The following is a 55154-nucleotide window of genomic DNA, read 5'->3' as shown; positions in this document are numbered from 1 at the left end:
TCGAATGCGATCAACGACGCGGTCGGCGAGATCTTCGCGGAAGGCCAGATCTACCGGATCGACCACTACCTCGGCAAGGAACCCGTGCAGAACCTGCTCGCGCTGCGCTTCGGCAATGCGCTGTTCGAGCCGCTGTGGCGCCGCGAATGGGTCGAGAGCATCCAGATCACGATCGCCGAGGAGCTCGGCGTCGAGGCACGCGGCGATTTCTACGACAATACGGGCGCGCTGCGCGACATGGTGCAGAACCACCTGCTGCAGCTGCTGTCGATCGTCGCGATGGAACCGCCGCATTCGATGGATTCGGATTCGGTGCGCGACGAGAAGCTGCGCGTGCTGCGCGCGCTGAAGCCGGTCGATCCGCGCGACATCGGCAAGGTGGCCGTGCGCGGCCAGTATCATGCGGGCGTGATCAAGGGCGCGCAGGTGCCCGCCTACGCGACCGAGCCGGGCGTGAAGCCCGACAGCCAGACCGAAACCTTCGTCGCGCTGAAGGTCGAGATCGAGAACTGGCGCTGGGCCGGCGTGCCGTTCTTCCTGCGCACCGGCAAGCGTCTGGCCGACCGCGTCGCGGAGATCGTCGTCAATTTCCGCCCGGTGCCGCACTCGGCGCTCGGGCCCACCGCGTTGCGTCCCGGTTCGAACCGCCTCGTGATCCGGCTGCAGCCAAACGAGACGATCCGCCTGTACTGCCTCGCCAAGCAGCCGGGCGAAGGGATGAACCTCGCGAGCGTGCACCTCGACCTCGCGTTCGACCAGTTCTTCAAGGAAGGGCAGATGGAGGCGTACCAGCGCCTGCTGCTCGACGTGATCAACGGCCGTCTCGCCCTCTTCGTGCGCCGCGACGAACAGGAAGCCGCATGGCGCTGGGTCGAACCGATCCTGAACGAATGGGCACGCACGCTGAAGCCGCCGAAGCCGTACGCGGCGGGCACGTGGGGGCCGGCCGCGGCGAGCGCGATGCTCGCGCAGCACGACACCTGCTGGCTCGAAGAAGAGAACTGATGTAAACGTCACCGCGCACGTCTTCGTACGCGGCGACGTGCCCCACGATTCGTACGATTTGAACAGACAAAGCAGTCCGGAGGAGATGTGATCGAGATCCACGCTTTCGACACCCAGGAAGCGCAAAGCGAAGCGCTCGCGCGCGCCGTCGGCGATGCGCTGCGCGCCGCGCTCGCCGGCCCCGCGCACCCGACGCTCGCGGTGTCCGGCGGCACGAGCCCGCGCCCGTTCCTGCACACGCTGTCGCACGCGGCGCTCGACTGGGCCGGCGTCGACGTGACGCTGGTCGACGACCGCTGGGTGCCGGAGGACGACGCGGCCAGCAACGCGCGCCTGGTGCGCGACACGCTGCTGCAGCACGCGGCGGCCCCTGCCCGCTTCCTGCCGCTCGTCGACACGCGCAGCGCGCTCGACGCGCACGTCGCCGCGCTGAACGCCAACGCCGACTACCGCGTGCCGACCGTCGCGGTGCTCGGCATGGGCGAGGACGGCCATACCGCGTCGATCTTCGCCGATGCGCCCGAATGGGATCACGCGATCACGACGCCCGAGCGGTTCGTCGCCGTGCATCCCGGCGCCGCGCCGCATGCGCGCGTGAGCTTCTCGCTCGATGCGCTCAAGCGCGTCGACCGGCTGTTCCTGCTGATCGCGGGCGAACGCAAGCGCGCGGTGCTCGACGCCGCGGCCGCATCGCTGCAGAAGAACGCGATTTCCCAACTGGCCAACGACAAGGGGACCCAGCTCGATGTCTACTGGTGCGCAAAGTAAGGCCGTTGTCGCGGGCCAGCATGCCGACGGCCCGCGCCTGCTCGCGGACGTCGGCGGCACCAACGCGCGTTTCGCGCTGGAAACCGGGCCGGGCGACATCACGCAGATCCGCGTGTATCCCGGCGCCGACTATCCGACGCTCACCGACGCGATCCGCAAATACCTGAAGGACGTGAAGATCAGCCGCGTGAACCACGCGGCGATCGCGATCGCCAATCCGGTCGACGGCGACCAGGTCACGATGACCAACCACGACTGGAGCTTCTCGATCGAGGCGACGCGCCGCGCGCTCGGCTTCGATACGCTGCTCGTCGTCAACGATTTCACCGCGCTGGCCATGGCGCTGCCGGGCCTGACCGACGCGCAGCGCGTGCAGGTCGGCGGCGGCGCGCGCCGCCAGAACAGCGTGATCGGGCTGCTCGGGCCCGGCACCGGGCTCGGCGTGTCGGGGCTGATTCCGGCCGACGACCGCTGGATCGCGCTCGGCAGCGAGGGCGGCCACGCGTCGTTCGCGCCGCAGGACGAGCGCGAGGATCTGGTGCTGCAGTACGCGCGCAAGAAGTTTCCGCACGTGTCGTTCGAACGTGTGTGTGCGGGCCCCGGCATGGAGATCATCTATCGCGCGCTCGCCGCGCGCGACAAGAAGCGCGTCGCCGCGACCGTCGACACGGTCGAGATCGTCGAGCGCGCGCATGCGGGCGACGCGCTCGCGCTCGAGACGGTCGAATGTTTCTGCGGGATTCTCGGCGCGTTCGCGGGCAGCGTCGCGCTGACGCTCGGCGCGCTCGGCGGCGTGTACATCGGCGGCGGCGTCGCGCTGAAGCTCGGCGAGCTGTTCACGCGCTCGTCGTTCCGCGCGCGCTTCGAGGCGAAGGGCCGCTTCACGCACTATCTCGAGAACATCCCGACCTACCTGATCACCGCCGAATACCCGGCGTTCCTCGGCGTATCCGCGATCCTCGCGGAGCAGCTGTCGAACCGCTCGGGCGGCGCGTCGTCGGCCGTGTTCGAACGGATCCGCCAGATGCGCGACGCACTGACGCCGGCCGAGCGCCGTGTCGCCGATCTCGCGCTGAACCATCCGCGCTCGATCATCAACGACCCGATCGTCGACATCGCGCGCAAGGCCGACGTGAGCCAGCCGACGGTGATCCGCTTCTGCCGCTCGCTCGGCTGCCAGGGCTTGTCGGACTTCAAGCTGAAGCTCGCCACCGGCCTCACCGGCACGATCCCGATGAGCCACAGCCAGGTGCATCTCGGCGACACGGCCACCGACTTCGGCGCGAAGGTGCTCGACAACACGGTGTCGGCGATCCTGCAGCTGCGCGAGCACCTGAACTTCGAGCACGTCGAGAACGCGATCGAGATCCTGAACGGCGCGCGGCGCATCGAGTTCTACGGGCTCGGCAACTCGAACATCGTCGCGCAGGACGCGCACTACAAGTTCTTCCGCTTCGGGATCCCGACGATCGCGTACGGCGACCTGTACATGCAGGCCGCATCGGCCGCGCTGCTCGGCAAGGGCGACGTGATCGTCGCGGTGTCGAAGTCGGGACGCGCGCCCGAGCTGCTGCGCGTGCTCGACGTCGCGATGCAGGCCGGCGCGAAGGTGATCGCGATCACGTCGAGCAACACGCCGCTCGCGAAGCGCGCGACCGTCGCGCTCGAAACCGACCACATCGAGATGCGCGAATCGCAGCTGTCGATGATCTCGCGGATCCTGCATCTGCTGATGATCGACATCCTCGCGGTCGGCGTCGCGATCCGCCGGGCATCGACGAACGGCGAGTTGCCCGAGGCCGTCGCCCAGGCGAAGGCACGCGCGAGCGACGACGAAACGGCCGACGTGCTCGACTGGCTGAGCCACGGCGCGTCGCCGGCGGCGAAGGACGTCGCGCGGGATTGACGCTTCGGCGAAACGCCATCGATGCAAGACACCCCGAACGCTGGATTCAAGCCCGGCGTTCGGGGTGTTTCGCATGAGCGGCATCGGCGAGAACAACAGCGACCCGGCAGGCATCGACGATGCCTTCTGCCGAGGGCGCACGTGACGTCATACGTTCGTACACGCTCCCATTTTCGAACAAGTCCAATTGTCAGCAGTTGCACAGGCTCGGTAACTTCCTTCACTCCGCGTGATGCCGCCATTCCGGTCCGACACGAGAAATGACGCGTTTTTCACAGAACCCCGATTGGTACCGACAGCATCACGTTCATCCAGTTTGCGGAGAGGGATATGTCTAGACCACGTTTTTCAGCCGCAGGGGCAGCAGCAATGCGCATTTACGCGCCGATAAATTCCGCGGAGCAAGTTGCGCGAACGATTGGGCCAACGTGGCCACCAATATCCAGCGATGCGGCAAAGCAGAAGTGATCAAATTCTCGCCTTCGCTGGGAGGCAGCACCCTGGACGATAGGCAGGGGATCGTTCTCTTCGAGGTTTCAGCCTCGCCGATAGCCTGAGAGAGGAATACTATAATGAACAATACCTATGCCTTTGGTACACATCGAGATCTCGCGCCGATGGAGCGGTTTTTCCTTGTCTTTATCGATGAGACATGCAAGGAGCTTGGTGTTGACGATGTAGCAGCAGTGGTCGCCATTGTGGCCGGTCAAAATTGGATGCCAACACGAGCAAAGCCCTTTGGTACCACACCGGGTACTTCTGTCGCGTCGATATTGAGTCGCAAGTATCTGGACTACGATTTGAAGAAGAAGATCCTCCCAACGCTCACCAACGCCAGCGTCAAGCGCTTGAAGTTCATTCTGGTAAGAAACATTGGGGTTTTCGTTGGGCGCGCGGTTCCTGTCGTTGGCTGGGTCATTGCTGCCAAGGATGTCACGATGATCAGCATTCGTTCCGTGTCGCGCTATAACGCGCTTGTTAAGCCTGAGGACAGGTGTTCTGATGAGCCAGCTTACATGGAACGAGTTTGAGGATTTTGTGAGAAGGGAGGCCGGGGTTAGTCCCAAAAAAATTCTCACAAAAGGTCATGCCGTCGAGGGTGATTTGGATATCACTGGCGACGATGCGGTCGAGTTTATGGAGCGCTTCTTCGACAAATTTCCGGTGCAAGTTGGAGATTTTGATTTCAATCGCTACTTCTCAGGTGAGGGCTTTAGCTTGATTGAAGTGGTGCGGATGGCCTTCTCCAGAAAACGCCGAGAAAAATATGACAAAGTGCCACTGACTCTAGGCATGCTCTATCAGGCTATTTTGGATGGAGAGTGGAGCAATCAGCGCTTGGAAAGCCTACCGCGCTGATTGCACCTCGTCAAATGGGCCGGTTTATTTTTAGGCGATGTGTTGGATCTGTGCATACCTCCGGAGTCCGCCATGAGTCAAGATCCACTGCTCCGGTGTGCGATGTTCTGGGCACCGATGTTCGCAGTACAACCCAGCCACGCCACGGATACGTCGTCGCCACAAGCCGGCGCCCGAACCTACGCGCAGAACTACAAGGACATGGTGTTCGCCGAATGCATCGCGACCGCTTATCGGAATGAACCGTCCGCTGCGATGGACGCGGGAAGCAGCGCCAGTGCACTAATGGATTGGACCGACTTCGATCTGGAGCGGAACCCCGATGCGGGCAAATCGCTGGTCAATCGTTTTCTTGCTCACGACTATCGCAATCCGGTCGTCGAGTCTGAAATCAAGGGCGTGAGATTCGATTTTTTAAAATGCCTGGATCTGTATCACAGCCAGGAACTCGAGACCGAAGTCGGGCGATTCGTAACCAACCCGAAGCGCAACTATCGACTCGACAATCGCTCGTCAGACCGTTCCAAGTGATGCAGAGGTGGGAAGTTCAAACCCGTCCACCGCCCTCCTCCGTCAGTTCCGCCGCGCCGCTCAGGCGCCCGCCTTCACCGGCCGCCCGTGCCAGCGCAGCACGAGATAGCGCCCGGCGAGACACAGCACGCCCGAAACACCGATCGTCACCCCCATCGCGAACGGCGTGCCGTCCGCGAGCGCGCCGATCGCCACGCTCGCGATCGCGCCGAGCGCCAGCTGCATCGCGCCGAACACGGCCGCCGACGCGCCCGCATTGTGCGGATAACGATGCATGAGGTCGGTCGTGCAGTTCGCGGACAGGATCCCGACCACGCCGACGACGAAGAACAGGCACACGACGATCGACCACAGCCCGCCCCACCCCGTCAGCGCGACGAGCGCGACCGCGAGCGACGCGATGCAGCTCACCAGCGACGCGGCCGCGATGATGCGCAGCGAACCGACGCGGCCGACCAGCCGCGTGTTCGTGAAGTTGCCGATCATGATGCCGACCACGTTCAGGCCGAACAGCAGCCCGTAGTGCTGCGGCGACACGTGGAAATACTCGATGTAGACGAACGGTGTCGCGGTGATGTACGAGAACATCGACGCGAACGCCATCCCGCCGCACAGCATGTGCCCCCATGCGACGGGATCGGACAGGATGCGCCCGTACGACGCGAACGACGCGAGCACGGCCGCGCTCTTGCGCCGCTCCTTCGGCCAGGTTTCGGGTACGCGCAGGTACGCGGTCGCCGCGCACACCGCGCCGAACACGGCCAGCACGACGAACACGCCGCGCCAGCCCGAGAAACGCAGGATCTGCCCGCCGATCAGCGGCGCGAGCAGCGGCCCGACCGCGGTGACGATCGCGACCATCGACAGCACCTTCGCCGCGTCGGTCGGCTCGTGCGCGTCGCGCGCGATCGCACGCGACAGCACCGACGCCGCGCCGGCGCCGAGCGCCTGCAGGAAGCGCACGAGGATCAGCATGTCGATCGAGTTCGACACGAAGCAGCCGATGCTCGCGAGCGTAAATAGCGCGATGCCGCCGAGCAGCACGGGACGGCGGCCCCACGTGTCGGACAGCGGGCCGTACAGCAGCATGCCGACCGAAAAGCCGGCCATGAAACTCGTCAGCGTGCGCTGCGCGGCGCCGGGGCTGACGGAGAAGCCGTCGGCGATCGACGGCAGGCTCGGCAGGTACATGTCGGTAGCGATCGGCCCGCAGGCGGCGAGCGCGCCGAGCAACAGGATCAGCCGGGCATCGGGCCGGCGCCGGACGACGTGAGACATGGGTATCCGGAATGAAGCGCCGCGCGCATCGGGGCGCGCGTGGTGGTGAAGACGGGAGACCGCGTCGCGAACGGCGCGCTCGGGCCCATGATTGTACGCGCAACTTTTTTTCGTGCCGCCGGCCCGGCGCGCGACCGGCGGAAAAACACCGGCGCGGCGCCCGCCGCGCGGGATCGCGAGCTGGGATTCGATTAAGCTTGCAGCGCCTCGCTCCCCTATATTGTCTGACCCATCCAATTCGACGCACGACCGAACCGATGACCGCTTTCCTGTTGATCTGGAGCCCCAAGAAATGGCCGTGGCCCGAACTGCCCGACGTCGCCGCGCGCGTGAAGGCCGGCGAGGCCGTGCATGACGTGTGGGGCTGCGGCTTCGCGCGCGGCATCCTGCCGGGCGACCGCGTGTTCCTGCACCGCGTCGCGAAGGAGCCCAAGGGCGTGTTCGGCTCCGGCTACGTGACGCGCGCGCCGTACGAGGTACCCGATCCGGCGACGAAGCGCGGCTACCGGCTGTGCATCGACTTCGTATACGACTGGCTGGTCGACGCGCACCAGGACGTCGTGATCCCGCGCGACGCGCTGCGCGTGCATCCGTACTCGGTACAGACCTGGGATGCGCAAAGCTCCGGCACCGTGATCAAGCCGATGGTCGAAGGCCCGCTCGAGAAACGCTGGGCCGAGCTGACCGGCAAGCGCAAACCGCCGCGATAACCGAAGCGGCCGCCGCGCCGCATCTGCCCCTCCTTTCCGGCCCCGGCCCGCGCAACCCCGCACGCGCCGAAAGGCCGCGGACCGAGCCGCGGGCCCGCCGCGCGCGTCTCCGGTACAATCGGACGATCGTTCCGCCCAGGCGCCGCGGCCCGTGCACAGGCCCCCCGCGCCCTTCTCTCGCAGGTTTCGCTCATGTCCAACAATCAGATCCTCTTCGAACGCGCCCAGAAGACCATTCCCGGCGGCGTCAACTCGCCGGTGCGCGCATTCCGTTCGGTCGGCGGTACGCCGCGCTTCGTCGCGCGCGCGCAAGGCCCGTATTTCTGGGATGCCGACGGCAAGCAGTACATCGACTACATCGGCTCGTGGGGCCCGATGATCGTCGGCCACGTCCATCCAGAGGTGCTGTCGGCCGTGCAGAACGTGCTCGCCGACGGCTTCTCGTTCGGCGCGCCGACCGAAGCCGAGATCGAGATCGCCGAGGAAATCTGCAAGCTCGTGCCGTCGATCGAGCAGGTGCGGATGGTGTCGAGCGGCACCGAGGCCACGATGAGCGCGCTGCGCCTCGCGCGCGGCTTCACGGGCCGCAGCCGGATCGTCAAGTTCGAGGGCTGCTACCACGGCCACGCGGACAGCCTGCTCGTGAAGGCCGGCTCGGGCCTGCTGACGTTCGGCAACCCGACGTCGGCCGGCGTGCCCGCCGACATCGCGAAGCACACGACCGTCCTCGAATACAACAACGTCGCCGCGCTCGAGGAAGCGTTCGGCGCGTTCGGCGACGAGATCGCCGCCGTGATCGTCGAGCCGGTCGCGGGCAACATGAACCTCGTGCGCGGCACGCCGGAATTCCTCAACGCGCTGCGCACACTGTGCACGAAGCACGGCGCCGTGCTGATCTTCGACGAGGTGATGTGCGGGTTCCGCGTCGCGCTCGGCGGCGCGCAGGCGTACTACGGGATCACGGCCGACCTCACCTGCCTCGGCAAGGTGATCGGCGGCGGGATGCCGGCTGCCGCGTTCGGCGGCCGCCGCGACATCATGGCCCACCTCGCGCCGCTCGGCGGCGTCTACCAGGCCGGCACGCTGTCGGGCAACCCGATCGCGGTCGCCGCGGGCCTGAAGACGCTGCAGTTGATCCAGGCGCCGGGCTTCTACGACGCGCTCACCGCACAGACGAAGCGTCTCGCCGACGGCCTCGCGGCCGAAGCGCGCGCGGCCGGCGTGCCGTTCGCGGCCGACTCGATCGGCGCGATGTTCGGCCTCTACTTCGCCGAACGCGTGCCGACCAGCTTCGCCGAAGTCACGAAGAGCGACACCGAGCGCTTCAACCGCTTCTTCCACCTGATGCTCGACGAAGGCGTGTATTTCGCGCCGTCCGCGTACGAGGCCGGCTTCGTGTCGAGCACGCACGACGACGCGGTGATCGACGCGACGCTCGCGGCCGCGCGCCGCGCCTTCGCGGCACTCGCTGCCTGACCCGGGGCCGCGCGCATGTTCTCGGATATCGATTTCGCCCACATGCAGCGTGCGCTCGCGCTCGCCGCGCGCGGCATGTATACGACGGCACCGAACCCGCGTGTCGGCTGCGTGATCGTCAAGGACGGCGACGTGATCGGCGAAGGTTTCACGCAGCCGGCCGGCCAGGATCACGCGGAGGTCCAGGCGCTGAAGGACGCGCGCGCGCACGGCTACGACGTCGCGGGCTCGACCGTCTACGTCACGCTCGAACCGTGCAGCCATTTCGGCCGCACGCCGCCGTGCGCGAACGCGCTGATCGACGCGCGCGTCGCGAAGGTCGTCGCCGCGATGGAAGACCCGAACCCGCAGGTATCGGGGCGCGGCCTCGGGATGCTGCGCGACGCCGGCATCGACGTACGCTGCGGGCTGCTCGCGCATGAAGCCGGCGAACTGAACATCGGCTTCGTGTCGCGGATGACACGCGGCCGCCCGTGGGTGCGGATGAAGACCGCCGCGTCGCTCGACGGCCGCACCGCGCTGCCGTCCGGCGAAAGCCAGTGGATCACCGGCGAGGCCGCGCGCCTCGACGGGCATGCGTGGCGCGCGCGCGCCTGCGCGATCCTGACCGGCATCGGCACCGTGCGCGAGGACAACCCGCTGCTGACCGTGCGCGGGATCGACACGCCGCGCCAGCCGCAGCGCATCCTGGTCGACAGCCGCCTCGACCTGCCGCTCGACGCGCGGCTGCTCGAAGGCGCTCCGCTGCTGATCTTCTGCGGCCGGCTCGACGCCGCCGGCGAAGTGCGGGCGAAGGTGCTGAAGGCACGCGGCGCGGAAATCGTGCCGCTCGCGAATGCGCACGGCAAGGTCGACCTGCCCGCGATGCTGGCGGCGCTCGGCGCACGCGGCGTCAACGAGCTGCACGTCGAGGCCGGCCACAAGCTGAACGGCTCGCTGCTGCGCGAGCAGTGCGTCGACGAATTGCTCGTCTATCTCGCACCGAGCCTGCTGGGCGCCGATGCGGCCGGCATGTTCGACCTCGCCGCGCCGGCGAGCCTCGATGCGCGCACGCGGCTGTCGTTCCACGGGGTCGAGCGGGTCGGCGACGATCTGCGGATCCTCGCGCGCTTCACGCCGACGGACGCCGCGCACTGAACGGGATCGTCGCGACGATCACCGGAATTGTCGCGGCCATATCGAATCGATCCGGCCGCTCGGCGCGTCGGCCGACGCCGGCGTGCGCCTGACCGTGCCGGCCGGCGGGCTCGACCTCGCCGATGTCGCGCTGGGCGGCAGCATTGCGATCCAGGGCGCGTGCATGACGGTGATCGACAGGAGCGACACCGCGTTCGACGTCGACGTGTCGCGCGAAAGCCTGAACCGTACGGTCGGCCTCGCCCACCCCGGCGAAGTGAACCTCGAGAAGGCGCCGCGGGCGCACCGGCCCGCCCGCCGGCTCCATCGGCCGAACGGCCAACGACGCGCACGGGTCATGCGGTCGCGCTAAGATGCGTCGACAGCGGTTTCGATACCGCAATGCACGACGCGCCGCGTAGCGGCCGCCCTCTTCCTCAAGGAGTCGTCCCCATGTCCATCTCGATGTACCAGGCTTCGCTGCCCGTGCTGATCCGCGGCCTGACCAATCTTCAGCACATTCTCGGCAAGGCGCAGGCGCATGCGGCCGAAAAGCAGATCGATCCGTCGGTGTTCGTCGGCGCCCGCCTGTACCCGGACATGCTGCCGCTCGTCCGCCAGGTCTATATTGCGACCGACACGGCCAAAGGCTGCGCCGCGCGCCTCGCCGGCGCCGAGATCCCGAGTTATCCGGACGTCGAGCAGACCTTCGACGAACTGCACGCACGCATCCAGAAGACGATCGACTACCTGAAAAGCTTCGACGCCGCGCAGATCGACGGCAGCGAGACGCGCCAGATCGTGCTGAAGATGCGCGTCGGCCCGATCGAGTTCACCGGCGAGTCGTACCTGCTGAATTTCGTGCTGCCCAATTTCTTCTTCCACGTGACGACCGCGTACGACATCCTGCGCCACAGCGGCGTCGAGCTCGGCAAGCTCGACTACCTGGGCGGGCGCGACCAGCACGCCTGACGCGCAGCCGGGCAAGGCCTGCCGCGCAGGCCGGCCGCGGCGCTTTCCGGAGCGCTTGCCGGCGGCGCGCGGCCCCTGCCAGCCGAAACGCCGTCCGGCTGGCGTAAAATACGCACTTTCCTCTTTCTCGCCCCCTTATGACGCTCGCCTCCACGCTCGACATCATCGCCGAGCTGAAAGCCGGCCGGATGGTGATCCTGGTCGACGAAGAAGACCGCGAAAACGAGGGCGACCTCGTGATCGCCGCCGAATTCGTCACGCCGGAAGCGATCAACTTCATGGCCAAGTACGGCCGCGGCCTGGTTTGCCTGACGTTGACGCAGGAACGCTGCAAGCAGCTGCACCTGCCGCTGATGACCTACCGCAACGGCACGCAGTACGGCACCGCGTTCACGGTCAGCATCGAAGCGGCCGAAGGCGTGACGACCGGCATCTCGGCCGCCGACCGTGCGCACACGATCGCCACGGCGGTCGCGCACGACGTGCGCCCCGAGCACATCGTGCAGCCGGGCCACGTGTTCCCGATCATGGCGCAGCCGGGCGGCGTGCTCGTGCGCGCGGGCCACACCGAGGCCGGTTGCGACTTCACCGCGCTCGCCGGCCTCACGCCGGCCGCGGTGATCTGCGAGATCATCAAGGACGACGGCACGATGGCGCGCCTGCCCGACCTGATCGAATTCGCGCAGGAGCACAACCTGAAGATCGGCACGATCGCCGACCTGATCCAGTACCGCAGCCGCACCGAATCGATCATCGAGCGGATCGCCGAGCGTACGATGCAGACCGCGCACGGCACATTCCGCGCGGTGCTGTACCGCGACCAGCCGAGCGGCTCGCCGCACATCGCGCTGGTGCGCGGCGCGCCCGCGCCCGACGCCGATACGCCGGTGCGCGTGCACGAGCCGCTGTCGGTGCTCGACCTGCTCGAAACGGGCGTGTCGACGCACTCGTGGACGCTCGACGCCGCGATGCGCGAGATCGCGGAGCGCGACCTCGGCGTGATCGTGCTGCTCAACTGCGGCGACACGAAGGAACACCTGATCGACGTCTTCAAGGCGTTCGACGAGGAAGAAAAGGCCGCTGTGCTGAAGCGCCGGCCGGTCGATTTCAAGACGTTCGGCATCGGCGCGCAGATCCTGCGCGATGTCGGCGTCGGCAAGATGCAGGTGCTGTCGAATCCGCGCAAGCTGGGCAGCATGTCCGGCTACGGCCTGGAAGTCACGGGCTTCATCCCGATGCCCGGCGGCGAAGCCAAGTCCTGCCCGGCGTCCAACGCGTAACCCGCCACGGCGCTTTCGCCCTATAACCGTTCATCCACACCACGGACAAGATCATGGAAATCGGACAATACCAACCGAATCTCGAAGGCGACGGCCTGCGGATCGGCATCGTGCAATCGCGCTTCAACGAGCCGGTATGCAACGGCCTCGCCGATGCGTGCGTCGAGGAACTGGAACGCCTCGGCGTCACCGGTGAAGACGTGCTGCTCGTGTCGGTGCCCGGCGCGCTGGAAATCCCGCTCGCGCTGCAGAAGCTCGCGGAAAGCGGCCAGTTCGACGCGCTGATCGCGCTCGGCGCGGTGATTCGCGGCGAGACCTACCACTTCGAACTCGTGTCGAACGAGAGCGGCGCGGGCATCACCCGCATCGGCCTCGACTTCAACCTGCCGATCGCCAACGCAGTCCTGACGACCGAAAACGACGAGCAGGCCGTCGCGCGCATGACCGAAAAGGGTCGTGATGCCGCACGCGTCGCCGTCGAGATGGCCAACCTGACGATGGCCCTCGACCAGCTCGGCGATGACGACGAGGACGAAGATGAAGACGAAGACGACGAAGAGGAGCGCGCATGAAGAAGAGCGCCCGCCGACAATCGCGCGAGCTGGCGACGCAGGGGCTGTACCAGTGGCTGCTGTCGAACGCGTCCTCCGGCGAGATCGACGCGCAACTGCGCGGCGCGCTCGGTTACGACAAGGCTGACAAGGAGCTGCTCGACGCGATCCTGCACGGCGTGATCCGCGAGCACACCACGCTCGTCGAAGCGCTGACGCCGTCGCTCGACCGCCCGATCGACCAGTTGTCGCCGGTCGAACGCGCCGTGCTGCTCATCGCGACGTTCGAGCTCACGCACCACGTCGAAACGCCGTACCGCGTGATCATCAACGAAGCCGTCGAACTCGCGAAGACGTTCGGCGGCTCCGACGGCTACAAGTACGTGAACGGCGTGCTCGACAAGCTCGCCGCGAAGCTGCGCCCCGCCGAAACGCAGGCGCGCCGCAACGGCTGATACCGTTTGGTCCGGAACGGGCGCGCATGCGCCCGTTTTTTCTTTCGTCACGCCCCCTCCCCCTGCCCGCCCGATGAATACCGCCACCGATTCGCTCGTCAAGCTCGCCGCACGCGTCGACGCGATCCAGCCCTTCTACGTAATGGAACTGATGAAGGAGGCACAGCGTCTCGAGTCCTCCGGGCGCGATGTTATCCACATGGGCATCGGCGAGCCGGATTTCACCGCGCCGGAGCCGGTCGTCGAAGCGGCTGCGGCCGCGCTGCGCCGCGGCGTCACGCAATATACGAGCGCGCTCGGCATTGCACCGCTGCGCGAAGCGATCGCCGCGCACTACGCGCGTGCCTACGGCCTCACGATCAGCCCGGAGCGGATCGTCGTGACGGCCGGCGCGTCGGCTGCGCTGCTGCTCGCGTGCCTCGCGCTCGTCGGGCGTGACGACGAGGTGTTGATGCCCGACCCGTCGTATCCGTGCAACCGGCACTTCGTCGCGGCGGCCGAAGGCCGCGCGGTGCTCGTGCCGAGCGGCCCGGACGCGCGCTTCCAGCTCACCGAGGACGACGTCCGCACGCGCTGGGGCGACCGCACTCGCGGTGTGCTGCTCGCATCGCCGTCGAACCCGACCGGCACGTCGCTCGAACCGGACGAGCTGAAACGGATCGTCGAAGCCGTGCGCGCACGCGGCGGTTTCACGATCGTCGACGAGATCTACCAGGGGCTCAGCTACGACGCGGCGCCCGTGTCGGCGCTTTCATTCGGCGACGACGTCGTCACCGTGAACAGCTTCTCCAAGTATTTCAGCATGACGGGCTGGCGGCTCGGCTGGCTGGTCGTGCCGCCCGCGCTGGTCGGCACGTTCGAGAAGCTGGCGCAGAACCTGTTCATCTGCCCGTCCGCGCTCGCGCAGCACGCGGCGCTCGCCTGCTTCGAGCCGGCAGCGCTCGACATCTACGAAGCGCGTCGGCTCGAATTCAAGCGCCGCCGCGATTTCATCGCACCGGCGCTCGAACGGCTCGGCTTCACGGTGCCCGTGATGCCGGACGGCGCGTTTTATGTGTATGCGCACTGCGGCGGCGTCGCCCACCCGGCGGCCGGCGACAGCGCCGCGCTCACGACGGCGATGCTGCACGACGCGGGCGTCGTGCTGGTGCCCGGCATGGACTTCGGTGTCCATGCGCCGCGCGACTATATCCGCCTGTCCTATGCGACGGCCTACTCGCGGCTCGAGGAAGCGGTCGAACGGCTCGCGACGTTGTTCGGGCAGCACTGAGCCACGACTGAGCCTCGGCCGGCACGCCGGCGGCTTCTCGCGCCGCAAAAAGCAAAAGGCACCCTGATCGGGTGCCTTTTTCATGTCCTGCCGGCCGGAGCCGTGCGGTGTGCTAGCGCCGGGCGTTACGCGCCGAGCTCCGAACGGTCGCCGTGCGACTTCGCGGTATCGACGCTCGCGTCGTCCTGCGGCGCGGCTTCCTTCGATGCCGTCGACTTCGCCGACGTCGTGGTTTCGAGCGTCGCATGCACGCGCTTCGCGCCGCCCGCTGCCGCCGTCACGGCGGCGGCCGTGACGATCGGCTTCGCCGGCGCCTGCGGCGCGTTGACCGGCACGCTGCGGCCGTGCGACACGTCGCGCAGGCGACCACGCTCGGCCATCACCTTCGCGCCGTATGCGGTGTCGTCCGGGTTCGTCGAGCCGTTGTACAGGCGCAGGCCGTTCGCGAGCGAACCGCCACGTGCAATGCAGTCCTTCAGCACGAGCGCACCGACCTGGAGGTTCGCGAGCGGCTGCAGTGCGGTATCGGTGCCGCCGAAATACTCGAACTTGTCGGAATGGACCTTCGACATGACCTGCATCAGGCCCTTCGCGCCGACGCCGCTTTCGGCGTATGGGTTGAAGCCCGATTCGATCGCCATCACGGACAGCAGCAGCAGCGGATCGAGGCCGACGTCACGGCCGGTCTGGAACGCAGCCTTGACGAGCTGGCCGAGCGGCTCCTGCGCGACGCGGTAACGGCGCGACAGGTAGGTCGCGACCAGCGCCTGCTCGCGATTCGACGCGAGCGCACGGTCGTCACGCGCATCGGCCGCCACGCGCTGGGTCGGGATCAGCTTCGCCAGCGCAACGGGCGACGGGCCGTTGCGGGCGGGATCGGATGCATCGCCCTGCGCGTTGGCTTCCGGTGCGACGTCGAGGCCGACCGCAAGCGCGTCCGTTTCAGGGCTGTCTTCCTGCTGCGGCTGCGCGCCGGCGGGCGCGAAGTTCGGCAGCGGATGGCCGGTCAGCAGACGGGCCGGGCCGGCTTGCACGGCCGCGGATACGACCGGCATCAGCTTCGCGGCAAGCGTGCCGCGCACGGTTGGCAGCAGCCACAGTGCGAGTGCAACCGCTACCGCGAGACAGCCGACAACGCTGAATAGATGGTGACTGACACGCGTCCCGCGACGCAGCATGCTGCGCACGAATTGCGCATGCTGCTCACTAGGACGCCACGATAACCAAGCGTTCATTCAGATCATCTCCCATGAACATGACTCGTGCGGCTCGCTCAGCTCGATGGCGAGACAGGTAACGCGCCGCGGAATCACGACGCCGCACGCCTTGGTTGGGGCGTGCAGACATCGGGGAAACGGTATAAGTACCGTTCGAGGCCACGGTGTAAGAGGGCCGGCACCTTCGCACATTGGGCGAGGCGGGCATACGCGGTGGCACCCACGCAAAAAACCAGCGTCTGGTGGCGCTGGCTGAGACTACGACTAAGGCCGTCGGATACGCCGTGCAGGTATCGGCGGACGGTGACGCGCTGCGTCAAAGATCGGTGATTGGCGGCTCGAAGCCTTTTACCCTGCAGCCAATGTGAGCGGATTCTAGCAGGGTTTTATAGATCGTCAACACTATAAAACCTTGAAATTATAACAAAAAGTAATTTACGGACACTCTTCAGATCGCGAGCCCCGTGCCGTAGGGGGTTTGCGCGCGGTCGACTTTTTTCTCCGCCGGGCGGGCATGCGGCGGCGCGGGTAAAATCGTCGGTCGATTCGGGGCCGCAGCCGGCCGCTGCGCCCGCCCATCGCTGCCCGCCACGCGGGTGGCCCGGACCATCTTCATGAAATACAAAGACTTACGCGATTTCATCCAGCGCCTCGAGGCGCTCGGCGAACTGCGGCGCGTCACGCAGCCCGTGTCGCCCGTGCTGGAAATGACCGAGCTGTGCGACCGCGTGCTGCGCGCCGGCGGCCCTGCGCTGCTGTTCAACGCACCGACCGGCTACGATTTCCCGGTGCTCGGCAACCTGTTCGGCACGCCGCGCCGCGTCGCGCTCGGGATGGGCGTCGATGCGGGCGACGACGCCGCGCTCGATTCGCTGCGCGATCTCGGGCGCCTGCTGTCCGCGCTGAAGGAACCCGATCCGCCGAAGAGCCTGAAGGACGCCGGCAAGCTGCTGTCGCTCGCGAAGGCCGTGTGGGACATGGCGCCGAAGTCGGTGTCGTCGCCGCCCTGCCAGGAGATCGTCTGGGAAGGCGCCGACGTCGACCTGAACAGGCTGCCGATCCAGACCTGCTGGCCCGGCGACGCGGGGCCGCTCGTCACGTGGGGCCTGACGGTCACGCGCGGGCCGAACAAGTCGCGGCAGAACCTCGGGATCTACCGGCAGCAGCTGATCGGCCGCAACAAGCTGATCATGCGCTGGCTCGCGCATCGCGGCGGCGCGCTCGACTTCCGCGAATTCGCGCTGCGCAACCCCGGCAAGCCGTATCCGGTCGCGGTCGTGCTCGGCGCCGATCCGGCCACGACGCTCGGCGCGGTGACGCCCGTGCCCGATTCGCTGTCCGAGTACCAGTTCGCCGGCCTGCTGCGCGGCAGCCGCACGGAGCTCGCGAAGTGCCTGACGCCCGGCGTCGACACGCTGCAGGTGCCCGCGCGCGCGGAGATCGTGCTCGAAGGTTTCATTTATCCGCAGGAAGGCACCCCCGCCCCCGCTCCGGCAGGCGCACCGCCGCGCCCGGCCGGCAACGCGTCGGCCGCGTACGAGCACGCGCTCGAGGGCCCCTACGGCGACCACACCGGCTATTACAACGAGCAGGAGTGGTTCCCCGTGTTCACCGTCGAGCGCATCACGATGCGCCGCGACGCGATCTACCACTCGACCTACACGGGCAAGCCGCCCGACGAGCCCGCGGTGCTCGGCGTCGCGCTCAACGAGGTGTTCGTGCCGCTGCTGCAGAAGCAGTTCACGGAGATCACCGACTTCTACCTGCCGCCCGAAGGCTGCAGCTACCGGATGGCCATCGTCCAGATGAAGAAGAGCTACGCGGGCCACGCGAAGCGCGTGATGTTCGGCGTGTGGAGCTTCCTGCGGCAGTTCATGTATACGAAGTTCATCGTGGTCGTCGACGAGGACGTGAACATCCGCGACTGGAAGGAGGTGATCTGGGCGATCACGACGCGTGTCGACCCCGTGCGCGACACCGTGATGGTCGACAGCACGCCGATCGACTACCTCGACTTCGCATCGCCGGTGGCCGGCCTCGGTTCGAAGATGGGGCTCGACGCGACCAACAAGTGGCCGGGCGAGACCAGCCGCGAATGGGGCCGCCCGATCGAGATGGATGCCGCCGTGAAGGCGCGCGTCGACCGGCTCTGGCAGGAGATCGGACTCTGACGCCACGCGGCCGGCGCCCGCCGGCCCGTGGATTGCCATTGCAACAAGAACAACGAAGATGACCTTTCCGCCCGCCTCCATGCTGTCCGACGGCTTCTTTCTGTCGCTGTCGCTCTGTCTCGACATCGGCCTCGTGAACGTCGCGATGTTGTCGCTGACGCTGTCGCACGGCTTCCGGCCGGGCTTCTGGCTCGGCATCGGATCGTGCGTCGGCGATCTCGTCTATGCGGCGCTCGCGCTCGCCGGGATGGCCGTGCTGCTGCAGTTCGAGCCGGTGCGCTGGATCGTGTGGATCGGCGGCGGCGCGGTGCTGCTGTTCCTCACGTGGAAGATGGCGCGGGAAGCGCTGGCGCCGGCCAAGGCGGCGGGCGACGACGGCGAGGAGACGCCGCAGCCGCGCGCGAGCGCGCGGCGCAGCTTCCTGCGCGGCATGCTGCTCGCGATGTCGTCGCCGAGCGCGATCCTGTGGTTCGCGGCGGTCGGCGGCGCGCTGATCGCGAAAGCCGGCGCGACCACGCCGGCCACCGCGTCGGTGTTCCTGTCGGGCTTTTTCCTCGGCGGCCTCGCATGGACGCTCTTCATGTGCACGCTCGCGAGCCAGGGCCGCAAGCGCGCGGGCGCGGGGCTGATGCGCGCGTGTCACATCGCGTCGGCGCTGCTGTTCGCGTATTTCTCGTATAGCGTGATCGTCGGCGGCTACCGCGACCTGATCGTGAACGCGGTGTAATCGCAGCCGGCCTGCACGGGCCGCTCACCGAGCCCGGGCGGCAGCCCGAAAAGAAAAACGGCGCAGCGCCCCGCTCGGGACGCTGCGCCGTTTTGCCACGCGCGGTCAGGCCGCGCGGGACGAATCAGCGACGCCAGCCGTGATGGCCCCAGCCGCCGTAACCATGGCGCCAGTACGGGCGACCGTAGTAGCCACCATAGCCGCCGACGACCACGGCGGGCGGCGGCGCGTAGTAGGCCGGCGCCGGCGCGTAATAGACGGGCGGAGGCGGCGGCGCGTAGTACACGGGCGGCGGCGGTGCATAGACGGGATACGCGGGTGCGACCGGGATACCGATGCCGACCCCGATCGACACGTGAGCCTGCGCAGCGCTTGCGGCACCCAGGCCCAGCGCGGCGGCGGCGATGAACGGAATGAGCTTTTTCACTTCGATTCTCCTGCTGGAGCGGTATTTTATGCGCCCCTGTCGGCAACGGCGGGCATGCACGTCGCATGGAAGCAATGTAGCGAAAACGCGCCCTTTACGTATCGGGCATTTGTTGCAAATTGCAATCGCACGCGGCCGGAACCGCCGTGCGGCGCGGCTCGCAGCACCTTCGGCGACCCTTGCGGGCCGCGCGGTTCCGTCCGACGAGTCGGGTCGCGACATCATGGCCGGTCAGTCTTACCGGATACGGCGCGTGCAGCGGGCACGCGATCGTAATGAACGATTACAAATTTGAGACAAGATGCCGACGTTTCAAGCCGGACGCCGGTGCGGCATGTTTCGGGGTCGGATTCCAGGATCGTGAATCGAACGTGGTGCCCGGGCGCCGATACACGCGCCGATAGATACGTCGTTCGCGCCGCATAGCGGCCAGCCATGCACGTGTCCGCACGGAAATTGCCCTTTCGCGGCCCCGCCGTCATTCCTGCGATACTGGCGGTTGCTTCGTTTTCGCTTACGTTCGCTGCCATGTCCGTCCCCGACACCCCCCGCCTCGGCTTCATCGGCGCCGGCCGTCTCGCACGCTGTGTCGCGCAGCGCTTCGCGCAGGCCGGCTTTCCGGTCGTCGCGATCGCGAGCCGCACGCCCGCATCGGCCGCGGCCCTCGCCGCGCGCATCGACGGCTGCCAGGCGGTCGACACGCCGCAGCAGGTCGCCGACGCCGCCGACCTGATCTTCCTGACGGTGCCCGACGACCATCTCGCGTCCGCCGCCGCGGCGCTGCGCTTCGACGCATCGCGCGCCGCACGGCAGGCCGTCGTTCACTGCAGCGGCGCGTCGGCCGTCGCACTGCTCGATCCGGCGAAGCAGCAGGGCACGGCCACCGGCGGCTTCCATCCGCTCTACCTGTTCGGCGGCACCGATGCCGACCTCGCCCGCATCGACGGCTGCTCGGTCACGATCGAAGCCGACGGCGCGTTGCATGCGACGCTGATGCGACTTGCCGCCGCACTCGGCTGCCATCCGCTGTCGATTCCGGCCGGCGGCCGGATGCGCTATCACGCGGCCGCGCACTACGCGGCGAGCTTCGCGCTGTGCGGGCTGGCGGAAGCGGTCGAGCTGTGGCGCGGCCTCGGTTTCGACGAGGAAGCCGCGTTGCGCGCGCTGCTGCCGATGCTGGCCGGTACGATCGAGACCGCACGCGACAAGGGGCTCGCGAACGCGCTCTCGGGGCCCGTGTCGCGCGGCGATACGGGCATCGTCGAACGCCAGTTGGCACTGCTTGAAACGCTCGGCGGCGATCACGCGACGCTGTACGCGTTGCTGACGCGCCGCGCGGTCGCGCTCGCGGCGCAGCGCGCGACGCCGCCGGCGTCGCTGCCGGCGCTCGCCGAAGCCGTCGAAACGTCGCTCGCGCGCACGGCCCCGCACCCCTCCCCGTCGCGAGACGAGGCGTGATAAGGTGTCGGCCGATGCGCCGCCATCCGGCGTTGGCGGCCGCACGCTACTGACCGTATAAAAAGGATGCCAACGATGTTCGGCGAGATCGCCCGTTTTCTGCTCAATACCATCTTCACGCTGTTCGGCGCCGCGCTGATCCTGCGCGTCTGGATGCAGGCCGTCCGCGTGCCGCCGTACAACCCTGTCACGCAGGCCGTGCTGCAGGCGACCAACTGGCTCGTGCTGCCGCTGCGCCGCGTCATCGCGGGCGTGCGCGGCATCGACTGGGCCAGCGTCGTCGCCGCCCTCCTCACCGCGCTCGTCTATGTCGTGCTGATGGTCGTGATGGCCGGCTTCGACCCGGCCGCGGTGATCGCGACGCTCGTCGTGGTCGCGCTGCTCACCGTCGTGAAGTGGGCGCTCAATCTCGTGATCTGGATGACGATCCTGATGGCGCTGCTGTCGTGGCTCAACCCGCGCTCGCCGGCCATGCCGATCCTCTACCAGCTCACCGCGCCGTTCCTGAACCCGCTGCGCCGCGTGATCCCGAATCTCGGCGGCATCGACCTGTCGCCGATCCTGCTGTTCGTGATCGTGCAGGTGCTGCTGATGATCGTCACGCGCGCCGCCGTGTCGCTGACGATGTTCGGCATCTGACGCCGTCGCCCCCTACACCGCCGGCCCCTGCGCCGGCGGTGCGCCGAGCGTGTCGATCACGCCGAATTGCGCCGGCATCATCGCGTAGCACACGCGCACCTTTTCCTGTGACAGCCTCGCGAGCAAGCGCTGCGCCTCGTCCTCGGTGACGATGAATTCGACCTCGATCGCGAGCGACCCCTGCAGCTCGAAGAAGCGATCCTCGTGCAGCACGCGATGCTGGCCGAAGCCGGCCATCGCGCGAAACGCGGAACCGCCCGCGACGCCCATCCGGTTCGCCTCCTCCAGCAGCCATTCCCACAGCGGCTTCCAGTGCAGCCGGTGCTGCTCGTGCACGTAGAAGCGCAAGAAGATCCTGTCCATCGCTCCCTCCGATGGCGGCACGCTCAGGCCGCCGCGAGCCATGCGCGCGCGGTCCACATGCCGAGCGCCGTCAGCGCGAACGATCCAGTCAAGTGTAGGGCAGCCACCGCAAACGCCCATCCGAATTCGCCCTGCAACGCATGCGTCATCACTTCGACCGAATAGGTCGAGAACGTCGTGAGACCGCCGAGAAAGCCCGTGATCACGAACAGCCGCCACTCGGGCGGCAATCCGACGCGGGTCGTGAACACGACGGCGGCGATGCCGATCACGTAGCCGCCGATCAGGTTCGCGGCGAGCGTGCCGAGCGGCACGGCGGGAAAGAATTCGTTGAGCGCGAGGCTCAGGAACCAGCGCAGCAATGCGCCGAGCCCGGCGCCGACGAAGATCGCGACGATCGAATAGAACAAGGGCGCTCCCGTTCGATGAAGCGGCTGGATTCAGCCGCCGGCCCCGGTCGCCCGGGGTGATGTCCGGGCCGCACGCGTGCGGCGCGTGTGCGGGCGGCACTGGCTGAACTGTATGCGGATTCGCGTCGCGCCTGCAACGGCCGCCGCCGGGATGCCCGCCCGTTCGCGTGGCGGGTACCCGCCCGTTCACACACGGTCACGCGCGTTGCCAGGCGGCGTCGAGCGCGCCCAGCGTCGCCAGCGCGCCGCCCTTCAGGCCGATCACGTCCGCACGGCGCGCATGCGCTTCGCGCGCGTTGATGCGGATCACGTCGGCGCCGAGCCGTTCGCTCAGCAGGCGCACGGTCGGGATCGCGGTGCCCGCGCCGATCTCGACCACGGCGACACGCCCGGCCCGCGCGATCCAGTCTTCCAGCGCGCGTTCCTGCGCGTCGTAGCGCGCACCGAGCCAGCCGGTGTCGCCGAACATCAGGATGTTCGGCCGCGCGAGGCCGCCGCAGCGCGGGCAACGCGGCATTTCTCCGACGAGACGGCAGGTGGTTTCGTCGACGTCCGGCACGAACGGCGCCGCATCCCACGTGTCGTCCGAGCAGGGGCGCAGGCACTGCATGGCGTGGATCGAACCGTGGATCTCGACGATCCGCGCCGGATCGAAGCCGGCTTTCTGGAACTGGCCGTCGACGTTGCTCGTCAGGACGAAGCCGCCGTTCGGCATCGCGTCGATCCAGCGGCGCAGGATCGCGAAGCCCGCATGCGGCACCGTCGCACGGTAGAGCGCGAGGCGGTGCCCGTAGAAGCCCCATGCGAGCGGCGCACGCGCGCGGAACGCATGGGGCGACGCGATCTCGTGGAATTCGAAGCGCTCGTGGCGCAGCGCCGGATACGCGCGCCAGAACCCGTCCGTGCCGCGAAAATCGGGCAGCCCGGAATCGACGCCGATACCGGCGCCGGCCGTCACGAGCAATGCGTCGGCGCGTGCGAGCGCGGCAACGGCGGAAGCGACGAGATCGGCGGGCAGTTGCGCGGCGGCGGCAGCAGCCGCGGCAGTGAAATCAGCGGGGTCGGAGAGCGGCATGACGGGGCGGCGGTGGCGTCGGACGGTGCGCGGGTGGCGTCGCGATCATACGCCGGTTCGCACGCGGCGCGGCATGCAAGAGATGCACGATGCAACGGCATGACGCGACGCTCGCCCGGCCGCGGCCGGTGCGGGCGAGCGATGCGCGGAGCCGCCTGCACCGCCTTGGCCGGGCGCCTCCCCGCCTGTTCAGCGATCCGAATCGTCCTGCACGACCGGAATGTCGTCGACCGAGAAATAGACGGCCTTGCCGAGCTGCCGCGCGAGGGCGACATCCGCGTCGGCTCCGCGCGACGCGCCGTCGATCCGCCATACCGCATCGCAGCGGCGCAGCAGCCGGTGCGCGGCCGGATACAGGAACGCCTCGCTGACTGCATCGCCGACCTGTCGCGACCCGGCCGCGACGGCGAGCGGCAGCGACACCCACTCGCCGATCATCGGCACATGCCCGCGGCGATACACGGCGAGCGCCGCCTCCTCCAGCCGGTGCAGGTTCGCGGCGATGCGCGCGGGGTCGCCGTCCGTGCCGCTGCGGTAAGGGCCGGCGACCAGCACGAGCAGCGGCGTCATGCCGTGCGCGCGCCGGCGGTTTCCCGCAGCGCGACGTACTGGAGCAGCATGATCGTCTTCGCGTCGACGATCTCGCCGCGCTCGACCGCATCCAGCGCCGCCTGCAGCGGCATCTCGACGACCTCGAGATCCTCGCCCTCTTCCGCGACGCCGCCGCCGTCGCCGGTGCGCAGCGACGCATCGTATTCACCGACGAAGAAATGCAGCTTCTCCGTCACCGAGCCCGGGCTCATGAACGCCTCGAACACCTTGCGCACGCCGCGCACGCGGTAACCGGTCTCCTCCTCGGCCTCCGCGCGGATGCGCGCTTCGGGCGTCGCGTCGTCGAGCAGGCCGGCGGCGGCCTCGAGCAGCATGCCGTCGTGTCCGCCGACGAACGCCGGCATCCGGAACTGCCGCGTCAGCAGCACGTCGCCGGTATCGGCATTGCGCAGCAGGATGGTCGCGCCATTGCCGCGATCGTAGGTCTCGCGGCTCAGGCGCTGCCACGTTCCGTCGCGGCGCAGGAAATCGAACGTCACCTTCTTCAGCACATACCAGTCATCGGACAGCACCGTCGTATCGACGATGCGGACACGGTCCCGCGTTGCAGCCATCCCAGCCTCCGGTTCGACAAAAGACGGCGCCCATGGTAACGTGCATATTCGTGCAATTTCAAGAAAATTCGTGCAAACCCGATGCTGACGACACAACGCAAGAAAGCGATCCTCGACGCACTCGCGCGCGACGGCCAGGTGCTGGCGGTCGAGCTGAGCGCGCAATTCGGCGTATCCGAAGACACCGTCCGCCGCGACCTGCGCGAGCTCGCGGCCGAGGGCCTGCTGCAGCGCGTGCACGGCGGTGCGCTCCCGGCGTCGCCGGCCGTTGCGCCGTTCGCGCAGCGCGAAACGCTCGAGACGGCGGAAAAGCGGCGCATCGCGCGCCGCGCCGCGGAGATGATCGCGCCCGGGCAGGTGGCGATCGTCGATGGCGGCACCACCTCGGCGCTGCTCGTCAGCCAGTTGCCTGCCGACCTGCGCGCGACGATCGTCACGCACAGCCCGAGTGTCGCGGTGGCGCTCGCCGCACATCCGTCGATCGAGGTGATCCTGATCGGCGGGCGACTCTACAAGCATTCGATCGTCGCCGTCGGCGCGGCGGCCATGGAAGGCATTGCGCGCATCCACGCGGATCTTTACTTCATGGGCGTGACGGGCGTGCACCCGGTTGCGGGGCTCAGCACCGGCGATTTCGAGGAAGCGGCGATCAAGCGCGCACTGGCCGAACGCGCGGCCGAGACCGTGGTGCTCGCGTCGCAGTCGAAGCTGCGCGCGGCGTCGCAGTTCGTGATCGGCGAGCTGACGCTGGCGCACACCGTGGTGGTCGAAAAGGAAACCGACGCCGCGTTGACGAAGCCGATCGAAGCGGCGGGCGTGACGGTCGTGCGCGCGTAGCATCGGTTGTGGCCGTGGCGGATGGGCCGGATGGGCTGGATATGTCCGTCGTATCACCTGCGGGCTTTCATCACGCCAACACCTCGCCGATGTCAGCGTGCTGACAGCGTCCGCTTGCTAACATGGGCACCCGCCCAATTGCCACGCACCGCACGCCCGATGCTCCCGCCCTCCGCCACCTCCCCGTCGGCGCCGCCCGCAGGCGACGCGCCGTCGCCCGGCGTCCTCGCACTGTTCATTGCGTTCTCGCAGATCGGCCTGACCAGCTTCGGCGGCGGGCTCAGCGGCCGGATGATGCGCGACTTCGTGTACGAGCGCCGCTGGCTCGACGAGGAGGCGTTCCTCAACGGCCTCGCGCTATCGCAGGCGCTGCCGGGCGTCAACGTGAAGAACCTCGCGATCTGGATCGGCTACCGGCTCGCCGGATGGCGCGGCGCCGTGGCCGGCTTCACCGGCATCATCGCGCCGCCGGCCGTGCTGATCGTGTTGTTCGGTATCGCGTTCTCGACCCTCACGCGCTTTCCGCTCACGCACGTCGCGCTCGCCGGCGCGGCGGCCGCGGCGATCGGGCTGTCGATCTCGATGGCGATCACGGCCGTGCGCCGGTTGCCGCGCCGCGCGCCGCCGTTCGCGGTGACGGCGCTCACCTTCGTGTCGGTTGCGGTGCTGCACTGGCCGCTGGTGTGGACCGTGCTGGTCGGCGGCACGCTGAGCGTCGCGCTCGAATACCGCCGCGCGGCCGCCACACCGGCCGGGCGTGACACACGATGACCGCATCGCAACGCTACGCCGCGCTGTTCGGCGTGTTCGCGCCGCTGTCGATCGCGACGATCGGCGGTGGGCAGGCGATCATCGCCGACATCCAGCGGCAGGTGGTCGACGTGCATCACTGGATGACCGCCACGCAATTCGTGAACGATTTCGCGATCGCGCGAATGGCGCCGGGCCCCGGCTCGCTGCTGGCGACGCTGATCGGCTGGCAGGTGGCCGGTTTCTGGGGCGCGGTGATCGCGACGCTCGCGCTGTTCGGCCCGACGGCGTTCCTGATCTACGGCGTCGCGCATCTGTGGCGGCGGCACCAGGGCGCGCGCTGGCAGATCGCGCTCGAGGGCGGCCTGCGCCCGGTCGCGGCCGGCATGATCCTCGCGTCGGTGTGGGTGCTGCTGCAGGCGCTCGACGGCGGCTGGGCCGCGCGCGCGATCGCGGTCGCGTCGACGCTGTGCGTGATGTATACGCGCGTCCATGCGCTGTTGTTGATCGCCATCGGCGCGCTGCTGCTCGTCGGCGTGCACGCGATCGGCGGCGCGTAACGCACGCCGCCTCGCACCGCGGAACCGCTTGGGCACGTGAACGCAGAGGGCCTGTCCACACCGATAGCGGGCTTGCGCCGGCCCTACACGCCGCGAAACACCGGCACGCGCCGCTCCGCAAACGCGCGCAGCCCTTCGTCGAAGTCCTCGCCTTCGCACGCGTGCCGGCGCAACTCGGCGATCCGTTCGAACGCGTCGGCCGGCAACGGCCGCGCATCCTGCAGCACGCGCAACTGCTCCTTCACCGCGTGCACTGCGAGCGGCGCCTTCGCGGCGATCGTGCGCGCGACGTCGAGCGCCGCCTCGTCGACACCGCCTGCTTCCGCCAGCCGGTTCACGAGCCCGTGATGCGCGGCGCGTTCCGCATCGAGCGGCTGCGCGCAGAAGAACATCTCCTTCAGCACGTGGATCGGCAGGTTGTCGTGGAAGCGCAGCAGGCCGCTCGTCGAATACGGCAGGCCGATGTTCGCGGGCGTCATCGCAAAACGCGCATCGCGCGCCGCGACCACCAGGTCGCAGCTCATCACGAGATCGACCGCCCCGCCCCACGCCGAACCCGACACCGCCGCGATCACCGCGCCCGGATAAGTCCGCACGCGCCGCAGCGCCCGTTCGAGCGGCTTGCCGTACGCGAGCGGATCGCGATCGTCGGCCAGTTCGCGCAGATCGTGCCCCGCGCTCCACACGTCGCCGCTGCCGTCGTTCGACAGGATCACGACGGGCGGAGGACGGTGTTCGGCCAGCGCATCGAGGCGCGCGACGAGCGCATCGAGCAACGGCGCGTCGAGCGCATGCCGTCGCGCCGGATTCGCGAACCGCACGCGCGCGATCCGTTCGCCGACCATGTCGACCGTCACGCGCGACGCGCCATCGTGTTTCGTCGTGTCGCTCATTGCACGGCCTCCGCCACCGCTTCCGCCTGGAAGATCGCGCGCCCGGCCAGCAGCGTGTCGATCGCGTCGTCGTCGTAGCCCGCTTCGCGCAGCACGTCGACCGTATGCTCGCCGAGCAGCGGCGGCGCATGGCGCGTGCGCGGCGCCGGCACCGCGTCCCCCATCCCGCCGAGCGGCGTGACGACCTGGCGCAGCGTGCCGAGCGTCGGATGCGCGACCGGTTCGACCAGCCCGCAATGCGCGAGCTGCGGATCGTCGAACACTTCGTCGAGCGTGTTGATCGGCCCCGCCGGCAGCCCGGCGTCGACGAAACGTTGCGTCCATTCGCGCTTGCCGCGCGTGCGCAACCGGCCTTCGAGCAGCGCTTTCAGTTCGTCGCGGTGCGCGACACGCGCATCGTTGGTCGCGAAGCGCGGATCGTCCGGCAGTTCGGGCAGATCCAGCAACTGGCACAGCCGCAGCCACATGTCGGTCGTGATCGGCGCAAGGTTGAGCGGCCCGTCGGCCGTCTCGAACACGCCGTACGGCGCGATCACCGCATGCGCATTGCCGGTGCGGCACGGCACGTCGCCGAGGCTCAGGTAGCGTTGTCCGTGCACGCTCAGCAGCGACACGAGGCTTTCGAGCAGCGACGTGCCGACATGCTGACCGCGCCCCGTGCGCTCGCGCTCGAACAGCGCCGCCATCACGCCGGTCGCGACCCACATCCCCGAGCTGAGATCGCCGATCGCGGTGCCCGTGCGGGTCGGCTCGCCGTCGGGAAAACCGGTGAGGCTCATCAGCCCCGCGTAGCCCTGCGCGATCTGGTCGAAGCCCGGCCAGTCGCGCAACGGGCCGCGCGGGCCGAACGCGGTGACGCTGCCCATCACGAGCCGCGGATCGCGCGCGCTCAGCGCGGCGTAACCGAGCCCCATCGCGTCCATCGTGCCGGCCTTGAAATTCTCGATCACGACGTCGGCCTGCCCGATCAGCCGGCGCACGACGTCGAGGCCGGCCGGCTGCCGGAAATCCACGCAGATGCCGCGCTTGTTGCGGTTGCAGGACAGGTAGTACGTGCTCACGCCGCGATCGAACGGCCCCCACGCGCGGCTCATGTCGCCGTGCGGCCCCGACTCGACCTTGATCACGTCGGCGCCGAGATCGGCGAGCACCATCGAGCAGAACGGCCCCGACAGCGCGCGGCTCAGATCGACGACCCTGATTCCTTGTAATGCCTGCATTCCGGACTCCTGATATTGATGACTGGGTGTGGCTTGTTTCCGAACGATCGCGGCGCACCGCTCATTCGGGCAGCGTCTGATGGCGCGTTTCGACCGCGAACGGCAGGATCAGGATGCCGAGCCCGAACGCGGCCGCGGTCCATGCGACCGGCACGCCGAGCGATCCGTAACCGTGAATCGCGGCGCCGAGCAGGAAGTTCACGCCTGCGCCGATGAAGCGGCCGACCGACGCGTTGAACGCGAACGCGGTGGCACGCACGCGTGTCGGGTACTGCTCGGGCAGCCACAACGAGAAGATCGCGAAATTGCCGCCGAAGAAACCGAGGAACGCGAGCGACACCATGAATGCCGCGAGCCCGTTCGGCTGGTAGAACGCCCAGCCGAACGCGAACACGATCGAACCGGCCATGCCCGCGAAATACACACCGAGCGCCGTGCGCCGGCCAAGCCGTTCGGCGAGCCACGGCGCGACCAGGCAGCCGGCGATCGTCGCGCACGACAGGATCGCCGCGCCGATCGACGCGAGCCGCAGCGCGCCGATGTGATCGATGCCCGCACGCGCCGCCAGCGTCGTGACCGCGCTCGCCTCGTACACGGAGCCAGCCCACAGCCCGACGATCGCGACGCCGACCAGGCTCGCGCTCGTCAGCGTGCGGCGCAGGAAGGCCGGCGCGAAGATCTCGCGCAGCGGATGCGCGCGCCGCGCGTCGGCCACGTCGCCGTCGCGTGCATCGTGCCGGCGCCACTGGCCGGGCTCCTTCACGCGCATCACGGTAAACACGGCGAGCAGTGCGGGCGCGAGCCCGCACAGGAACATCGCGCGCCACCCGTAGGTCGCGCCGATCGTGTAGTTCAGGCACGCCGCGATGAAGAAGCCGAAGTAGTAGCCCGTCTGCAGGTAGCCGGCGCCCATCTTGCGGCGATCTTCCGGCCAGCTCTCGGCCACGTAGGTGCCCGCGAGCGCCCATTCGCCGCCGACGCCGATCCCGGCGATCAAACGGCACGCGGCCAGTGCCCACACGTCGTGCACGAACGCCGCCGCGCCGGTGAACACCGAGTAGATCAGGATGCTCGCGGCGAGCGTGCGCACGCGGCCGAAGCGGTCGGCGAGCGGCCCCCAGATGAACGACAGCCCCCAGCCGATCAGGAACAGCGCGAACAGGATCGAGCCGTACATCCCGAGATTCGCGGGCGTCGCCGCGATGCCGGACGCCGGCAGCAGCTCGGTCAGCGCGGGTATCAGCACGAGCGCGTAGATCACCGAATCCACGCCGTCGAGCACCCAGCCCGCATACACGGCCCAGAAGCCCTTGACCTGCTCGCGCGTGAGCGGCGTGCGCCGCGGCTTCGCGCCGGCCGCCGGCGCGTCGATCGCCTTGAACATCTTCGTCTCCTTGCCGGCGGGGCCGGCGCTTTTGCCGCGTCCGGTCCGGGATGGCCGGCAGGCTGGCTCTTGTGTGAGACGAGTATAGAAACCCCATCGATCGGGGAAAAATATGATATTCATCTTGCTCGATCGGATTGGCTTATGGCTTGAATCGGGAGGCGGCGGCGATGGACTTGAGGCAGTTGCGCTATTTCGTGAAGGTCGTCGAATGCGGCAACGTCACGCATGCGAGCGAGGCGCTGCATGTCGCGCAGCCGGCGGTGAGCCAGCAGATGCGCAATCTCGAACAGGATCTCGGGATGCAGCTGCTCGAACGCAGCGTGCGCGGCGTCGCGCCGACCGCCGCCGGCCGCACGCTGTACCGGCACGCGCTCGAACTGCTGCGCCAGGCCGACGGCACGCGCGAGCTGCTGCGCCGCGACGCCGACACGCCGCAGGGCCGCGTGACGGTCGGGATGCCGTCGAGCACCGCGCGCGTGCTGGCCATTCCGCTCGCCCGCGCGGTGCGCGACCGCTACCCGGGCATCATGCTGGAACTGATCGAGGCGCCGAGTGCCGATCTCGACACGTTGCTCGAACGCGCACGGCTCGATCTCGCGATCGTCGTCGACGCGGTCGAGACGCGCGGCATCGCGATCCACCGGCTGCTGACGGAAACGCTGTACCTGATCACGTGGCCCGAATTCCCGGTGCCGGACGATCCCGTGCCGCTCGACGCGATCGCACGGATGCCGCTCGTCCTGCCGAGCGCGCCGAACACGATCCGCAACCGTGTCGAATGGGCAATGCGCGAGGCCGGGCTGTCGTACGAGATCGGCTTCGAGGCGAGCTCGACCGGGCTGCTGTTCGCCGCCGTGATGGCGCAGCTCGGTGTGACGATCCTGCCGTGGACCGCCGCGCACGTCGAGATCGAGGAACGCAAGCTCAAGCTGTCGACGGTCGCGCACCGGCTGTTCGCGCGCGACCTGTCGCTGTGCTGGCACGATACGGCGCTCGTCAGCAACGCGGTGCAGAAGGTGAAAGCCGAGATCGTCCGGCTGTTCGACACGCTCGGGCAGCGGCCGGAGTGGGCGGCCGGCAACACCGACCGCGCATGACTGGCGCGGCGCATGCCTTGTATTGCCCCGCCGCGCGTACTAAGCTGCTTTCGTTCTGGGTACCGCTGACACCTCCACTTCTCCTCGCCGCTCGGTATAAGCGTCGGGGGAAGGAGGCCGTTCGTGTCCCCGCTCCAGTCTGCCTGGCTTCTGCTGGGCATCAGTGTCCTCGCCGAAGTGCTCGGCTCCGTCGGCCTGAAGTTTTCGGCCGGCTTTTCCCGCCCGCTCCCGTCCGCGCTCACCGTCGTCTGTTATGCCTGCGCCGTCTGGCTGATGGCGCTCGCGACGAAGCGGCTCGAAATGGGGCTCGCGTACGCGAGCTGGGCTGCCGCCAGCACCGCGGCCACGGCCGTGATCGGCATCGTCTGCTTCGACGAATCGGTGTCGTCGCTGAAGCTCGCCGGCATCGCGCTGACCGTTTGTGCGCTCGTCGCGCTCAACCTCGGCGAGGCGGCGACGCACTGACCGGTGGCGGGCCGGTCGTCGACGCATGGGCACCCGAGGCATTGACAGCGCCCCCGCGCGCCCCTTAACGTTTCGTTCATCGTAACCATCACCGGTTCAGCTTAAGAGGTTGTCGGCCCGCTCGTGCTCGACACCTCTGCCTTCATCGAAGGCCTGCTGCTTGGCGCCGGCCTGTTCACGTCGGTCGGCCCCAAGGACGCCTTCGTCATCAAGCGCTCGATCTCGAGCCCCCATCTCCTCTCCATCGCCCTCGTCTGCGCAGGCAGCGACGCGCTGCTGATCGCGCTCGGCGCGCAGGGGTTGTCGGCACTGCTGTCGCGGCATCCCGGTGTGGTATCGGCCGCGCTGTGGGCCGGTATCGCCTATCTCGCCGGTTACGGCCTGCTCGCGCTGCGCTCGGCGATCCGGCGGCGGCAGCCGGAGCACGTCGACGACTCACACGCGCGCCACGCCCCCGCGCTGTCGCGCACGCTGCTCGCGACGGCCGCCGTGTCGCTGCTCAATCCGTATGCGTGGATCGATACCGTGCTGCTGCTCGGCACCGTGATCGTGAGTCACGCGCCCGCCGAACGCGCGCCGTTCGCGTTCGGCGCGATGGCGGCTTCGCTCGCGTGGTTCCTGACGCTCGCCTATGGCGCACGCGCGTGCCGCGCGTGGTTTGCCCGTACGCTGGCGTGGCGCGTACTCGATTTGTTCGTCGCGACGATGATGCTCGGCTTCGCGGTGCGATTCGCGATCGACGCGCTTTAGCGCTTTGGGTGTCAGTGGGCCGATACCGCGCGAAACGCGCGATGCGCGCCGGCATGCAGCTCGAAACCGATGCCCGGCGCCTGCGGCGTGCGCGCATAACCTGCGTCGACGGTTGCGCCATCGGCGAGCCCGCTGAACGGATCGAACGCGAACGGATTGACTTCCGCACCGCCGAGCCCGAGCGCTGCAACGACGTGCAGCGAGAACAGGTGGCCGCCATGTGGCCAGAACGCGTCGCGCCGCCAGCCGCGCGATGCGAAGTGCTCGACGATCTGCAGGTATCCCGGCAGCCCGTAGCAATGCACGGGGTCGAACACGAGCACGTCGCGGTCGGGACGCATGCCGCCGTAGCGGTCGAGCAGCTTCGCTTCCGCGAGCGAGAACAGCGCTTCGCCGGCCGCGATCGGCGGCGCGTAGCGCGTGGCGACGTCCGCCTGGAGCGGCAGGTCGAGCGGATCGCAGATGTCCTCGAACCACCAGAGGCCGAACGGCTCGAGCATCGCGGCGGCAATATCGACGGTCGTCGCGTCGTACGTGTTCATCGCGTCGACCGCGAGATGCGAACTGTCCGCCAACTGCGTGGCGGCCGCCTCGATGCGCCTGCTGTCCTGAGCGACGTCCGCGCCACCGATCTTGATCTTCGCGTGCGTGTAGCCAAGGTCGGCAATGCGGCGCATCTCGTCCGACAGGCGCGCGAGATCGTCGTGCGGATAACGATAGCCACCGCCCGCGTACACACGCACGCGCGGTGCCGCCGTGCGTCCAAGCCGGTCGGCCAGAAAGCGATTGAGCGGCAGGTCGGCGATTTTCGCGGCGGCGTCCCAGATCGCCATGTCGAGCGCGCCGATCGCCACGCAGCGTTCGCCGTGTCCGCCGGGCTTTTCGCCGGCCATCATCGCGCGCCACGCGCGGAACGGGTCGAGGTTCGTGCCGGCTTCGTCGGCGAGCGCGTCGGCAGCGGCCAGCAGGCGCGGCGCGAACCGTTCGCGGATCAGGCCGCCCTGCGCGAAGCGGCCGACCGATGCGTAGCCGTAGCCCGTCACGGGGCGGCCGTCACGCACGACGTCGGTGGTGAGCGCGACGACACTCGTCGTCAGGCCGCCGGATGGAATGGCCGGATCGGCATAGCGGGAGACGGGAATCGTGCGTTCGCGGATGTCGGTGATACGCATGGTCGGGATTCCGGGGGTGGCGACCGGCGCAAGCGAACGAGGTACGCGATGCGACCGGAACGGTGGACGGATCGCTGCATCATAGGGGTTTGGGCGATGACGCGCAGGCCGGCGCGGCGATCGCCTTTTCGAATCGGCCAGGCGCGCCGGGGGTGTCAGGATTTCCGTGTTCAAGGCGGGTTGAGATTCACACGGATGGTCGAACGAATCGATCCTCGTAAAGGATGGCGAACTGGTTCATAGCCGCCTTCCAGTCATGAGCAGCACGCCCCCAATCGGCGGTGATGTTGCGCAGTGCCAGCCAGATGAGCTTGGTGGCAGCCTCATCGGTCGGGAAGTGTCCTCGAGTCTTGATGATCTTGCGCAGCTGCGAGTTGATGTTCTCGATGGCGTTCGTAGTGTATATAACCTTGCGAACCGCCGGCGGAAACGCGAAGAACGGAATCACACGATCCCAGGCGTTGCGCCATGCCGCACTGACTGTCGGGAATTTCTGGCCCCATGGCCCTGCGGCAAAGGCGTCGAGTTCTGCCTGAGCCGCCTCCGCACTCGGTGCGCAGTAGATTGGGCGAATCACTGCGGCTAATCCTCGACGGTCTTTCCAGCTGGCGTAATCGAGGCTGTTGCGGATCAGGTGAACGATGCAGGTCTGCAGCGTGGTCGCCGGAAACACGGCAGCCAGCGCCTCGGGCATGCCTTTGAGGCCGTCGGTCACGGCGATTAGGATGTCGTGAACGCCACGTGTCTTGAGATCGTTGAACACCTTCATCCAGAACTTGGCGCCTTCGGTGCCTTCGATCCACAAGCCTAGAATATCGCGCGTGCCGTCGGGCAGAACGCCCAGCGCAAGGTAGATCGCCTTGTTGCGCACCACGGCGTCTTCGCGAATCTTGACCCGCAGCGCGTCAAAGAACACCACCGGATACATCGGCTCGAGCGGCCGCGCTTGCCAGGCGGTCACTTCGGCCATGACCTCGTCGGTGACCGAGCTGATGAAATCGGGCGAAACCTCGGTACCGTATTGCTCTTGCAAAAATCCCTGAATCTCACGCACGGTCATGCCCCGGGCGTACATGGCGACGATCTTGTCGTCGAAGCCCGTGAAGCGTCGTTCGTGTTTGGGAATCAGCAGCGGTTCGAAGCTGCCGTCGCGGTCACGAGGCACCTCGATACGGATCGGGCCGTCCTCGGTCAGCACCGTCTTGGCGCCCGTGCCATTGCGCTGATTGGTTACGGCGCTCGGCTTGGCCGCGCCAGGCGGGTAGCCCAGATGATGACTCATCTCACCGCCCAGTGCTCGCTCGATCAGCGCCTTCTTGAGGGCCATCGTTGCGGCGTTGATCGCTTCGGCCGTCATCGGACCGCTGCCGAATTGCTCAAGCAACGCGGCGGGAATCGCCGGCAGGTCTATCGGTTTGGCTTTCGGTTTGCGAGGCATATAGTCTCCTTCGGAGCATCATATGCCTTGAACACGAAATTGCTGACAGGCCCGGCGCGCCGCCTGGACGGAATGCGCCGGTGTGTGCCGGCTTGAACGAGCACGCGGTCGACCGCGTCGCCGGGGCTGTCGATTTGGCCGCGCCCCTCGATACGAATGCCCCGGCCCACCGCGCACACCGCATCGGCCACGCTGTCGCGCGAAAACGTGCAGTCGCCCGGAGGGCGCGAACCTCGAAGGTATCCGGACGACGACGGTATGCGTGGCTCGAATCTACCGGCGCGCTCAGGCGAAGACGAAGTACTTGCGCACCGTCTCCACCACTTCCCAGGTTCCTTTCATGCCGGGTTCGATCACGAACACGTCGCCGGCTTTCAGGTGCACCGACTCCTCGCCTTCCGGTGTGATGATGCAGTAGCCATCGAGGAAGTGGCAGTACTCCCATTTCTCGTAGTTCACCTCGAACTTGCCCGGCGTGCAGATCCAGGTACCCATGATCTTGCTGCCGTCTTTGGAGAGGTACGCGTTGAGGTTCACGGTGTGCGGATCGCCGCCGATACGCTTCCACTTGGTCGCGTCAAGGACCGGCGTCGGGCAGGTTTCGCGCAAAACGGTGATGAAATCGGACATGTCAGCTCCAGACTAACGTTCGTGTAAGAGGCTTGTCACGTTAGAGCGAAAGCGTGGTCGGGACTTGCATGCTTCCGACACCGACTCGTCTATTTTCGACACCGGCCTGCGGGGAAGCGCACGACCGCCGCTTTTCGTTCGGTGTTGGCGTTGCGGTGCCGCCTGACGATACGGTCGGGCTTTGTCAGTAACCGGTGCGCGGACAAGCGCTCTCCTGGCAGGTCCCGTAGCGTCGATCAGGCGACAGGCTTGGGGAAGTAAGTTTCCTCCTCCGCCGGAATGCTGCCATCCCGGTAACGCTCGTCTTCCCACAGCAGCCGCCAGCGCACCTCATGCTCGTCGTTCGTACCTTCCAACAGGTACTTGTGGGCAACACTGCCTTTGAGGAAATAGCTCGGACAGCCCACCTTGCCGAACGGAAACCACGGCTCCCAGATCCCCTCGGCAGGAATCTCCTGGTCGCTGCAAACCTCGCCGCTTGCGGATTCGTTCTTCGGCGGACAGGGCGGAAGCGATGCGGGATAGGTGCGACCGGGTGGCCAATATCGCCATGCAGGAAGGGGCGCGTTTTCGAACATGGATTCATAAGTCCAGTGCTCAAATACGCGGGCCCCGCCATCCGCACGTGTTCCGTATGCAAGCATCCCGGTATAACCGAATCCGACCGTGCACTTGAGCGCGTAGCAAATCAATCTCTCGATCCACACACCCTCCGCGAACCTGGTGGCATACACCGGGTCCGAAAAGCTGGTGTCCTTCAGTCCCAGCGAATGAAAAAACGGATCGTATTTACGACCGATTTCAAGCGCACTCCGTCCAAACAACAGGTCGCCACCGTGCTGGCTTCCTCTAACCAACGCGTCGTATGCGGCTCGTTTGTCGAGACCTCGGCGCAATGCATCGATGCCCAGATCCATGCGCACCAGTGCCTCCGAGAAATCATGCGTGTAGGCTTCCTCAAGCTCGACCTGATTTGGGCTCGGTGTGTCCAGTTGTTTTGCGTACGCGCCGAGAAAGTCCCGATAAAGTCCAACGGCGTATTCCAGGAACGTGACACTCGTCCATTTCTTGAGCAGGTAAAACGCCTTTGCCCGCGCATCCTGTTCCTGCTCGGGGGTCATGGTCAAAATATTCAACATCATTGAACCTGTTCGTCCGTCGATTGTTTGCCGCCATCGGCTATGCGCCACATCCATTGGGCCGTTGAAATTCGGCTCCGATGCTACAGCGCGCCGAAGGGATGTGCCGTCAGTCTGGACGGTAGATCCCGTGAATAGCGGGGCTCACCCGCCCACTGCGCGCGACGCCACCGGTCCGGCATCGAACCCTGTCAGTTGCTCTGCGCCGAACCTCCCCCTTGCCATCCCGACCCGAACCCCTGTAGAATTGCGCGTTCTGCGGGCGTCGTATAATGGCCATTACCTCAGCTTCCCAAGCTGATGACGTGGGTTCGATTCCCATCGCCCGCTCCACTTTCCGGCTGCATCGCAGCCTGCGCAAAAGCCGCCTCGTCGAAGGCGGCTTTTTTGTACCATGTGCCGGTTCACCCGGCGCACTGCTGCGCGCAACGGGCCCTCGCCCGCAACCGAGCCTTTCTCTGTACCGATGATGCACGACGATCCGAACGAAGCCGGCCTGCCGCCGCACGACGACGCCATTCCCGACGAAGCCGCCGAAGGCGCCGACACCGTCAATCCGCTGCACCACCGCCGCATCCGCAGCTTCGTGACGCGCGCCGGCCGCGTGTCGACCGGCCAGCGCCGCGCGCTCGACGAACTCGGCCCGCGCTTCGTGGTGCCGTATGCGCCGGAGCTGCCCGACTGGAATGCGGTGTTCGGCCGCAGCGCGCCGCGCATCCTCGAGATCGGCTTCGGGATGGGCGCATCGACCGCGGAAATCGCCGCGAACCGCCCCGGCGACGACTTCCTCGGCGTCGAAGTGCACGAGCCGGGCGTCGGGGCGCTGCTGAAGCTGATCGGCGAGCAGGATCTGCCGAACATCCGCATCATCCAGCACGACGCGGTCGAGGTGCTCGAGCACATGCTTGCGCCGGAAAGTCTCGACGGCGTGCACATCTTCTTCCCCGATCCGTGGCACAAGGCGCGCCACCACAAGCGCCGGCTGATCCAGCCGCCGCTCGTCGCGCATCTCGCGTCGCGCCTGAAGCCCGGCGCATACATTCACTGCGCGACCGACTGGCAGAACTACGCTGAACAGATGCTGGAAGTGCTCGGCGCGGAACCGACGCTCGAAAACACCGCCGCCGACTACGCACCGCGCCCCGACTACCGCCCGGTCACGAAGTTCGAACGGCGCGGGCTACGCCTCGGCCACGGCGTGTGGGACCTGGTGTTCCGCAAGCGCGCAGGCTGAGCCATCCCGCTGCGGCGGCGCGTGCCGCCTGGATCCGGATAAAAAAAGCCCGATCGGTTATCTGCCGATCGGGCTTTTCTCATTGGAGGCGCGCCCGCCTCCGTGTCCGCGTCACGCCCAGTTCAACCAGCCGCTGTATCCGACCAGCAGCACGAACAGCCCGAACGCGATCCGGTACCACGCGAACACCGTGAAATCGTGCGTCGCGACGTAGCGCAGCAGCCAGCGCACGCACACGAACGCGCTGACGAACGCGGCGACGAGGCCAAGCGCGAAAAGGCCGAGCGAATCGACGGTGAACGCCTGCCAGTCCTTGACGGTTTCATAGAGCGTCGCGCCGAAGATGATCGGAATCGCGAGGAAGAACGAGAATTCGGTGGCGACGCGCCGGTCGAGACCGAACAGCATCCCGCCGATGATCGTCGAGCCCGAGCGCGACATGCCGGGAATCAGCGCGAAGCACTGCGCGATGCCGACCTTGAGCGCATCGAGCGGGGTCAGCGCGTCGACCGACACCACGCGCGGCGGCTCGCTGCGTTCGCGCTGCCGCGCCTCGGCCCACAGGATGATCGCCCCGCCCACGACGAGCGCGAACGCGACGGGTACCGGCGAGAACAGCACCGCCTTGATCTTCTTCTCGAGCAGGAGGCCGAGCGCGATCGCGGGAATCGTCGCGATTACGACGTTCAGCGTGAAACGCCGCGCATCGGGCCGGCTGGGCAGCCCGGATACGATGGACGCGATCCGTTGCCGGTATTCCCAGCAGACGGCGAGAATCGCCCCGAACTGGATCACGACGTCGAAAGTCTTCGCGTGCGAATCGTTGAAATTCAGGAAGCTGCCCGCGACGATCAGGTGACCGGTGCTCGACACCGGCAGGAATTCCGTCAGCCCCTCGACGACGCCGAGGATCAAAGCCTTGCAGATCAGGATCCAGTCCATCCGTGGCCCAACTCCGAAATGGTCGAATGAATGGGCCACTCTTCCACGCGCGGCCCCCCTCCGGCCGTGCGCGGTTCGTCGTCACTTTTCGACGATCGCCACGCGTATGCCGTTTGTAAGAATCGTAATTGTACCGGGTTCGTAGTTCACCCCGGCAAATTGCAGCTGTTCGGGCTTGAACGTGTAGATCGGATAGTTGGTCAGCAACTGCGTCGCGAGCAGGCCCGCGGCCGCGCCGACCTGTTGCGCGTACATCTGCGCGTCGCCGTCGAGCGCGAGGCTGTCGACGGCCGGCGACTTCAGCACCACCGAACGGCTCGGTGCGTCGTAAGCAAGCTGGCCCGACACGGTGAACTTGCCGCTGACGGGCGCGCGCAGGAACGGGCTCGCGAAATGCGCGTCGAGCTGCACGGCGACGCGGTTCTGGTCGGGCAGCAGGTTGACGGCCGGGTTCGCGAGCGACACGTCGACGACCTGCGCGACCGTCTTCTGGTACGGGAACTTGCGCGCGACGGCCTTCTGCACGTCGCCGCGCGAGAACGTGTAGTGATCGGGGATGAACGGGAAGGTCGACGCGCACGCGGCGAGCGACAGCGTCACGCCGATGGCGCCGACGGTTGCGGCGAGGAAACGGCGCCGGCCGGGCGCGCAAGGTGCGGTCATGCTGAACACTCTCCTGGTTGCGACGGCCGCGTCGCGGCCTCGAGACGCGTGAGCCACGCGAGCGCGTCGTCGCGCGACGCGCCGCACATGTCCGCGGCCGGCTGCAGTCCGGAACAGCACGCGGGCCGCTCGGGGCGGCCGAAGATCCGGCAGCGCAGGTCGTCGCCGAGCTGCACGCAGCGCACGCCGGCCGGCTTGCCGTCGGGCATGCCCGGAATCGGGCTGGAAATCGACGGCGCGATGCAGCACGCGCCGCAGCCCTCGCGGCACGCATGCGGCGGCGGGACATCGGCAGGCGCCGGGCGGACAGGCATTTCGACGGACACTCGGCTCTCTCGAACGAACAACAAAAAACGGTGCGGCAACCGGACGCGGTGCCGGCAGCCCCACCCCGCATTGTGCCATCGCCGGCTGCGACGTTATTACACAATGCAGCCCAATCGCGCGTTTATATACTCGAAAGCATCTAAAAAGCGCGAGACCATCATGCGTTCCGGTTCTGCCGACTCAATGTTCCGTCCCGATTTGCTCGCGAAATACGGCGCGAACGGGCCGCGCTATACGTCGTACCCCACCGCGCTGCAGTTCCGCGACGATTTCGACCCGGCCGACTACCTGCGCGCGGCGAGCGACCCCGGCGCCTCGTCGAGCGAGCTGTCGCTGTACTTCCACATCCCGTTCTGCAACACCGCGTGCTTCTACTGCGGCTGCAACAAGATCGCGACCAACAACCGCCGCCGCGCGCGCCCGTATCTCGAGCAGCTCAAGCGCGAGATGGCGCTGCAGGCCGCGCTGTTCGATCCCGCGCGCCCGGTCACGCAGCTGCACTGGGGCGGCGGCACGCCCACCTTCCTGTCCGACGACGAAACGGCCGAGCTGATGGCGGCCACGCGCGAGCACTTCGCGCTCGCGCCGGATGCCGACGCCGAATTCTCGATCGAGATCGATCCGCGCACGGTCACGCCCGCCACGCTCGTCCACCTGCGCAATATCGGCTTCAACCGGCTGAGCCTCGGCGTGCAGGATTTCGACCCGGCCGTGCAACAGGCGATCAACCGTGTCCAGCCGCGCGCGATGACGGCCGACCTGCTCTCCGCCGCGCGCACGACGGGGTTTCATTCGGTGAGCGTCGACCTGATCTACGGGCTGCCGCACCAGACCGTTGCCGTCTTCGCGCGCACGCTGGAAACGATCATCGAACTCGCGCCCGACCGGCTGTCGGTGTTCGGCTACGCGCACATGCCGCACCTGTTCAAGATGCAGCGGCAGATCGACGATGCGACGCTGCCGCCGCCGGAAACGCGCATCGCGCTGCTCGGCCTCGCGATCGACATGCTGACGTCGGCCGGCTACGTGTACATCGGGATGGATCACTTCGCGCGGCCGTCCGACGAACTCGTGCGCGCGCAGCGCAACGGCACGCTGCAACGCAATTTCCAGGGCTACAGCACGCGCGCGGATACCGACCTCGTCGGTTTCGGCGTGTCGTCGATCGGCAAGGTCGGCGACGTCTACGCGCAGAACGCGAAGGACCTGCCCGCCTACGGCGCCGCGCTCGACGCGGGCCGGCTGCCGATCGCGCGCGGCGTGCGGCTCAAGCCCGACGACCGGCTGCGCCGCGACGTGATCACGCAGTTGATGTGCAACCTCGAACTGCCGTTCTCGCATGTCGAGGCCGCACACGGCATCCGCTTCGCCGATCATTTCGCGCGCGAGCTCGACGCGCTGCGCCCGTTCGAGCGCGACGGGCTGCTGACGATCGCCGGCGACCGCCTGACGATCCATCCGGCCGGCCGGATGGTCGTGCGCAACATCGCGATGGCGTTCGACGCGTATCTCGGGCAAACGCAGCAGCAGCGGTATTCACGCACGGTCTAGGGTCGGCCGGGCGCATGCGGGCGGCCGGTTTGATACAGTGTGGGGCTTACGCCCCGCCAGAATCCGCACGATGCGCACCACCAAAGCGACCCACGCGGTCGAACGCCTGAAGACCCGCTCCGGCAACCCGCATTTCGCGGCCGTCGCAATGGCGGGCGGCCTGTTCTATCTCGTCGACCGCTCGGGCGGCACCGGCGAGAAGCGCTGCGAGCCGCTGCCGCTCGACGAATTCGTCAAGTTCGTCGACGAATTCGGCCCCAAAAAGCCGCGCAAGGCAAGCAAGCTCGACCTCGCATTCGAGGCGCAGATCAGGAAGAGCAAGGGGTAAAGGTCTGTTGCAGGCCGCCTGAAGGCTTTGCAGCCGCCCCGTTTGGTACAATCACGAAGTTTCTCTATCCCCGCTGATGGCCGACCAGGCTGCGTGACCACACCATGAATATCGAAAACGCGCGTTTCAACATGATCGAACAACAGATCCGGCCGTGGGACGTGCTGGATCTCGACGTCCTGGGCCTGCTGTCGATCGTCAAGCGTGAAAACTACGTTCCGGCCGAATACCGCGATCTCGCGTTCGCCGACCTCGAACTGCCGCTGCCGGGCGGCACCAGCAAGATGCTGTTCCCGCGCGTCGAAGCGCGCGTGCTGCAGGAGCTGGCCGTCAAGAAGCACGAGAACGTGCTCGTGATCGGTGCCGGTTCGGGCTACCTGGCCGCGCTGTTCGCGCATCGCGCCCGGCACGTGACGGCCGTCGAGATCGATCCGGCCATCGCGAAGTTCGCGGAAGACAACCTGCACAACGACGGCGTGACCAACGCGGAAGTCGTCCTCGGCGACGGTTCGCGCGGCTGGGCCGGCAAGGCGCCGTACGACGTGATCTGCGTCGCGGGCGGCCTGCCCGTCGTGCCGCAGGAAATGCTCGAGCAACTGAAGGTCGGCGGCCGCCTGTCGGCATTCGTCGGCGGCCGTCCGGTGATGAAGGCGCAGATCATCACGCGCATCGACGACAAGCAGTACCGCGTCGCCGACGTGTTCGAAACCTACATCGACCACCTCGTCAACGCGATCGAGCCGTCGCGCTTCAAGTTCTGAGCAGCGGAGCCTCCATGCAGATCCTGACCGCCGCGATGCTCGCGGAATGGCTCGGCGACAAGGCGCGCCCCGCGCCGGTCGTGCTCGACGTGCGCGAACCGTGGGAAATCGCGACCGCGCACATCGCCGGCAGCGTGTCGATCCCGATGCAGCAGATTCCCGCGCGCAGCGAAGAACTCGACGACGAAGCGGAAATCGTCTGCGTGTGCCATCACGGGATGCGCAGCGCGCAGGTCGCGATGTTCCTCGAGTCGCGCGGCTTCACGAAGCTGTACAACCTGCAAGGCGGGATCGACGCGTGGTCGCGCGACGTCGATCCGTCCGTACCGCGCTACTGATCCCGCCGGTGGCGCATCGCGCGCCGCCACACCGGCCGGCACATCGCCGCCGGTCATACCGACCCGCCGAACGGGCGCGCATGGCGCGCCCGTTTTTCTTTCCCGCTCCGGTTCGTCTCGGCGTCGTCCGACCTGCGACGGCACCGCGCCGCCCCGCGACACCCCACCCCGCTTGGCGTGAAGTCATGGTGCACGACCGTTCCCGCACCGCACGCAGGCACCGGAACGGGGAACCCCGACCGTGCACCATTTCCGCCCGCGACCCTGCACCGCGACGGACCGCGCATGCTGCACGACGCGTCATGTGCCCCGTCCCGACGCCCCGCCCTGCCCCGCGCAGGCACGCCGGGCGTGCATCCGCACGACTGGCACATGCCTTGCGTTATCCGTTGGCCGACGCCGTCAAGGCGCACGCATATCCAACACGTCAAGGGGAACCCGATGAAACGTCGCAGTCTGTTGAAGTTCGGTTCGATGGCCGGCGCGCTTGCGCTCGCGGGCAAGAGCCCGTTCGCGCACGCGGCCGATGCGGGCACCGGCCCGATCAAGGTCGGCATCCTGCACTCGCTGTCGGGCACGATGGCGATCTCGGAGACGTCGCTGAAGGACACCGCGCTGATGACGATCGCCGACATCAACAAAAGCGGCGGCGTGATGGGCCGCAAGCTCGAGCCCGTGGTGGTCGATCCCGCGTCAAACTGGCCGCTGTTCGCCGAGAAGGCGCGCCAGCTGCTCACGCAGGACAAGGTCGCGTGCGTGTTCGGCTGCTGGACGTCGGTGTCGCGCAAGTCGGTGTTGCCGGTGTTCGAGGAGCTGAACGGGCTGCTCTACTACCCGGTGCAGTACGAAGGCGAGGAAATGTCGCGCAACGTGTTCTATACGGGCGCGGCGCCGAACCAGCAGGCGATCCCGGCCGTCGAGTACCTGATGAGCGCGGAAGGCGGCAGCGCGAAGCGCTTCTTCCTGCTCGGCACCGATTACGTGTATCCGCGCACGACCAACAAGATCCTGCGCGCGTTCCTGAAATCGAAGGGCGTGAAGGACGCGGACATTCAGGAGGTCTACACGCCGTTCGGCCACAGCGATTACCAGACCATCGTCGCGAACATCAAGAACTTCTCGCAGGGCGGCAAGACGACCGTGATCTCGACGATCAACGGCGACTCGAACGTGCCGTTCTACAAGGAGCTCGGCAACCAGGGGATCAAGGCGACCGACGTGCCCGTCGTCGCGTTCTCGGTCGGCGAGGAGGAACTGCGCGGGATCGACACGAAGCCGCTCGTCGGCCACCTCGCTGCGTGGAATTACTTCATGTCGGTGAAGAACCCGACCAACACGAAGTTCAAGGACCAGTTCGCCGCATGGGTGAAGGCGAACAGCCTGCCGGGCGGCGCGAAGCGCGTGACCAACGACCCGATGGAGGCGACCTATGTGGGCATCCACATGTGGAAGCAGGCCGTCGAGAAGGCGAAGAGCACCGACGTCGACAAGGTGCGCGTCGCGATGATCGGCCAGACGGTTGCCGCGCCGTCGGGCTTCACGCTCGCGATGGACGGCAACCATCACCTGCACAAGCCGGTGATGATCGGCGAGATCCGCGGCGACGGGCAATTCAACGTCGTGTGGAAGACCAAGACGGCCGTGCGCGCGCAACCGTGGAGCCCGTACATCGCGGGTAACCAGGGCAAGCCGGACATCGTCACGTCGATCCCGGCGTTCCTGCGCCGGCAGCGCACGGCGCTCGCCTGACGCGACGCGGGGCGTCGCGCACCGGCGCGATGCTCCGCCCGCTTGCAGGCGCCACTGTACCGGGCGCGCTTGCCGACGCACCGCAAGCGCCCGCGCATCGCCGCCTGCATCCGCCTTCCACGCCCGACAGGATTTCCCGATGCCTATACGCTTTCGCCGAGCCGCCGTCGCGATCGTCGCGTGCGCCGCCCTCGCGGGCGGACTGCCGCGCGCCGCGTTCGCGCTGACGGCTGCCGATACCGCCGCGCTCGCCGGCGACGACTTCGACGCGAAGACGGCCGCGGTCGAACGGCTCGCCGCCGATCCCGATCCGCGCGCCGTCGCGTTGCTCAACGCGCTGTCGAACGGCGACGCGCTCGCGACCGGCGACGGCCGCCTGCTGATCCAGTCCGGCGACACCGCACACGACGCGCTCTCGCAGGCCGCGACGCCGGCCGGCGACGCGCAGCCCGTGATGCTGAACAACCTGCTGCGCACGAAAATCGCGGGCGCGCTGTCGGGGCTCGCGCTCGCGTCGCCCGACGTCGCCGCGCGCCGCGACGCGATCGATGCGCTGCTGAAGTCGCCCGACCCGGCACTCAAGCCGATGATCGACCGCGCCCGTGCGAAGGAAACCGATCCCGCGCTGAAGCGCCGCCTCGACGCATTGTGGGCGATCGCCGCGCTGCACGACGCCGATCCGGCGAAGCGCCTCGAAGCCGTGCAGGTCGTGGCCGCGCGCCGCGATCTCGACATGATCGAGCAGTTGCGCCCGCTCGTCGCGAAGAATGCCGACGGCAGCTACGCGGAGCCCGACGCGCGTGTGCGCGACGCCGCCCAGCAAGGGCTCGACGCATTGCACTCGCTGCAGCGCCGCGGCGAGATCGCGGGCACGCTGTTCGCGGGGCTGTCGCTCGGCAGCGTGCTGCTGCTCGCCGCGCTCGGCCTCGCGATCACGTACGGGCTGATCGGCGTGATCAACATGGCGCACGGCGAATTCCTGATGATCGGTGCGTACGCAACCTATGTCGTGCAGACGCTGATCCAGCGCTACGCACCCGGCGCGTTCGACTGGTATCCGCTCGTCGCCGTGCCGGTGTCGTTCGTGACGGCCGCGCTCGTCGGCATCGTGCTCGAACGGCTCGTGCTGCGGCACCTGTACGGCCGCCCGCTCGAAACCCTGCTCGCCACCTTCGGCGTGAGCCTGATCCTGATCCAGGCGACGCGGATGCTGTTCGGCGCGCAGAACGTGCAAGTCGTGAACCCATCGTGGATGAGCGGCGGCGTGACGGTGATGCAGAACCTGATCCTGCCGTACAACCGCCTCGTGATCCTCGCGTTCGCGCTCGCGGTGGTATTCGTCGCGTGGGCCGTGCTGACGAAGACGCGCCTTGGCCTGTTCGTGCGCGCGGTCACGCAGAACCGCCGGATGGCCGCGTGCGTCGGCGTGAAGACCGCACGCGTCGACGCGTATGCGTTCGCGTTCGGCGCCGGCATCGCGGGCCTCGGCGGCTGCGCGCTGTCGCAGATCGGCAATGTCGGCCCCGACCTCGGCCAGAACTACATCATCGATTCGTTCATGGCCGTCGTGCTCGGCGGTGTCGGGCAGATCGCCGGCACCGTGCTCGGCGGCTTCGGGCTCGGCCTCGTCAGCAAGGCGATCGAGCCGTTCTGGGGCGCCGTGCTCGCGAAGATCGCGGTGCTCGTGATGATCGTGCTGTTCATCCAGAAGCGTCCGCAGGGCATGTTCGCCCCGAAGGGCCGCAGCGCGGAGGCGTGACATGACTTCAATCACCGATTCGTTGTCGAAGCCGCTCGCCGACGCGCCGAAGCCCGCTGCCGCCGCGCGTGCGGAGAACGGTTTCGCGCTCGGCCTGCCGCCCCGCCCCGCGCTGCTGTCGCGCCGCGCGTGGCTCGCGCTGATCGCGCTGTGCATCGCGATCGGCATCGGCGTGCCGCTCGCCGCGCTGGTCGCGCCCGAGTCGAGCGCGTTCCATCTGTCCGCGTATGCGATGACGCTCGCCGGCAAGCTGATGTGCTACGCGATCGCCGCGCTCGCGCTCGATCTCGTGTGGGGCTACTGCGGCATCCTGAGCCTCGGCCATGGGCTGTTCTTCGCGCTCGGCGGTTATGCGATCGGCATGTACCTGATGCGCGAGATCGGCCGCGACGGCAAGTACGGCAGCGACCTGCCCGACTTCATGGTGTTTCTCGACTGGCATCAGCTGCCGTGGTACTGGAGCGGCACGCAGCATCTCGCGTGGGCGCTCGCGCTCGTCGTGCTCGTGCCGGCCGTGCTCGCCTGGGTGTTCGGCTTCTTCACGTTCCGCTCGCGCGTGAAAGGCGTGTACCTGTCGATCATCACGCAGGCGCTGACGTTCGCCGCGATGCTGCTGTTCTTTCGCAACGAGACGGGCTTCGGCGGCAACAACGGCTTCACCGACTTCAAGCGCATCGCGGGCTTCGCGATCACGTCGCCCGGTACGCGCACGGTGCTGTTGCTGCTGACGTTCGCGACGCTCGTGCTCGCGTTCATCGCCGCGCGCGCGATCGTCACCAGCAAGCTCGGGCGCGTGGTCACCGCGGTGCGCGACGGCGAAACGCGGCTGATGTTCCTCGGCTACAGCCCGCTCGCGTACAAGCTGTTCGTGTGGACCGTGTCGGCCGTGCTGTGCGGTATCGCGGGCGCGTTGTACGTGCCGCAGGTCGGCATCATCAATCCCGGCGAGATGTCGCCCGGCAACTCGATCGAGATGGCGATCTGGGTCGCGGTGGGCGGCCGCGGCACGCTGATCGGGCCGATCGTCGGCGCGTTCGCGGTGAACGGCGCGAAAAGCCTGTTTACCGCCTACTTCGCCGAATACTGGCTGTTCTTCCTCGGCCTGATCTTCGTGCTCGTGCCGCTGCTGCTGCCGCGCGGGATCATGGGCCTCGTCGAAACCGTGCTCGCGAAGGGGAAACGTGCATGAACGGAACGGCCCTCTACCAGTTCACGCCGCCGCCCGAGGACGAGCTGCTCGCCGTCAGCGGCACCGCATCGATGGGGCGCGTGGTGCCGCCGGGCATCGACACGTCGCACGGCACGATCCTCTACCTCGAGGATATCGAGGTGAGCTTCGACGGCTTCCGCGCGCTGAAGAAGCTGTCGCTCGCGATCGACGCGGGCGAGCTGCGCTGCGTGATCGGCCCGAACGGTGCGGGCAAGACGACGATGATGGACGTGATCACCGGCAAGACGCGCCCCGATGCGGGCAAGGTGTTTCTCGGCCAGACCATCGACCTCGCGCGAATGAACGAGCCGGAGATCGCGCGCGCGGGCATCGGCCGCAAGTTCCAGAAGCCGACCGTGTTCGAGCAGCATCCGGTGTGGGAAAACCTCGAACTCGCGATGCAGACCGACAAGGGCTGGCTCGCGTCGCTGCGCGCGCGGCTCGACCGCACCGCGCAGGCGAAGATCGAGGAGACGCTCGCGCTGATCGGCCTCGAAAGCGACGCGTATCGCGCGGCGGGCGAGCTGTCGCACGGGCAGAAGCAGCGGCTCGAGATCGGCATGCTGCTGATGCAGCGCCCTGCGCTGTTGCTGCTCGACGAACCCGCGGCCGGGATGACCGACCACGAGACGATGGAGCTCGCCGAGCTGCTGAACACGCTGCGCGGCACCTGCTCGATGATGGTCGTCGAGCACGACATGGAATTCGTCGCGGCGCTCGCGGGCGAATCGGGCCGCGTGACGGTGATGGCCGAAGGCGCGGTCCTCGCGCAAGGCACCCTCGACCAGGTCAAGCGCGACGACGCGGTGATCGAGTCTTATCTCGGACGTTGATGCGATGCTGAAGATCGAAGCACTGAACCAGTACTACGGCGGCAGCCATATCCTGCGCAACGTGAGCCTCGCCGCCGACGACGGCAAGCTCACCGTGCTGCTCGGCCGCAACGGCGTCGGCAAGAGCACGCTGCTGCGCTGCCTGATGGGCGTCGTCGCCGCGAAAAGCGGCAGCGTGTCGTGGCGCGGCACCGCGCTCGGCGCGATGCCGCCGTATGCGCGCGTCGCGGCCGGGCTCGCGTACGTGCCGCAGGGCCGCGACATCTTTCCGCGGCTCACCGTCGAGGAGAACCTGCTCGTCGGCGCGGCGAGCCGCAAGGCGCCGTCGAAAGTGCCCGACCGCATCTACGACCTGTTCCCGGTGCTGAAGGACATGCGCACGCGACGCGGCGGCGACCTGTCGGGCGGCCAGCAGCAGCAGCTCGCGATCGGCCGCGCGCTGATGAGCGAGCCGCAGCTGCTGATCCTCGACGAGCCGACCGAAGGCATCCAGCCTTCGATCATCCAGGACATCGGGCGCACGCTGCGCCAGCTCGTCGACGAATCGAAGATGACCGTGCTGCTCGTCGAACAGTATTACGATTTCGCCCAGTCGATCGCCGACCGCTACTGGGTGATGAGCCGCGGCGAGATCGTCTCGGGGGGTGATGCGCGGGACATGGAAGCGAACGGCGTGCGCGAGCTGATCGCGGTGTGATGGACACCGGCTGGCCATCCTGCTGCCGGCAATCAGGTCTTTTTATTCAGACCCTTATTATTCGAGCGTTGAATATTTTCGGATTATCAAATAAGCAGTGCATTTCTCGCATGCAGTCAACGTGCCAGCTGGATCATGTCCTTCCCGAGGCGTAGCTTGAGGCGTGACGGGATCCGGTGAATCTGGCGCGATAGCGTTATAAAATTGCAGATAATCAAACATACTCTATATATACTGCAATCAGACAACGCCCTGATCACGCCACGATGAGCAATAAAACAGTCCAGCGGTTGATGCAGGAGACCCTGCGCGGTTACCCCATCGATTCTGAAATGCTTCGAAACATGGGCGTGAGCGCGGCTTTGGCGTCACATATGGTCAAGTCCGGCTGGCTGCAACGCCTTTCGAAAGGTACCTACCTGCTGACCGGCGACACGCCCTCTCGGGACGGCATCATCGCGCATCTTGGCCGACGCGTCCCCGGCATCCACGTCGGCGGCAAAACAGCCCTCGCCTGGCAAGGCGTTCGCCACAACATCGCATTCAAAGAGAAAGTCATTCTCTGGGGCCCGAGACCCTATCGCATCCCCTCATGGGTCGCGGAGCACATGCACTACACGTACCAGACCACTGCGTTGTTCGACGAATCGTTGCCCTATTCGTTCGGGCTGACGCAGCTTCCCGCCGGGGGACCCGACGTGCTTGTTTCCGTGCCGGAGCGAGCCATACTGGAGCTTGCAAGCGACATCGGAAAGGGACAGTCATTAGAGGAAGCATCCAACCTGGTGATCGGATTGCGCAACCTGCGCGTCAAAACGCTGGACGTACTTCTACATCACTGTACGAGCGTGAAGGTAGTACGACTGGTGCGGGACCTTGGACAAGGTGCGGATTTTCCGTGGGCACGAGAACTCCAGAAGCACGTCAACCGTCTCGGCGAAGGCACGCGATGGTCGAACAAGATGAAAAACGGCAAGCGACTCACACTCAAACCGTGATGAACCAGACCTACGTAGACACCGTCCGGCTGATGCTCTCGATTGCACCGATCGTCTTCGACACGCCGCGCTTCGCGATGAAGGGCGGTACCGCACTCAACCTCTTTCTCCATGACATGCCACGTCTGTCGGTCGATATCGATGTCGTGTTCACCGATCGAGGCCTGAACCGCGAAGAAGCGCTCGATGCGATCGACCAGGAGCTGGATCGAACCCGGAAGCAAATCGAGGCCGAGGGACATGCGACGGAGTTCTCGGCCGCCTCGTCGTCCGGGAAAGCGAAGGGCGACGACGTGAAGCTCGTCGTCATTTCCGGCGCGACCGCCGTCAAGGTCGAGGTCAACTACATATTCCGGGGCACATTACTCGACCCCGTCCGGCGCCTCCTCACAAAGCAAGCCGAGGACACCTTCAGCACCAGCGTCGAAGTCCCGACGCTTCACGACGCGGAGCTCTATGGCAGCAAGCTGGTGGCCGCATTGGACCGCCAGCATCCGCGCGATCTTTTCGACGTGATGCATATGTATGCGCACCACGGGTTGCGCCCGGATATCGTGGATGCGTTCGTGGGCTATCTGTCCGGGCATAACAGGCCGATTCACGAAGTGTTGTTTGGACCGAAGCACTCGATGGCAGAGGCCTATGACTCCGATTTCGTCGGCATGACGGTCGAACCCGTCGACCTGGCGGTGCTCGAAACAACTCAAGAACGGCTCCATCGGGAACTACCCGCATCGCTCACGGAGAATCATCGTCGATTCCTGATATCGCTGGTCCGGGCCGAGCCGGACTGGTCCTTGATGCCATACGCGCATCTGCGCGAGTTGCCGGCCCTGAGATGGAAGCTCATCAACCTCGAGAATCTCAAAAAGAAAAAGCCGGAGGTGTTCGCACAGCAGGAGTCGGCGCTCCGCGAGAAATTCGCCGCGCTGGACAGCGAACACGCGTCAGCCGACACGGAGACCGACACCATGCCACCGAGCCAGGCGTAAACGCGCCAGCAGCGTGCCACCATTCTCGCGTCGCTCGGGCCCGTCGCACTGCTCTGACGCTCCACGGCATGGCGCGCCATCAGACATGTACGGCCATGCTTGTCACGCAGAAGATTGGGGATTCGACCCAACCCGGCGCTTTCAATGAACGCCGCATCTGGATTATTGTTCCGGTAGCATCCACGTTCTTCGCACCCGCTTCCTCGTTTCCCGTTCGCCGCCGATGTCCGCCCCCGATTCGCATGCTCCGCTGTCCCGCCCCGCCGTCGCCAAGTCGTGGCGCGGCCGCCTCGAACTCGGCTTCGAGCGGCACGGTGCACGCACGACGCTTGCGCACCGGCTGCACGACGGCCCGCTGCGCGTGCAGCGGCCGCTGTACCCGGAAGGCGATGCGATCTGCCACGCGGTGATCGTGCACCCACCGGGCGGCGTCGCGGGCGGCGACCGGCTCGACATCGACATCGCGCTCGGCGACGGCACGCACGCGGTCCTGACAACGCCCGGCGCGACCAAGTGGTACAAGTCGAACGGCCTCGACGCGACGCAGCGCATCGGCATCACGGTCGGCGACCACGCGAAACTCGACTGGCTGCCGCAGAACAACCTGTTCTTCGACGCGGCGCATGCGTCGCTCGCTTTCACGGTGAAGCTCGGCACGGAGGCAAGCGCGATCGGCTGGGACGCGACGCAGCTCGGCCGGCAGGCGGCCGGCGAAACGTGGTCGGCCGGCCGCATCGCGTCGAGCGCGGCGCTCGTCGATGCCGACGGTCGGCCGCTGTGGACCGAACGCGCGCTGCTCGATGCGCACGATCCGCTGCGCGGTGCGCTGCAGGGCCTCGCCGGCTTTCCGGTATACGGCACGTTGTGGGCCGCCGGCGCCGCATGCGACGCCGCGCTCGCCGAATCGCTCGCCGCGCGGATGCCGTTCGATGCCACGCTGCGCGCGAGCGCGACCTGCGTGACACCCGGTGTCGTGCTGGTGCGCGCGCTGTCGACGTCGATGGAAGCGCTGCAACGCCACTTCACCGACTGCTGGCTGCATCTGCGGCCGATCGTGCACGGCGTCGACGCACGGCCGCTGCGCCTCTGGCAAACCTGAGCACGGTCGCGCCACGCACCGTTTCGATGCAGCGCCGCGGCCGGCGCTGCACGTTGCCCATGCATCGCGCACCAGGAACGCGCATCGCGCCGCGTTCCATGCACATGGCACGCGCCTTGCTGCTTACATAACCGATACACGACGCACGCAAAACAGCGCGGTGCTACGATGACCCGCGCGTTCGCCCCGTTGCCCACGCACCGATAAAAATTACGTTTTACTGAACGTTTGCCTTCATGAAACTGACTCCCCGAGAGAAGGACAAGCTGCTGATCTTCACGGCGGCGCTGCTGGCCGAGCGCCGTCGCGCACGCGGCCTGAAGCTCAACTATCCGGAGGCAGTCGCCTTCATCACCGCCGCGCTGATGGAAGCCGCGCGCGACGGCAGGACGGTCGCCGAGGTGATGCATTACGGCACGACGCTGCTCACGCGCGACGACGTGATGGACGGCGTGCCGGAGATGATTCCCGACATCCAGGTCGAGGCGACCTTCCCCGACGGCACGAAGCTCGTGACCGTCCATCACCCGATTCCGTGAGGCCCCGCATGATCCCCGGCGAAATCCTCACCGACGACGGCGAACACGAACTGAACGCGGGCCGCGCGACGCTCGCGCTCGTCGTCGCGAACACCGGCGACCGCCCGGTGCAGGTCGGCTCGCACTACCACTTCTTCGAAGTCAACGACGCGCTGTCGTTCGATCGCGCGGCCGCGCGCGGCTTCCGCCTGAACATCGCGGCCGGCACCGCCGTGCGCTTCGAGCCGGGCCAGACGCGCACCGTCGAGCTGGTCGCACTCGCGGGCGATCGTGCCGTCTACGGTTTTCAGGGCAAGGTGATGGGGCCGCTGTAAGCCGCGCCCCGCTCTTCAGGAACAGCACATGACATTACGCTTGAGCCGCCGCGCGTACGCGGAAATGTTCGGGCCGACGACGGGCGACCGCGTCCGGCTCGCCGATACCGAACTGCTGATCGAGATCGAACGCGATTACACGACCTACGGCGAGGAAGTGAAATTCGGCGGCGGGAAGGTGATCCGCGACGGCATGGGCCAGTCGCAGCGCGTGGCCGCCGACGTGCCCGACACGATCATCACGAACGCGGTGATCCTCGATCACTGGGGCATCGTGAAGGCCGACATCGCGATCAAGCACGGCCGCATCGCCGCGATCGGCAAGGCCGGCAATCCCGACATCCAGCCGGGCGTGACGATCGCGATCGGCGCCGCGACCGAAGTGATCGCCGGCGAAGGGCTGATCGTGACGGCCGGCGGCATCGACACGCACATCCACTTCATCAGCCCGCAGCAGATCGACGAGGCGCTCGCGTCGGGCGTGACGACGATGCTCGGCGGCGGCACCGGCCCCGCCACCGGCACCAACGCGACGACCTGCACGCCGGGCCCGTGGCACATGGAGCGGATGCTGCAGGCCGCCGACGGCTGGCCGATCAACCTCGGTTTCCTCGGCAAGGGCAACGCGAGCCTGCCGCAGCCGCTCGTCGAGCAGATCGCGGCCGGCGCGATCGGGCTGAAGCTGCACGAGGACTGGGGCACGACGCCCGCCGCGATCGACAACTGCCTGTCGGTGGCCGACGACACCGACACGCAGGTCGCGATCCACACCGACACGCTGAACGAAGGCGGCTTCGTCGAATCGACGGTCGCCGCGTTCAAGGGCCGCACGATCCACACGTACCACACCGAAGGCGCGGGCGGCGGCCATGCGCCCGACATCCTGAAGGTGTGCGGCGAGTCGAACGTGCTGCCGTCGTCGACCAACCCGACGCGCCCGTACACGATCAACACGCTCGACGAGCATCTCGACATGCTGATGGTGTGCCATCACCTCGATCCGTCGATCGCCGAGGATCTCGCGTTCGCCGAATCGCGGATCCGCCGCGAGACGATCGCGGCCGAGGACATCCTGCACGATCTCGGCGCGCTGTCGATGCTGTCGTCGGATTCGCAGGCGATGGGCCGCGTCGGCGAAGTGATCATCCGCACCTGGCAGACCGCGCACAAGATGAAGGTGCAGCGCGGCGCGCTGCCGGAAGACGGCACACGCAACGACAACTTCCGCGCGAAGCGCTACGTCGCGAAGTACACGATCAACCCGGCGCTCACGCACGGCATCGCGCACGAAGTCGGTTCGATCGAACCCGGCAAGTGGGCCGACCTCGTGCTGTGGGAGCCGGCGTTCTTCGGGATCAAGCCGTCGATGATCCTGAAGGGCGGGATGATCGCCATGGCGCAGATGGGCGACCCGAACGCGTCGATCCCGACGCCGCAGCCGGTCCACTATCGCGAGATGTTCGCGACGCGCGGCGGTGCGCTCGCACGCACGTCGCTGACCTTCGTGTCGCAGATGGCGGCCGATGCCGGTATCGCGGAACGCTACGGCCTCGCGAAGCGGATCGTGCCCGTGCGCAACTGCCGCAACGTGACGAAGGCCGACATGATCCACAACGCATGGCGCCCGTCGATCAGCGTCGATCCCGAAACCTACGACGTGATCGCCGACGGTCAGTTGCTCACCTGCGAGCCGGCCACGGTGCTGCCGATGGCGCAGCGTTATTTCCTGTTCTGATTGCCGGTTTCCGGTTCCTGCTTCATGCGCACCCTCGACAAACGTATCGCCCCGAACGTGAAACTCGCCGCGTCGCTCGTCGCGCGCGCGCCGACGCTCACGCTCGCCTATGACGCCCGCTGCAAGAGCCGCCTCGCGGCGACGCTCGACACCGGCGAAGACGTCGCAGTGCTGCTGCCGCGCGGCACGATCCTGCGCGACGGCGACGTGCTCGTCGCCGACGACGGCGCGCTCGTGCGCATCGCCGCGGCCGCCGAAACCGTGCTGCGCGTGCGCGCGGCCGATCCGCTCACGCTGATGCGTGCCGCGTATCACCTCGGCAACCGTCATACGCCGGTCGAGATCGGCGACGGCTACCTGAAGCTCGAGGCCGACCCGGTGCTCGCGGACATGCTGCGCCGGCTCGGCACGCAGGTC

Annotated in this window: 60 protein-coding genes, 1 tRNA gene and 1 pseudogene (2 of these 62 running past the window's edge); 43 read left to right on the top strand and 19 right to left on the bottom strand. The window is 67.3% G+C overall.

From position 1 onward, the window contains the following. From zwf to PQB87_RS05080, 6 genes are all read left to right on the top strand, one after another. Window positions 1-1005, top strand: partial view of a glucose-6-phosphate dehydrogenase gene (gene zwf, locus PQB87_RS05105; protein WP_027788124.1) — the 3' portion only. The gene continues 465 nt to the left of window position 1, outside the view; the window shows 1005 of its 1470 coding nt (coding positions 466-1470); the start codon falls outside the window, past its left edge; the stop codon is at window positions 1003-1005. 87 nt (window positions 1006-1092) lie between these two features. Then, window positions 1093-1773, top strand: a complete 681-nt coding sequence (pgl, locus tag PQB87_RS05100) for a 6-phosphogluconolactonase (protein ID WP_489242654.1) — start codon at window positions 1093-1095, stop codon at window positions 1771-1773. Continuing rightward, window positions 1751-3679 (top strand): bifunctional transcriptional regulator/glucokinase, encoded by a 1929-nt coding sequence (locus tag PQB87_RS05095; protein WP_111940392.1) that lies wholly within the window; start codon window positions 1751-1753, stop codon window positions 3677-3679. Before pgl ends, PQB87_RS05095 begins: the two co-directional genes overlap by 23 nt. A 572-nt stretch (window positions 3680-4251) precedes the next feature. Then, window positions 4252-4710, top strand: a complete 459-nt coding sequence (locus PQB87_RS05090; RefSeq protein WP_233343733.1) for an STM2901 family protein — start codon at window positions 4252-4254, stop codon at window positions 4708-4710. Then, the gene (locus PQB87_RS05085; protein ID WP_060060654.1) at window positions 4682-5038 is read left to right on the top strand and encodes a DUF1493 family protein; all 357 of its coding nucleotides are present in this window, start codon (window positions 4682-4684) and stop codon (window positions 5036-5038) included. The genes PQB87_RS05090 and PQB87_RS05085 overlap by 29 nt, the downstream gene beginning before the upstream one ends. 72 nt (window positions 5039-5110) lie before the next feature. Continuing rightward, a complete protein-coding gene (locus PQB87_RS05080) occupies window positions 5111-5569 on the top strand; it encodes a type VI secretion system amidase immunity protein Tai4 (RefSeq protein ID WP_060060652.1) in 459 nt (152 codons plus the stop codon). A gap of 60 nt (window positions 5570-5629) precedes the next feature. On the opposite strand, the gene PQB87_RS05075 is transcribed toward PQB87_RS05080, so the two are convergent. After that, the gene (locus PQB87_RS05075; RefSeq protein WP_059685612.1) at window positions 5630-6847 is read right to left on the bottom strand and encodes a Bcr/CflA family multidrug efflux MFS transporter; all 1218 of its coding nucleotides are present in this window, start codon (window positions 6845-6847) and stop codon (window positions 5630-5632) included. Window positions 6848-7104: 257 nt separating this feature from the next. Here PQB87_RS05075 and PQB87_RS05070 point away from each other — a divergent pair, with 257 nt between their 5' ends. From PQB87_RS05070 to PQB87_RS05030, 9 genes and pseudogenes are all read left to right on the top strand, one after another. Continuing rightward, on the top strand, window positions 7105-7557 hold the full coding sequence (locus PQB87_RS05070; protein WP_048024193.1) for a hypothetical protein: 453 nt from the start codon (window positions 7105-7107) through the stop codon (window positions 7555-7557). A 192-nt stretch (window positions 7558-7749) separates the two neighbouring features. After that, the gene (hemL, locus tag PQB87_RS05065) at window positions 7750-9033 is read left to right on the top strand and encodes a glutamate-1-semialdehyde 2,1-aminomutase (RefSeq protein ID WP_060060649.1); all 1284 of its coding nucleotides are present in this window, start codon (window positions 7750-7752) and stop codon (window positions 9031-9033) included. Between the two features lie 15 nt (window positions 9034-9048). Then, window positions 9049-10170, top strand: a complete 1122-nt coding sequence (gene ribD / locus PQB87_RS05060; protein WP_060174680.1) for a bifunctional diaminohydroxyphosphoribosylaminopyrimidine deaminase/5-amino-6-(5-phosphoribosylamino)uracil reductase RibD — start codon at window positions 9049-9051, stop codon at window positions 10168-10170. Window positions 10171-10210: 40 nt separating this feature from the next. Beyond that, window positions 10211-10456, top strand: a pseudogene (locus PQB87_RS05055) (riboflavin synthase family protein); the annotation flags it as partial. 146 nt (window positions 10457-10602) lie between these two features. Next, on the top strand, window positions 10603-11121 hold the full coding sequence (locus tag PQB87_RS05050; protein WP_021163454.1) for a DUF1993 domain-containing protein: 519 nt from the start codon (window positions 10603-10605) through the stop codon (window positions 11119-11121). A gap of 137 nt (window positions 11122-11258) precedes the next feature. After that, window positions 11259-12401 carry a bifunctional 3,4-dihydroxy-2-butanone-4-phosphate synthase/GTP cyclohydrolase II gene (ribBA, locus tag PQB87_RS05045; protein WP_059485266.1) on the top strand — a complete coding sequence of 381 codons (1143 nt, stop codon included), beginning with the start codon at window positions 11259-11261 and terminating at the stop codon, window positions 12399-12401. Between the two features lie 53 nt (window positions 12402-12454). Next, complete coding sequence (gene ribH / locus PQB87_RS05040; protein ID WP_489242653.1) at window positions 12455-12973, top strand: 6,7-dimethyl-8-ribityllumazine synthase; 519 nt, start codon at window positions 12455-12457, stop codon at window positions 12971-12973. Next, window positions 12970-13407, top strand: a complete 438-nt coding sequence (gene nusB / locus PQB87_RS05035) for a transcription antitermination factor NusB (RefSeq protein WP_027788132.1) — start codon at window positions 12970-12972, stop codon at window positions 13405-13407. Before ribH ends, nusB begins: the two co-directional genes overlap by 4 nt. Before the next feature lie 73 nt (window positions 13408-13480). Next, window positions 13481-14677 carry a pyridoxal phosphate-dependent aminotransferase gene (locus PQB87_RS05030; protein WP_027788133.1) on the top strand — a complete coding sequence of 399 codons (1197 nt, stop codon included), beginning with the start codon at window positions 13481-13483 and terminating at the stop codon, window positions 14675-14677. A 125-nt stretch (window positions 14678-14802) separates the two neighbouring features. Here the strand turns inward: PQB87_RS05030 and PQB87_RS05025 are convergent, their stop codons facing one another. Next, complete coding sequence (locus tag PQB87_RS05025; protein ID WP_059811616.1) at window positions 14803-15912, bottom strand: lytic transglycosylase domain-containing protein; 1110 nt, start codon at window positions 15910-15912, stop codon at window positions 14803-14805. Window positions 15913-16342: 430 nt separating this feature from the next. Beyond that, entirely contained in the window at window positions 16343-16537 is a 195-nt protein-coding gene (locus tag PQB87_RS05020; protein ID WP_124535574.1) for a hypothetical protein, read from the bottom strand. Here PQB87_RS05020 and PQB87_RS05015 point away from each other — a divergent pair. Both PQB87_RS05015 and PQB87_RS05010 read left to right on the top strand, forming a co-directional pair. Further along, entirely contained in the window at window positions 16509-18065 is a 1557-nt protein-coding gene (locus tag PQB87_RS05015) for a UbiD family decarboxylase (RefSeq protein WP_042973112.1), read from the top strand. The genes PQB87_RS05020 and PQB87_RS05015 overlap by 29 nt on opposite strands. Window positions 18066-18123: 58 nt before the next feature. After that, entirely contained in the window at window positions 18124-18792 is a 669-nt protein-coding gene (locus PQB87_RS05010) for a LysE family translocator (protein WP_489242651.1), read from the top strand. A gap of 124 nt (window positions 18793-18916) precedes the next feature. Here the strand turns inward: PQB87_RS05010 and PQB87_RS05005 are convergent, their stop codons facing one another. Next, window positions 18917-19219, bottom strand: a complete 303-nt coding sequence (locus tag PQB87_RS05005; RefSeq protein ID WP_021157078.1) for a hypothetical protein — start codon at window positions 19217-19219, stop codon at window positions 18917-18919. Between the two features lie 528 nt (window positions 19220-19747). Between PQB87_RS05005 and PQB87_RS05000 the strand changes: the two genes are divergently transcribed. Continuing rightward, window positions 19748-20677 (top strand): Rossmann-like and DUF2520 domain-containing protein, encoded by a 930-nt coding sequence (locus PQB87_RS05000; RefSeq protein ID WP_153487951.1) that lies wholly within the window; start codon window positions 19748-19750, stop codon window positions 20675-20677. Between the two features lie 75 nt (window positions 20678-20752). After that, complete coding sequence (locus PQB87_RS04995) at window positions 20753-21316, top strand: YggT family protein (protein WP_027788138.1); 564 nt, start codon at window positions 20753-20755, stop codon at window positions 21314-21316. A gap of 12 nt (window positions 21317-21328) precedes the next feature. Here PQB87_RS04995 and PQB87_RS04990 read toward each other — a convergent pair whose 3' ends face one another. The 5 genes from PQB87_RS04990 to PQB87_RS04970 form a co-directional block, all read right to left on the bottom strand. Beyond that, window positions 21329-21679, bottom strand: coding sequence for a DUF190 domain-containing protein (locus PQB87_RS04990; protein WP_027788139.1), 351 nt, complete (start codon window positions 21677-21679; stop codon window positions 21329-21331). A 23-nt stretch (window positions 21680-21702) separates the two neighbouring features. Beyond that, window positions 21703-22089, bottom strand: coding sequence for a fluoride efflux transporter CrcB (gene crcB, locus PQB87_RS04985; protein WP_027788140.1), 387 nt, complete (start codon window positions 22087-22089; stop codon window positions 21703-21705). A 196-nt stretch (window positions 22090-22285) separates the two neighbouring features. Then, complete coding sequence (locus PQB87_RS04980) at window positions 22286-23164, bottom strand: SIR2 family NAD-dependent protein deacylase (RefSeq protein ID WP_489242650.1); 879 nt, start codon at window positions 23162-23164, stop codon at window positions 22286-22288. Window positions 23165-23353: 189 nt separating this feature from the next. After that, window positions 23354-23734 (bottom strand): TIR domain-containing protein, encoded by a 381-nt coding sequence (locus tag PQB87_RS04975; protein ID WP_021157073.1) that lies wholly within the window; start codon window positions 23732-23734, stop codon window positions 23354-23356. Continuing rightward, window positions 23731-24330 (bottom strand): NUDIX domain-containing protein, encoded by a 600-nt coding sequence (locus PQB87_RS04970; protein ID WP_021157072.1) that lies wholly within the window; start codon window positions 24328-24330, stop codon window positions 23731-23733. Before PQB87_RS04970 ends, PQB87_RS04975 begins: the two co-directional genes overlap by 4 nt. Window positions 24331-24411: 81 nt before the next feature. Here PQB87_RS04970 and PQB87_RS04965 point away from each other — a divergent pair, with 81 nt between their 5' ends. From PQB87_RS04965 to PQB87_RS04955, 3 genes are all read left to right on the top strand, one after another. After that, on the top strand, window positions 24412-25167 hold the full coding sequence (locus tag PQB87_RS04965; protein ID WP_059685625.1) for a DeoR/GlpR family DNA-binding transcription regulator: 756 nt from the start codon (window positions 24412-24414) through the stop codon (window positions 25165-25167). A 159-nt stretch (window positions 25168-25326) separates the two neighbouring features. Further along, window positions 25327-25938, top strand: a complete 612-nt coding sequence (locus PQB87_RS04960; protein ID WP_489242649.1) for a chromate transporter — start codon at window positions 25327-25329, stop codon at window positions 25936-25938. Further along, window positions 25935-26477, top strand: a complete 543-nt coding sequence (locus tag PQB87_RS04955; protein WP_048024209.1) for a chromate transporter — start codon at window positions 25935-25937, stop codon at window positions 26475-26477. The genes PQB87_RS04960 and PQB87_RS04955 overlap by 4 nt, the downstream gene beginning before the upstream one ends. Window positions 26478-26560: 83 nt before the next feature. Here the strand turns inward: PQB87_RS04955 and scpB are convergent, their stop codons facing one another. The 3 genes from scpB to PQB87_RS04940 all read right to left on the bottom strand — a co-directional run bounded on the left by scpB (window position 26561) and on the right by PQB87_RS04940 (window position 29974). Further along, window positions 26561-27370: a methylmalonyl-CoA decarboxylase gene (scpB, locus tag PQB87_RS04950; protein WP_489242648.1), complete on the bottom strand. Its 810-nt coding sequence runs from the start codon at window positions 27368-27370 to the stop codon at window positions 26561-26563. Continuing rightward, window positions 27367-28590 carry a CaiB/BaiF CoA transferase family protein gene (locus PQB87_RS04945; protein ID WP_489242647.1) on the bottom strand — a complete coding sequence of 408 codons (1224 nt, stop codon included), beginning with the start codon at window positions 28588-28590 and terminating at the stop codon, window positions 27367-27369. Before PQB87_RS04945 ends, scpB begins: the two co-directional genes overlap by 4 nt. Window positions 28591-28651: 61 nt before the next feature. Next, window positions 28652-29974 carry an MFS transporter gene (locus PQB87_RS04940; protein ID WP_153487945.1) on the bottom strand — a complete coding sequence of 441 codons (1323 nt, stop codon included), beginning with the start codon at window positions 29972-29974 and terminating at the stop codon, window positions 28652-28654. Window positions 29975-30144: 170 nt separating this feature from the next. On the opposite strand from PQB87_RS04940, the gene PQB87_RS04935 reads away from it, so the two are divergent. The 3 genes from PQB87_RS04935 (at window position 30145) to PQB87_RS04925 (ending at window position 32289) form a co-directional block, all read left to right on the top strand. Continuing rightward, on the top strand, window positions 30145-31074 hold the full coding sequence (locus PQB87_RS04935) for a LysR substrate-binding domain-containing protein (protein WP_021157065.1): 930 nt from the start codon (window positions 30145-30147) through the stop codon (window positions 31072-31074). A gap of 123 nt (window positions 31075-31197) precedes the next feature. Next, window positions 31198-31539, top strand: a complete 342-nt coding sequence (locus PQB87_RS04930) for a DMT family transporter (RefSeq protein WP_059529387.1) — start codon at window positions 31198-31200, stop codon at window positions 31537-31539. Window positions 31540-31662: 123 nt separating this feature from the next. After that, on the top strand, window positions 31663-32289 hold the full coding sequence (locus PQB87_RS04925; protein ID WP_489242646.1) for a LysE/ArgO family amino acid transporter: 627 nt from the start codon (window positions 31663-31665) through the stop codon (window positions 32287-32289). An 11-nt stretch (window positions 32290-32300) separates the two neighbouring features. On the opposite strand, the gene PQB87_RS04920 is transcribed toward PQB87_RS04925, so the two are convergent. From PQB87_RS04920 to PQB87_RS04905, 4 genes are all read right to left on the bottom strand, one after another. Further along, on the bottom strand, window positions 32301-33461 hold the full coding sequence (locus PQB87_RS04920) for a mandelate racemase/muconate lactonizing enzyme family protein (RefSeq protein ID WP_489242645.1): 1161 nt from the start codon (window positions 33459-33461) through the stop codon (window positions 32301-32303). A gap of 187 nt (window positions 33462-33648) precedes the next feature. Then, window positions 33649-34899: an IS256 family transposase gene (locus PQB87_RS04915; protein WP_489242314.1), complete on the bottom strand. Its 1251-nt coding sequence runs from the start codon at window positions 34897-34899 to the stop codon at window positions 33649-33651. Window positions 34900-35184: 285 nt separating this feature from the next. Further along, window positions 35185-35529, bottom strand: coding sequence for a cupin domain-containing protein (locus PQB87_RS04910; RefSeq protein ID WP_027788152.1), 345 nt, complete (start codon window positions 35527-35529; stop codon window positions 35185-35187). Window positions 35530-35765: 236 nt separating this feature from the next. Further along, a complete protein-coding gene (locus tag PQB87_RS04905; protein ID WP_489242644.1) occupies window positions 35766-36671 on the bottom strand; it encodes an Imm71 family immunity protein in 906 nt (301 codons plus the stop codon). Window positions 36672-36926: 255 nt separating this feature from the next. On the opposite strand from PQB87_RS04905, the gene PQB87_RS04900 reads away from it, so the two are divergent. Beyond that, window positions 36927-37001, top strand: a tRNA-Gly gene (locus tag PQB87_RS04900). A 133-nt stretch (window positions 37002-37134) separates the two neighbouring features. After that, a complete protein-coding gene (trmB, locus tag PQB87_RS04895) occupies window positions 37135-37902 on the top strand; it encodes a tRNA (guanosine(46)-N7)-methyltransferase TrmB (RefSeq protein ID WP_027788154.1) in 768 nt (255 codons plus the stop codon). A 111-nt stretch (window positions 37903-38013) separates the two neighbouring features. Here trmB and PQB87_RS04890 read toward each other — a convergent pair whose 3' ends face one another. The 3 genes from PQB87_RS04890 to PQB87_RS04880 all read right to left on the bottom strand — a co-directional run bounded on the left by PQB87_RS04890 (window position 38014) and on the right by PQB87_RS04880 (window position 39821). Continuing rightward, window positions 38014-38844, bottom strand: coding sequence for an undecaprenyl-diphosphate phosphatase (locus PQB87_RS04890; RefSeq protein ID WP_021157057.1), 831 nt, complete (start codon window positions 38842-38844; stop codon window positions 38014-38016). 81 nt (window positions 38845-38925) lie between these two features. Then, entirely contained in the window at window positions 38926-39507 is a 582-nt protein-coding gene (locus tag PQB87_RS04885) for a DUF1439 domain-containing protein (RefSeq protein ID WP_021157056.1), read from the bottom strand. Next, window positions 39504-39821: a YkgJ family cysteine cluster protein gene (locus PQB87_RS04880; protein ID WP_034195806.1), complete on the bottom strand. Its 318-nt coding sequence runs from the start codon at window positions 39819-39821 to the stop codon at window positions 39504-39506. The genes PQB87_RS04885 and PQB87_RS04880 overlap by 4 nt, the downstream gene beginning before the upstream one ends. 172 nt (window positions 39822-39993) lie before the next feature. Here PQB87_RS04880 and hemN point away from each other — a divergent pair, with 172 nt between their 5' ends. The 16 genes from hemN to ureE form a co-directional block, all read left to right on the top strand. Next, window positions 39994-41385: an oxygen-independent coproporphyrinogen III oxidase gene (gene hemN, locus PQB87_RS04875; protein WP_226144718.1), complete on the top strand. Its 1392-nt coding sequence runs from the start codon at window positions 39994-39996 to the stop codon at window positions 41383-41385. A gap of 70 nt (window positions 41386-41455) precedes the next feature. Next, a complete protein-coding gene (locus PQB87_RS04870; protein WP_060066018.1) occupies window positions 41456-41713 on the top strand; it encodes a hypothetical protein in 258 nt (85 codons plus the stop codon). Between the two features lie 104 nt (window positions 41714-41817). Beyond that, window positions 41818-42474 carry a protein-L-isoaspartate O-methyltransferase family protein gene (locus tag PQB87_RS04865; RefSeq protein WP_489242643.1) on the top strand — a complete coding sequence of 219 codons (657 nt, stop codon included), beginning with the start codon at window positions 41818-41820 and terminating at the stop codon, window positions 42472-42474. A 14-nt stretch (window positions 42475-42488) separates the two neighbouring features. After that, window positions 42489-42812: a rhodanese-like domain-containing protein gene (locus PQB87_RS04860; protein WP_011351193.1), complete on the top strand. Its 324-nt coding sequence runs from the start codon at window positions 42489-42491 to the stop codon at window positions 42810-42812. Between the two features lie 441 nt (window positions 42813-43253). Next, a complete protein-coding gene (gene urtA, locus PQB87_RS04855; RefSeq protein WP_174414572.1) occupies window positions 43254-44561 on the top strand; it encodes an urea ABC transporter substrate-binding protein in 1308 nt (435 codons plus the stop codon). 139 nt (window positions 44562-44700) lie between these two features. After that, on the top strand, window positions 44701-46320 hold the full coding sequence (gene urtB, locus PQB87_RS04850; protein ID WP_174414573.1) for an urea ABC transporter permease subunit UrtB: 1620 nt from the start codon (window positions 44701-44703) through the stop codon (window positions 46318-46320). A gap of 1 nt (window position 46321) precedes the next feature. Then, window positions 46322-47509, top strand: coding sequence for an urea ABC transporter permease subunit UrtC (gene urtC, locus PQB87_RS04845; protein ID WP_021161913.1), 1188 nt, complete (start codon window positions 46322-46324; stop codon window positions 47507-47509). Next, window positions 47506-48363, top strand: a complete 858-nt coding sequence (gene urtD, locus PQB87_RS04840; protein ID WP_021161914.1) for an urea ABC transporter ATP-binding protein UrtD — start codon at window positions 47506-47508, stop codon at window positions 48361-48363. Before urtC ends, urtD begins: the two co-directional genes overlap by 4 nt. Window positions 48364-48367: 4 nt before the next feature. After that, window positions 48368-49060, top strand: a complete 693-nt coding sequence (urtE, locus tag PQB87_RS04835) for an urea ABC transporter ATP-binding subunit UrtE (protein ID WP_489242642.1) — start codon at window positions 48368-48370, stop codon at window positions 49058-49060. A gap of 266 nt (window positions 49061-49326) precedes the next feature. After that, complete coding sequence (locus tag PQB87_RS04830) at window positions 49327-50058, top strand: type IV toxin-antitoxin system AbiEi family antitoxin domain-containing protein (protein WP_124545230.1); 732 nt, start codon at window positions 49327-49329, stop codon at window positions 50056-50058. After that, a complete protein-coding gene (locus PQB87_RS04825) occupies window positions 50058-51050 on the top strand; it encodes a nucleotidyl transferase AbiEii/AbiGii toxin family protein (protein WP_048024230.1) in 993 nt (330 codons plus the stop codon). Before PQB87_RS04830 ends, PQB87_RS04825 begins: the two co-directional genes overlap by 1 nt. Window positions 51051-51273: 223 nt before the next feature. After that, window positions 51274-52149, top strand: coding sequence for an urease accessory protein UreD (locus PQB87_RS04820; protein WP_489242641.1), 876 nt, complete (start codon window positions 51274-51276; stop codon window positions 52147-52149). 236 nt (window positions 52150-52385) lie between these two features. Beyond that, window positions 52386-52688 carry an urease subunit gamma gene (locus tag PQB87_RS04815; protein ID WP_006491064.1) on the top strand — a complete coding sequence of 101 codons (303 nt, stop codon included), beginning with the start codon at window positions 52386-52388 and terminating at the stop codon, window positions 52686-52688. Between the two features lie 8 nt (window positions 52689-52696). Further along, window positions 52697-53002 carry an urease subunit beta gene (locus PQB87_RS04810; protein ID WP_021161917.1) on the top strand — a complete coding sequence of 102 codons (306 nt, stop codon included), beginning with the start codon at window positions 52697-52699 and terminating at the stop codon, window positions 53000-53002. A 28-nt stretch (window positions 53003-53030) separates the two neighbouring features. Next, complete coding sequence (gene ureC, locus PQB87_RS04805) at window positions 53031-54737, top strand: urease subunit alpha (RefSeq protein WP_060372256.1); 1707 nt, start codon at window positions 53031-53033, stop codon at window positions 54735-54737. A gap of 24 nt (window positions 54738-54761) precedes the next feature. After that, window positions 54762-55154: the 5' portion of an urease accessory protein UreE gene (ureE, locus tag PQB87_RS04800; protein ID WP_153487935.1), read on the top strand. 237 nt of this gene lie beyond the right edge of the window; the window shows 393 of its 630 coding nt (coding positions 1-393); the start codon lies at window positions 54762-54764; the stop codon falls past the right edge of the window.

This window comes from Burkholderia sp. KL41 (assembly GCF_057005415.2).
The sequence above is the reverse complement of the archived record's forward strand: the minus strand, read 5'-3'. Positions and strand labels throughout refer to the sequence as shown.

Coding starts and splice junctions, on each gene's coding strand:
- PQB87_RS05010 (WP_489242651.1), top strand. CDS start 18,124: ATGACCTTTCCGCCCGCCTCCATGCTGTCCGACGGCTTCTTTCTGTCG.
- PQB87_RS04920 (WP_489242645.1), bottom strand. CDS start 33,461: ATGCGTATCACCGACATCCGCGAACGCACGATTCCCGTCTCCCGCTAT.
- PQB87_RS05075 (WP_059685612.1), bottom strand. CDS start 6,847: ATGTCTCACGTCGTCCGGCGCCGGCCCGATGCCCGGCTGATCCTGTTG.
- PQB87_RS04980 (WP_489242650.1), bottom strand. CDS start 23,164: ATGCCGCTCTCCGACCCCGCTGATTTCACTGCCGCGGCTGCTGCCGCC.
- hemN (WP_226144718.1), top strand. CDS start 39,994: ATGCGTTCCGGTTCTGCCGACTCAATGTTCCGTCCCGATTTGCTCGCG.
- PQB87_RS04825 (WP_048024230.1), top strand. CDS start 50,058: ATGAACCAGACCTACGTAGACACCGTCCGGCTGATGCTCTCGATTGCA.
- ribBA (WP_059485266.1), top strand. CDS start 11,259: ATGACGCTCGCCTCCACGCTCGACATCATCGCCGAGCTGAAAGCCGGC.
- trmB (WP_027788154.1), top strand. CDS start 37,135: ATGATGCACGACGATCCGAACGAAGCCGGCCTGCCGCCGCACGACGAC.
- PQB87_RS04870 (WP_060066018.1), top strand. CDS start 41,456: ATGCGCACCACCAAAGCGACCCACGCGGTCGAACGCCTGAAGACCCGC.
- PQB87_RS04860 (WP_011351193.1), top strand. CDS start 42,489: ATGCAGATCCTGACCGCCGCGATGCTCGCGGAATGGCTCGGCGACAAG.
- PQB87_RS04820 (WP_489242641.1), top strand. CDS start 51,274: ATGTCCGCCCCCGATTCGCATGCTCCGCTGTCCCGCCCCGCCGTCGCC.
- ribH (WP_489242653.1), top strand. CDS start 12,455: ATGGAAATCGGACAATACCAACCGAATCTCGAAGGCGACGGCCTGCGG.
- PQB87_RS04940 (WP_153487945.1), bottom strand. CDS start 29,974: ATGTTCAAGGCGATCGACGCGCCGGCGGCCGGCGCGAAGCCGCGGCGC.
- PQB87_RS05000 (WP_153487951.1), top strand. CDS start 19,748: ATGTCCGTCCCCGACACCCCCCGCCTCGGCTTCATCGGCGCCGGCCGT.
- PQB87_RS05030 (WP_027788133.1), top strand. CDS start 13,481: ATGAATACCGCCACCGATTCGCTCGTCAAGCTCGCCGCACGCGTCGAC.
- ribD (WP_060174680.1), top strand. CDS start 9,049: ATGTTCTCGGATATCGATTTCGCCCACATGCAGCGTGCGCTCGCGCTC.
- PQB87_RS04945 (WP_489242647.1), bottom strand. CDS start 28,590: ATGCAGGCATTACAAGGAATCAGGGTCGTCGATCTGAGCCGCGCGCTG.
- nusB (WP_027788132.1), top strand. CDS start 12,970: ATGAAGAAGAGCGCCCGCCGACAATCGCGCGAGCTGGCGACGCAGGGG.
- PQB87_RS04970 (WP_021157072.1), bottom strand. CDS start 24,330: ATGGCTGCAACGCGGGACCGTGTCCGCATCGTCGATACGACGGTGCTG.
- PQB87_RS04915 (WP_489242314.1), bottom strand. CDS start 34,899: ATGCCTCGCAAACCGAAAGCCAAACCGATAGACCTGCCGGCGATTCCC.
- scpB (WP_489242648.1), bottom strand. CDS start 27,370: ATGAGCGACACGACGAAACACGATGGCGCGTCGCGCGTGACGGTCGAC.
- urtE (WP_489242642.1), top strand. CDS start 48,368: ATGCTGAAGATCGAAGCACTGAACCAGTACTACGGCGGCAGCCATATC.
- PQB87_RS04865 (WP_489242643.1), top strand. CDS start 41,818: ATGAATATCGAAAACGCGCGTTTCAACATGATCGAACAACAGATCCGG.
- PQB87_RS04975 (WP_021157073.1), bottom strand. CDS start 23,734: ATGACGCCGCTGCTCGTGCTGGTCGCCGGCCCTTACCGCAGCGGCACG.
- PQB87_RS05070 (WP_048024193.1), top strand. CDS start 7,105: ATGACCGCTTTCCTGTTGATCTGGAGCCCCAAGAAATGGCCGTGGCCC.
- hemL (WP_060060649.1), top strand. CDS start 7,750: ATGTCCAACAATCAGATCCTCTTCGAACGCGCCCAGAAGACCATTCCC.
- PQB87_RS04890 (WP_021157057.1), bottom strand. CDS start 38,844: ATGGACTGGATCCTGATCTGCAAGGCTTTGATCCTCGGCGTCGTCGAG.
- PQB87_RS05025 (WP_059811616.1), bottom strand. CDS start 15,912: ATGAACGCTTGGTTATCGTGGCGTCCTAGTGAGCAGCATGCGCAATTC.
- PQB87_RS05015 (WP_042973112.1), top strand. CDS start 16,509: ATGAAATACAAAGACTTACGCGATTTCATCCAGCGCCTCGAGGCGCTC.
- PQB87_RS04960 (WP_489242649.1), top strand. CDS start 25,327: ATGCTCCCGCCCTCCGCCACCTCCCCGTCGGCGCCGCCCGCAGGCGAC.
- PQB87_RS04815 (WP_006491064.1), top strand. CDS start 52,386: ATGAAACTGACTCCCCGAGAGAAGGACAAGCTGCTGATCTTCACGGCG.
- PQB87_RS04885 (WP_021157056.1), bottom strand. CDS start 39,507: ATGACCGCACCTTGCGCGCCCGGCCGGCGCCGTTTCCTCGCCGCAACC.
- PQB87_RS05020 (WP_124535574.1), bottom strand. CDS start 16,537: ATGAAATCGCGTAAGTCTTTGTATTTCATGAAGATGGTCCGGGCCACC.
- PQB87_RS05080 (WP_060060652.1), top strand. CDS start 5,111: ATGAGTCAAGATCCACTGCTCCGGTGTGCGATGTTCTGGGCACCGATG.
- urtC (WP_021161913.1), top strand. CDS start 46,322: ATGACTTCAATCACCGATTCGTTGTCGAAGCCGCTCGCCGACGCGCCG.
- PQB87_RS04935 (WP_021157065.1), top strand. CDS start 30,145: ATGGACTTGAGGCAGTTGCGCTATTTCGTGAAGGTCGTCGAATGCGGC.
- PQB87_RS04910 (WP_027788152.1), bottom strand. CDS start 35,529: ATGTCCGATTTCATCACCGTTTTGCGCGAAACCTGCCCGACGCCGGTC.
- urtB (WP_174414573.1), top strand. CDS start 44,701: ATGCCTATACGCTTTCGCCGAGCCGCCGTCGCGATCGTCGCGTGCGCC.
- PQB87_RS04880 (WP_034195806.1), bottom strand. CDS start 39,821: ATGCCTGTCCGCCCGGCGCCTGCCGATGTCCCGCCGCCGCATGCGTGC.
- PQB87_RS04810 (WP_021161917.1), top strand. CDS start 52,697: ATGATCCCCGGCGAAATCCTCACCGACGACGGCGAACACGAACTGAAC.
- PQB87_RS04955 (WP_048024209.1), top strand. CDS start 25,935: ATGACCGCATCGCAACGCTACGCCGCGCTGTTCGGCGTGTTCGCGCCG.
- PQB87_RS04965 (WP_059685625.1), top strand. CDS start 24,412: ATGCTGACGACACAACGCAAGAAAGCGATCCTCGACGCACTCGCGCGC.
- PQB87_RS05050 (WP_021163454.1), top strand. CDS start 10,603: ATGTCCATCTCGATGTACCAGGCTTCGCTGCCCGTGCTGATCCGCGGC.
- urtA (WP_174414572.1), top strand. CDS start 43,254: ATGAAACGTCGCAGTCTGTTGAAGTTCGGTTCGATGGCCGGCGCGCTT.
- PQB87_RS04990 (WP_027788139.1), bottom strand. CDS start 21,679: ATGGACAGGATCTTCTTGCGCTTCTACGTGCACGAGCAGCACCGGCTG.
- urtD (WP_021161914.1), top strand. CDS start 47,506: ATGAACGGAACGGCCCTCTACCAGTTCACGCCGCCGCCCGAGGACGAG.
- PQB87_RS05085 (WP_060060654.1), top strand. CDS start 4,682: ATGAGCCAGCTTACATGGAACGAGTTTGAGGATTTTGTGAGAAGGGAG.
- PQB87_RS04830 (WP_124545230.1), top strand. CDS start 49,327: ATGAGCAATAAAACAGTCCAGCGGTTGATGCAGGAGACCCTGCGCGGT.
- PQB87_RS05090 (WP_233343733.1), top strand. CDS start 4,252: ATGAACAATACCTATGCCTTTGGTACACATCGAGATCTCGCGCCGATG.
- PQB87_RS05095 (WP_111940392.1), top strand. CDS start 1,751: ATGTCTACTGGTGCGCAAAGTAAGGCCGTTGTCGCGGGCCAGCATGCC.
- ureC (WP_060372256.1), top strand. CDS start 53,031: ATGACATTACGCTTGAGCCGCCGCGCGTACGCGGAAATGTTCGGGCCG.
- PQB87_RS04995 (WP_027788138.1), top strand. CDS start 20,753: ATGTTCGGCGAGATCGCCCGTTTTCTGCTCAATACCATCTTCACGCTG.
- PQB87_RS04905 (WP_489242644.1), bottom strand. CDS start 36,671: ATGATGTTGAATATTTTGACCATGACCCCCGAGCAGGAACAGGATGCG.